Here is a 55765-nt window from a genome sequence, read left to right on the forward strand (position 1 = left end):
AGTCCATCCAAGAAAGCCGCACCCAGTCTGCCGAGGAGAACGCCGCCCGTCTGCGGGAAATCGAGGAGCTGCGTCAGTCCATCCAAGAAAGCCGCACCCAGTCTGCCGAGGAGAACGCCGCCCGTCTGCGGGAAATCGAGGAGCTGCGTCAGTCCATCCAAGAAAGCCGCGCCGAATTTGCCGAACAAGCTGCTGCCCAAGCTCAAAGCCTGCGAGAGCTACAGCAAGTTGTCAGCGAGACCCGCTCTGACTTAGCTCACCTTGCCGAGTGGGCAGAGGAAGTGACTCAAGCTCTGGTTACCCTCACCGCCCTACAACGAGAGCACGAACGCGCCATCCAGGCCATCAACCAACGGCAGGCGGAAACGGATCAGAGGTTCAACGTTCTCCTTGAAGAAGTGCGCTACCTGATTCGCCGGCAAGGCTCTGACGGAAATCCTCCCCCCTCGTTGCCCTGAGCACTGGGATCCCTTTAAGAACTGCAAGGACAGCCCTAATCTTCATCCACTTCCCACTCCAACAGGTGTGCATAGGGAGCCACTAAGTGGGGAGCATAAAAGGCAACGGCTCGAAGGGCATGCCAGTCTTCCAAGCAGCCAAAGACGGTCGGATAGTCATTGCGCTCCAACCGCTCTGCAATTGCCGCCACCTCAGCTTCGGTAAACTGGCGGGGATCCATCCCCTTAGCAGGGGCCTCCACTTTGGACTTGGATCGGGCAGACATAGGCAGCCTGAACACGCTACAAGCCGATCTTAGCCTCTTCCTTTTTGCCCGGCCGACTTTGAAAAAACTTGACACACTCCCCACCTCAATCGCTTGCTTCTTGCGCAGTTGTGAGGACGGGGCTTCAGACCCAACTTTTGGGTAAGCCAACCCCTGTTCTCCCGAAACTCTGAAAAGGGATCCCCATTCCTCCAGTTTCGTGGCAAGGTGAGGACAGATACCGCATCGGAGGCTGCTATGGAGAGCAAGATCCCCGCCCGCGATGTCCAAGTTGCCCTTATCGGCCCGTCCACGCTGGTTCTCCGCTCCCGCACCTGGGATCGCCTGAAGTTTGAGCTGGAATACGCTCGGCAACGGGGCACCACTGCCAATAGCTACCTCATCCAGGCCCGCCAAACCCTTCTCATCGATCCTCCGGGGGAATCGTTCACCAGCATCTTTTTAGAAGAGCTGGCCCAACACCAGTACCTACAGCGGTTGGACTTTATTTTGCTCAGCCACGTCAACTTTAACCGCATTGCCACTCTCAAAGCCCTATTGCCTCTGGCTCCCTATGCGATGGTGCTCTGCTCCAAACCGGGATCCATTACGCTACGGGCCGCCTTTGAAGAGATGGATCCCTTGCCCCGCAGTCGCGACGAAGAAGAAGCCGCCGATCTGGGCATTTTCTACAATGGCCACCAGTCCTTCCGTTTGCGGGTCATCCGAGATGGGGATCGCCTGGATTTGGGAGAAGGGCATGAGTTGCACTTTCGCACCGTGCCCACACCCCGCCACCCCGATGCCCTCTGTGCCTACGATCCGGCTACCGGGATCCTCTACACCGATAAGCTGTTCGGCGCCCACGTGTGCGATGAGCAAGTGTTTGACGAACATTGGCGGCAGCTCAGCGAAGACCGCCGCTACTACTTCGACTGTTTGCACCGCAACCAATTGTCCCAGGTGAAGGCAGCCCTGGCCAAGTTGGAAGAATTTCCCGCCCAAATCTATGCCCCTGCCCACGGCCCCTTGGTGCGCCACAGCCTGCGGCGCTTGCGGCTGGACTACCACACTTGGTGCGAAGAGGATCCCGGCGAGCAGCGGGTAGCTCTCCTATACACTTCTGCTTACGGAAATACAGGTTTGATGGCCATGGCCATAGCCCAAGGGTTGGAGCGGGCCGGCGTTAAGGTGGAGCGGATCAACTGCGAATGGGCCACTCCGGAGGAGATCGCCCAGGCTCTGGAGCGCTGCCAAGGGTTTGTTATCGGATCCCCGACCTTGGCCGGCCATCCTCCTGTGCAGATCCAAACCGCCCTTGGCATCATCCTTTCTTCAGTTCCCACCACCCGATTGGCCGGGGTTTTCGGCTCCTACGGCTGGAGCGGAGAAGCGGTGGATCTCATCGAGAACAAGTTGCTCAATGCCGGCTTTTCCTTGGGGTTTGAGACGATCCGCGCCAAGTTTAAGCCCACCCCTGAAATCCTGGAAGCCTGTCAAGAGGCGGGATCCCAGTTTGCTCAGGCCCTGCGCAAAGCCAAACGAGCCCGCGCCCCTCGCCAAACCAGCAGCGAAACTCAGGCGGATCGGGTTGGGCAAGCCCTGAGCCGGGTGGTGGGATCCCTGTGTGTAGTCACCGCCCTGCAAGGAGAGACCCGCCGTGGCTTTCTCACCTGGTCGGTGGCCCAGGCCAGCTTCAATCCGCCGGGGCTAACTCTATCGGTGAGCAAGGACCAAGAAGCCGAACTGCTGACCTATCCCCAGGCACCCTTTGTGCTCAACATCTTGCGGGAAGGCAAGGGCAGCAACTTGCAGCGGCACTTTCAGCGGCCCCAGCGCCCTGGAGAAGATCGGTTTGCCGGCTTGGCCACGGCCACTGCCGAAAATGGCTGCCCCATTTTGTTGGATGCCTTAGCTTACCTGGAGTGCCGTGTGAAAACTTGGATGGACTGCGGGGATCGCTACCTGGTCTATGCCGAGGTGGAACGGGGCAAGGTGCTGGATCCCACGGGGGTTACGGCCATGCGGCGGGGGTAGTGTATTGGAGAACAAAGATTTGTTGTGGAGTCAATGCTAACTGGATCCCATCGATCACCTTGAGCTGACGATCTGCTCGGCAAATTTCTGGCTCTTGTTGAGGGGCAAATATCAAAACAGAGTAATCGTCTAAATCCACCATCCACCCTAATTTGCTGCCGTGCTTTAGACAATGCAGGATATTATCGATTACACGGCTTACCCTTTGACCCGGCGAAAGAATTTCGATAATCCAGTCGGGTGCTGCGGTGAAGTCATCCTCTGGCTCGCCTGTTTCACTTAGGCGAGTTCGATCCCACGCAATTACGGCAATATCGGGAACAATGGAACGACCGGAAAAAGTGCATCGCAATTCGGGTAGGGCAGTATAGCCGGTGGTGCTGCCATCAACCTCGGCCACAAGGTGTTTTTGCAAAGTGTTTTTGCAAAATGGAGTGGCGGGCTTTGGGTATCGGTTTTTGAATGGCAACTCCATCCACATACTCCCACGCCGGAGAATCTTCTATGTAAGGCAACTTGAGGAAGTCTTCAAGGGCAAGAGGCGGAGCCAGGCGAGTTGTCATAGGTTTAGGCAAAGCTCCTCAGGATCCCTACCAGTACTGTATCCCAAATCCCCAAGCGAGGGCGAGTGGTGGAGTAGGGGTTAGAATTGCAGCAATTGGAGTAGATGTAGCGTGAAAGTTGTCCAACCAGCAGAGCTGCTGACTTCGAGGGATCCCCTCAGTTGATCCACCATTTGCTTCACCAAGGCCAAGTCTAGATCGGTACTCCCTTCCTTAGCCCACACTGCGGAGCCCTAGCAAAGCAAAAAGCCCCCAGGCAGGGTAATCACCTCTCCTGAGGGCCAAACCCCCTCAAATCCCAGGTAGGTTAAGCCTGAACTCTGCTCGGCTCGTAGAAGACTTTGGGCAGAGATCGAGCAAACTTCGAGAAATCAGCCCTTGACTTGCGCGAACCATAATCTGCCTTTAAGTCAGAACGATTGAAAGCTATCTTCTCTCTTGCGGGCTCGTAGAAGATCCACCTCCTAAGGGTGTAGTTCACTTCATAGAGAGTTTGCCGAACGCCGTTTATCAACGATAGAGATCTGGAGCTGGGAGCCTTTGGCGGCTGATACCAGTAGATATCCTCGGGAGATACAGATAGAGGCTCTGGACCTGCAAAGGGCGGCTCGTAAAAAGTTGCAAAGTCAGGCTGAGGTCGGCACTGAAATTGAACCTGATACACCGACTGAGAGGTCATTTCCTGCCGACTCTGCTGCCAAAGCTGCAGCATCTTGCCGACATCAAATCCCATCGCTCGCTGAAAATGCCACAGGGATCCTTGTAGAAAAAAGAAGGCTAAGTAGAAGTGAGCATTCGCCAGCCAAACCCTTGAGGAGTAGTTCCACGCTCCCGTTTGATTTGGATCGAAGTAGTAAGGAGTAAAGGCGGATTTCAGCTCCAGGGTGGGGCCGTAAAACTCCACCGGGTAGGCCAGCGAGTTAAACCCACAGTAGTAAGAAGCCGCAAAACCGGCTAGGGCGATGCCGAATAGAGAGTAGGAGAGGATCCCATCTGCTGAGAAGAGAAAGCGAGCTTTAACCCACTCAAACGGCGGAACCAGGATATGCCACACCCCTCCCAACAAGAGAAGAGCTCCCACATAGATATGGCCCCCCACCAAGTCTTCCAAATTATTGACATCAAACAGGTGGGTGCGGTAGTTCCAAAGGGTGGCAAAGTCCAAAGTTGGAGCCGTAACCAGGCGTACCTGACCGGTGTTGGCGTCATACAGCCCCCCGAACACCATCGCCTTGGCCACCAACAATAGGGATCCCAGGCCCAAAATCAGTAGGTGGTGCCCCAAAATCACTCCCAACGTTTTGGCATCATCCCAAGTGAAGTGAAACTTGGCAGCCCTGCCGAATTCCATATCTAAGCTGGGGGGAAGTTGGGTTTGGTGGAAGTAGGCTCCTCCAGCCAACACGCCGGCAGCCACCAGGTGAATTGAGGCAATGGCCACATAGGGAAAGGTATTGACGATCTGGCCACCGGGGCCAACCCCCCACCCCAATGTGGCCAAGTGGGGCAGCAAAATCAGCCCTTGCTCGTACATGGGCCGCTCTGGCGAGAACTTGGCCAGCTCAAACAAGGTAAAGCCCCCCGCCCAAGCCATGATCAAGGCCGCATGGGCCACATGCGCCACGATAAAAGTATTAGAGAGGTTCATCAATCGAGCGTTACCTGACCACCAGGGGTAGCCCGATGGGTGCATCTTTTTGGCATTCATAGATAGCTCCTCAGTGAGCCCTCAAAAATACAGGCACGTTTAGCTCAGACCGGCAATGATATGGTCAAGATAAACGGCCATTTCTTGACTTGCCTCTGTGTCGAGACTTTCGGTCAGGACCTCTTTCATGGCATTGAGGGCCTGAATGACGCGATCGATGGGAACGCCGAGGGTGATGTAAGTTTCTTTTAAACCCTGCAACACGCGCTCATCCAAAATTGAGGGATCGGCAGCCAACATGGCGTAGGTGGCATAGCGTAGAAAATAGGTCAGGTCCCGCAAGCAAGCCGCGTAGCGCCGAGTAGGGTACATATTGCCCCCCGGTAGGGTAATATCCCCGTAGAGCAAGCTCTTGGCAACCGTTTTGCTGATAATGCTGCTGGCGCTGGAGCTGATGGTTTTGGCCGCCTTGACGCGCATGTTGCCACTCTGGAAATAGCGATTTAATTGTTCCAGAGCTGCGGCATCTAAGTAAGAGCCTTTCTCATCGGCGGGGTTAATCAGGGAAGTGATGGTATCTTTCATGGATTTTTCTCCTCTAAGCACTAGTAGGGACTGATTTCTTGAGGCAATTGGGCAAATGCTGTTCGCGTTAGCGGGACGGAGTCCTTGCACCGCTTGCTCAGGCATTGCCTGTGAGAACTCTTATGGATTGCAACTTAAGACAACTTCACAGCTTGCAGGTCAAGCTCGCAAAGCCAGCCGAAACCTCAAGCTCACAGAGGCAGGAGTAGCGCGCCTCAACTCTAAAACTGAGCGAGAGGGCAGCGATTTGTCTATCCATTCATCGATTCAAAAAGCGCGAATCAGTCGATCAAAGTAGGGGGCAGCTAGAGCCATCTCCTCTGAAGAAAGAATGCCGGCAGCTACCTCTTTTAGGCAGCTCATCGCCACCCGCAGGTTGGGTAGCGGCACGCCCAAAGAGATGTACATTTCTCGCATGCCGTTCAAGCCGATATCTTCCAGCGGCTTATCGTTGCCTGCCAAGATGCAATAGCTAACCAAGCGGATATACCAGCCTTGATCTCGTTGACAGAGGGCAGTTTTTTGAGGGTTGCCCTTATTGCTGGGGGTGTTGGGGCATTTGGCCCAAAACCGTTTGCTGCCTTCCTGGACAATTTTTTGCTCGTTCTCTGCTAACTTTTGGGCGGCTCGGATGCGAACTTGACCCTTGCTGAAGAAATCCTCTAGCTTGGCGATCTCGGCACTGCTGAGGAAGCGATCAGCCGCGTCCGACTGCGCGATGACTTGGGCAACAATGCTCATAGGTTTTTGGCAAGGAACACTCTACAGGTAACAAAGTAAGCCAGATCCTCAAGAACCGAAATCACTTATTAAGAAAAAGTTGTGAATTGAAACTTACTTGCAACAAATCCTCTCTGCCTCGCGTCTTCGGCAGCGTGACCAGATTGAGAAGGTTGGGTTGGCGGCCAATCCAGATCCCGGATACGACAGCAACCCTCAGAATACTCAGCCTCTATCTCTTCTGGCCGAGATGAGCATCTGTGTTGGGAACTATTTCCGTATCTGTTGCTACAGAACTTACAATAAGACGGGCTGTGCAGAGGTACCGGGGGAGAGAACCCCTAAGGTAGGGATCAAATCGGCGCTGCGCCGCTTTAAGGGCTAAGTTTCTGAGGCAGGAATCTTGCCAGATCTGCGTAACCATCGCTACTTTGAAACCAACCTGGAAAAGCGCAAGCGCAAAGCAGGAGTCCCCAGGGATCCGCTCAACCTTTAAAACTGGGGCAGAGGGGGCAGGTGGAGCGTGAAAGTTGTCCAGCCGGCGGCGCTGCTGACCTCGATGGATCCCCTCAGTTGATCCACCATTTGTTTCACCAAAGCCAAGCCCAGACCGGTGCCCCCTTCTTTCCAAGGATCATTGCTAGGGATCCGGTAAAAACGCTCGAAAATGCGGGTGAGTTCCTCAGCCGGGATCTCTTGGCTATTCCTGACTTGGATGCGAGTTCGGTTGGCCTCAACCCTGACTTCTAGGCGGATGGATCCCTGGCCGGGGGTGTATTTCACCGCGTTGTGCAGGAGCTCCCGCAGGATACGCCCCAAAAGGAGAGGATCTGTGGTGATGCTGCTCTCCAGAGGCACGTTGGCTTGAAAGGTTTGCCCCTTAGTACGGGCGCGTTCGCCAATAGCCAACAGCAAATCCCCCAACAAGGCTTCCCAGGTCAGCGTTTGCAGATTCAAAGCATAGGCTCCTGCCTCTAGCCGCTGCAAATCCAACAGGTCATTGATCAGCTCGATCTCCCGTTGGCATTCCCGCTGGGCGATGGATAGGTACTGGGCCTGCTTCTCCCTCGCAGGGGCAACTTGCAGCATGTGCAACGCCATTTTCATGCTGGCTAGAGGAGTGCGCAACTCGTGGCTGACGGTGCTGATAAAGTCATCTTTGAGGCGGTTAAGGCGCTCCAGGGCTTGCACCTGCTCTTGGGCAGCTCGGAATAGGCGCGCCTGCCTTAGGCCGATAGCACATTGATTGGCCACTTGAGCTACGAGATTCATTTCCTGCTCATCAAAACTTTCCTCGCTGCTGCGAAAAACCCACAGATCCCCCAAGACTTGCTCCCCATCCCGCAGAGGGCAGACCAAGACTGATCCTTGGCGGGGGGCGTCAGGAAGTAAACAAAATATGTAGGGCTCTCCTCGCAACAACTGGGCGTAGAGATCTGGATATTGGGCAAAGGGAATACAAGTATGCAAGGCCGACCCCAAGCGAGGACAATACTCGTAGCTGATGGCGGAAAGGGTGAGATCGGCGTTGTAAAGGCCAATATAGCAGCCATCTGCATTTAGGTTTTCTCCCAGCTCGCGCAGAGCGGTGTTGAGAATTTCAGCTTCATCCAGAGAGTCGCGCACCCGGTCAGTGATGCGTTTCAGCAGGGCCTCAAATTGCAGGGATCGCTGCAACTCAGAGGTGCGTTGCCGAACCTTTTCTTCCAAGGTTTGATTGAGGGCTTGCAGTTGTTCATATAACTGGGCCTGTTGCAACGCGATGGCTAATTGATCGCTCAGCTCTTGTAAAAGCCGGATTTCCCACTCTTGCCAAGGGCGGCTGGATTGGCAGTGCTGAACTACCAATAGACCCCACAAAGCCTCACCCTGCCGAATCGGGATCACCAAGTTGGCTTGGGCCTGGAAAGATTCCAAGAGCTCCCGATAGCAAGGATCCAAATTGGCCGTCGCCACGTTGGCTATGGCTTGCACAAAGCCCTCTTGGTACTTGCGATAGCGCGGATCCCTTTGGAAATACTCATCCCACACGTAGCGGCCCAGGTGGCTGGGCCAGGGATCCGCCACCGACTCAGCAGCTACAAACCCCCCTACACCTTCCTGCAACTGATAGATCATCACCCGATCCACCTGGAAAACCTCTCGCACTTCTGCAACAGTGGTTTGCAAGATAGATTGCAAATCCAAATCCTGACGGATGCGTCGCAGCAAAGCTCCAAGCAGCCGCTCCCGCTCTGCTTCTTTCAGCAACAGATCTTGGGCTTGTTTGAGGGGCGTTATGTCCACAGCGATGCCGCAAACGGCGTAAGGAGACCCCTGCTGATCCCGCAGGGCAAACTTGGTGACCCACTGGGCCAATCTCTTGCCATCGCGGAAAAAGGTTCGCTCGTAGCTGACAGGATGCGGAGATTGCAGGACTTTTTGATCCTGATCTCGAAATTCTAGAGCCTCTTCTGATGCGAACAGCTCACTATCCAACTTTCCAAAGAGCTCTTCTGCCTTGCAGCCTCTCTGTTTTAGATAAGTCTTGTTTACATGAAGATAGCGCCCTTCCAGATCTTTGAGAAAGATAGAAAAAGGGATCCCGTCCAGAATAGCCCTAAGCCGAGCTTCGCTTTCTTGTAGAGCCAGCTCTGCTTCTTTCTGCTCCGTAATATCTTCGGTAATGCCAACAATACGGATAACCTCTTGCTGTTCGTTCAAGATGGGTCGGCAAGAAGTACGCAGCCAGCGCAGCCTGCCATCCCGATGGAAAATGCGGTAGGTGATCTGCTGGGCTTCTTGAGTGGCTCGGGCGGCCGCCTGCAGTACCCTTGGCAGATCTTCGAAATGGATCCTGTCTTTCCAGAGATCTGGCTTGCGGCGAAACTCTTCTGCTGTGTAACCCCAGATCTTCTCGCTTTGGGGGCTTTTGTAGAGAGACTGGCTCAAGTCTGCAGAATACACAAAGAAAACCACCGGTACAGCCTCTGCAATTTCTCGGAAGCGGGCTTCGCTCTCTCGCAAAGCCAGTTCCACCTGCTTTTGTTGGGTGATATCGCGGGTACTGGAAACGATCCCCTGAACCAAAGGATCATCCAAGAGATTGGTGCAGAGGCTCTCCAGCCACACCCACTGGCCATCGGCGTGTTGGGCCCGGTAAATAAAGCTGAGTGTCTCGCCAGGTCGAGCCTTGAGTTGCTCAAGAGCATTAGCAACGTTCTGCCGATCCTCGGGGTGAACCCAATCCAAGGGTACGGCCTCTCCCTGATTGGGAGCACGCCCCAAAATTTTCTCAGCAGCCGGAGGATTTAAGGTATGCAGCAGACCTTGGGCATCGATCCGACACAAAATGTCGTGGCTGTTGTTGAGGAAGGCGCGAAAACGCTCTTCTTGTTCCCACACCTCCTGTTCCAGCCGCTTTTGTTCGGTGATATCTAGGACAATGCCGAGAAGTCCCAAACCTTTAGACTGATCCTGAAGCTTTACGGCCAGGCGATAAGTATAGCGCTCCTGACCTTGAATTACTTCCTTGCCCTCGAATTGGCAAAACCCTTGCCGCTCTACGTCGGATAGAACTTGAGAGGTGTACTCCGGCCAGTGGGGATGTTGCTGAGCCACCTCCTCCAGAGAAGTACCCAGCAGATCGCCAAACCAGGCGCGGTCAGTGGCATTTTGCAAAATTAGCACTCCCTGGGGATCCCTGGCCCACACCGCCAATGGCAGGGCGTCCAACAAGGTGCGCAGTTGGGCTTCCCGCAGCCGCAGGTTTTCTTCCAACTGTTTCTTCTCGGTAATGTCTCGGCCCACCCCGCGAATGAACTGCAAGCGGCCCCGCCGGTCAAAAATGCCTTGGTTGATCCACTCAAACCACCGCACCTGCCCCGCTGCATCCGCCACTCTGCTAATCCGGGTAAAGGTGGGCTGCTGAGGGGTAAGGTGGGCTATCTTTTGCTGCGCCTGCTCCTGCTCTTCTGCCGGCAGCACGTCGATCCAGCGCCTGCCCCGCCAATCCCCCAAGATTTTCTGGCAAGCTTCGTTACATTCCACCACCGTCGTATCTGCACGCGCCAGCATGATGACATCGGGAAAACCCACCTGATCCCGCTGCAGCCAGCGCTTTTGCCAGTACATCACCACGGCCAGTGAGGATCCCCAAAGGAGCAGCCAAAGCCATCCGGGCAGAGTGTTTCGGTCGAGTAAGGTGTTTAGGTTGACCAGATCCCAGGAGGCGCTCATAATTACGTAATTAAGTAAAGTAAGTGTATGGAGTGTCAAAGCTTACAAGAATCTCAAGAATCTCAGCAGCATTTCTAACCCAGGATCAAGCACTGTGCCAACAATTCCCCATCTCCCCGAAAAGGAGAGCAAAGTTTGAGTCTACTGGAACGGTGGGGCAGTATCCTCGAAAAGGGGGCTTTCAGGGTGAAGAGTTGTTTCTTAGGTTTCCTGAGTGTTCAGATAGATAGTTCTCAATCCAGCGCACCAGCCGCTGAGAGAGCACGAAAGCTTCTGGTTCGTCCCCTTTGATGCCGACTTGGCTGCTAAAGCAGGCGATGACCTCCTCGTTCAGCTCCGGTTTAGAAGGATCGCTGTGAAACTGCAGCCGCACTTGGCTTTGGACCTGAAAACTCTCTTGAGCTTGGTTGTCCAAAACCTCCTGGCCTACCCGATGTACCCGCACCCCTTGCAACTGGGCCAAGGGATAAGAAAACACCTGCTGCCGCCAAATCCCCCAAGGGCCACGCAGCCGGGTCAAGGTCACCCGTTGGCTTTGGCAATCTAGATTCAGGATCTGCCCCAACCCCCAAGGGATCCCAATCCACAAGCCCATCCCCACAGCCACCAACCCCCACAGCGGCGAACGGGCCCACAGTTGGGATCCCAAAATTAGCAGCACCAAGCCCCCTGCCGCCCGCCAAGCCAGTTGCTGAGAGGTAAACCGTTGTAGGGCAATGCGCAGCCGTTTGGGATTGCGCTCCAGAACCTGCGGATAGACCGGTGCCATGAAATGGGATCCCACTGCTTAGGCTAGCTTAACAGGGGTTGCTTTTCCCTAGGCGCTGAAGGCATCTTATCCGGGCATTGCGTTGGTGAAAAACTACAACTCCGGCTCGGCAAAAAACTCTGATAAATCCAGCGCAAATCCAGGGATCACCTCTCCACCTTCCAGGATGTCGCCGGGTTTCTTCAATGCTTCAGGCTCAGGCCGGCGATAGACCAGAACGTATTTCTCTTCAGGATGAATGATCCAGACCAGCCGGGATCCATTCTCAAAATACTCAACAACCTTGTCATGGATCTCTCCAACGGTGTTGGCATCGGAGAGAACTTCTACAGCCAAGTCTGGGGATCCCTCAATATAACCCCTTGGGATCCCGCCCAGAGATTGCAGTCGTTCTTTGGAAAAAAAAGAACAATCCGGAGAGCGGCGATTACCGGATTTCATTTTGAAGGAAGTATCGGAATCGAAGGTAAATCCAATCCTTTGACTGCGAACGTACGAGCCTAGAATGATATGAATCAAACTTACGTAGTACCCATGCTTTGCGCCTGCCGAGCCCACAGTAACCAGTTCTCCGTTCACAACCTCATAGCGATTGCCATCCTCCGGTAAAGCCATAAACTCTTCGTCAGTCCAAATTTTTCGAGAAGCTGCCGGAGAACTATCAGCAGGTGCCTCGGCCAATTTTTCTCTTTCCAAAACCTCGACCATCATGACCTCCGCAATGAAAAACGGCTAAACCAACCAAGGGAGCCGGTCTGGGGTCAACACATCGTAAACTACCCGACCCTGACTGCTTCGCAGTACAGGGCGGGCTTTCGGTAGCCCTGCAGTTGGCAAGCCAACCACGAACCTCTAGGCTGGTTTACAGCAGCCCCCAAGAGCGCAATCACATTCGCACCATTCAAATCCGCATCCCCTTCCCATCCACAGTGTCCACACTTAAACTTCTTTCCACTGCGGTAGGATTGCGCAGGGTCGGGATGAATGTGCAAACACCGGTGGCAGGTCTGCGACGTGTAGGCAGGCGGTACCAGAATCAAGGCAACCCCTGCAACCCTCGCCTTGTATTCCAGAAACTGACGTAGTTGGTAGAACGCCCAACTGTTGGTCCTACGCCGCTCGGCTTTGCTGCGTGGCTGTTGATTGACCCTTTCCCGGATCCCTGTCAGGTCTTCCAGAGCAATAGCGCTGTTGGTAGCTTTTGCCCTAGAGACAATAGCTTTGGAGATGCGATGATTGACCCACGTTTGGAAGCGTCTCTCCTTGCCAGACAGCCGTTGCAACAGTTGACGGCATCTGCGCCGCGAACTGCGTGTGCCCTTACTGGCTTTGCGTTGGAGTGCCGCCCTCAGCTTGGAGTAGTGGTCGCGGACTCTGTTCAACTGCTGCCCATTCCAATTGTCCCCCTCTGACGTATGGGCGATATCCGTCCTGCCCAAGTCCACCCCGATCACCCTGTCGGTATCTTGTTGCTTGGGCGGGTTTTTCTCTACGCAAATCTGGATGTAGTAGGAGCCGTCCTTCCGCTGGACTAGGGTGGCCGATTTGGGGTTAGAACCAGCCAGCATCCCACGCTGGTAGTTACCAATGGCTAGCTCAAAGCGTTCTCTCCCTTCAACCGTGGTCAGCGACACCGTCCAGTCTTTCTCGCGAAATGAGAAGATACGTGCATCGTAGGTAACGAACCTACGCTTGAACTCTTTAACCGGACGGTTGCGCTGTCTCGCCACTTTGCGAGCGCCTGCCACCCGTCTGCACACCTGTTGAGCCAAGTTACTGGACAAGCCGAACCGAGCTCGAATCTCGTAGTAGCAAAGGGATTGCAGTTTAACCGCGTTGACGATCTTCTCCGGCGTGTTCTGGTTGACCCAGTTCAATGCCTGCACAAAGACATCCATCGTCGCGTCCAATTTGGCGGCTTGCGACTGGGACACCTTGAGCTTACAGGATATGGTCAGGACTTGGCTCATAAGTCCATTGTACTTCATCAAAGCGCATTCCTCCCGACACTGACCCTACGGGTACAGTGCGGGGCTCCTGCGATTTCTAGCTGAAGAGCGATCTGCACGCCCGGTAAGAAGTCAGCAAGCTGCCCTGAGGGATCCCCTTATTCAGGATCCACCAGGGATCCCATGAACAACACGGTTTGGGCCGCTGGGTTGCCGCCGGATCCGGAGGCCACAATGGCAAACCAGAAGGGCCGATCTGCCACAAATTGAAATGGCTCTTGCCGGTCGACAGCAGTCCGGGAGACGATCACCCCAGTAGCGGCTGCCGCCTCGGATCCCTCTTCGTTCACTTCAATTGCTGCTTTGTGCAGGACTTTGCTGATCCGCGCTGGCTCTGGGGTCATCTGGCTGAAATCGGCTCGGTTGGAAAAGGCAGTCCCCAGGCCCAACTGTTGTAGAACTGAAGTGAGATCCGTTTCATAAGCCAATTCAAATCTCGGGATCCGCACCGAACCTGCACGGGGGTGCAGGGATCCCGTCCATTCTTGCCAAGTTTCCGGGCTCAGCTCTGCCCGCAGCGATTCCAGCTTCACTCCCTTCTTGGGCAGCAGGATCAGCATTTCCAGTTCTCCTTCCCCGTAGGGCAGGCTCACCACCTGCAACTGCTCGGTTTCCAGGTAGTCGTAACGACCTGATTGAACCATCATGGGTACTCGGACGCGGCGGCCATCCAACCGAGTAAAGGGCTGAGTTTGGGTGCGCTCCGGATCGAAGGGCTGAGTCCACTCGCCTTTGAAGTAGATGGCATTGAGCAAAACCATCAAATCCTCGCGGCTGAGGCGATCCACAATGCGGTTGATCTTGCCCTGGGTGCGCTCGGCCACCCAGCCGTTGATCTGGTTCACCGTTTGCCGGGATCCCAAATTCACCCGATTCACCACCGCTTGGTAGTGGGTGGCCAAAGCCTGCAAAAACTGGGGCTGTAAGGTGAGGGTTTGATCCACCCAGAGGCCGTTGGCCATTTGCACCTGGACTGGCCCTCCTGCCGGGGATCCCTCCGCCAGCCAGCCCACCATTTGGGCATTGCTCCAGTTCAACTCATTGAGGGAAAGGTCCTGTGCCTCCAGCACCTCGGCCATTGCCGTTTGAGTCTCCCCAGAGGCGCCGTTGTAGAGCATGCTCAGGGCCAGGCGGATGCTCAAGGGGGAGAAAAAGAGGTTCTCTTGGGGCTGCTGACGGAGCAGGTGATCAAACAGTTTCAGCGCAAAGCGGCTTTGGGCTTGTTGGGCCACGGTCTTTTTCCCATACCCTTCCCCATAGGTCACCGTTGGCTCAAAGGGAATCCGCACCGGGGTTTCCTGTGAACGGGATCCCATCCCGTGAGTGGGCCAGAGGCCCAGGCTCAGTAAACCCAGCAGAGCCAGAAGCGGGATCCAGCTCACCGAGGATCTATTGAATCTATTGAAATTGAAATTGAAAGGGTCTTTCATACGGCTCTCCTGGCAGGGTGGGGAACGACAAAGTCTATGGCTATGCTATCGGGTCGGTTGCGGGCTGCTCTTGCCCAGGGACGCCATTTCCGCTGCGCTCAAGGTGGAAAGACGCAGGCAGCTTCCGGCAAGCAAGAATTGGCAAGGCCCTCCCAGAGGGGAACTTTCTGCATCCGGTTGGCCAAGTCGCAGCAGCAGCGTCTGGCGCGATAGGATGAAGCCTGCACAGGAGAGTGCCACATGGTTCTGTTCACGATACACGTTCCAAAAGGGTGCAGAGTCGCCTTGGGCCTGGCTCTACTGCTCCTGGGATCCGGCTTGGGATGTACTGCTGCCACGGAGAGATCTCCCGCCTCCCAAACTCAGGTAACCGAAGCCATCTCTCCATCCCCCCCAGCCATAGGGCAGCCCCAGCAACTGCCGGTTGAAGCCGAAGTCACCCTTGCCGGCCAACGCTTTGAGCTAGAGGTGGCCCGCACCCCTGAGCAACAGCGCTTGGGCCTGATGTTTCGCACCGATTTGCCGCCGGATCGGGGCATGTGGTTTCCCTTTGATCCGCCCCAGCCAGCTTCTTTTTGGATGTTCAACACCCTGATCAACCTGGACATCATTTTCCTTCACCAAGGCAAGGTGGTGTACATTGCCGCCGATGTGCCCGGCTGCCCCGCCCAACCCTGCCCCACCTATGGGCCGCCTCCTTCCCAGTCGGTGGACGGTGTGCTGGAGTTTCGCGGCGGGACGGCTGCTGCTTTGGGTTTGGCCGTTGGAGATCCGGTCGAGATCCGAGAGCATGACTCTAGTCAATAATAAGCTCAACTATACTGAAAATAATGTATAATATGTTCAGTACGGATTACTACCAGTTGATCTTTCTGTTTACTTTCGAGTCTGCCAACATGGTAGCCAAAGCAAAGCAGAAAATTGGTAGTAAGACGACACGGAAACTGCGCTTTGGGTATTCTACTCAAAGCTTTGCGGGATACCGCCATTCTGTTTGGACTCCGTCCCGCTAACGCGAATGGAAACAAACAGAATGCTATCGCTGCATAGTTGAACAGTGATGTTCAGCAGTGTTCAGCGTAAATGTATCAGCTTCAGCCCGTAGCCCCTTGATTTCTACCTCCCCTCTCCCTGAGGGAGAGGGGCCGGGGGTGAGGGAAGACAGGCTCGCAGATGATCTTTTGAAGAATCTTTGCGATGATTTTTGAGGGTTGCTAACTAAGCCTACAGAAGAGGCGACGACAAGCCCAAGAGCAGTTTGGCCACCGCAAGCGAGTCTATGGATGTCAGCAGCGTAAGTCATTGGATAGGGGTGGGGGCTGTCGCCCTAGCCTCCATCCTTTGGGCTGAGATCGTGCGGGATGGGCGCCATTGGCTGGCCCACCGGTGGCCCTGGCTGATGCCCAAACACATCCTGCACCACCGCCTGTTCCGCCCCGACCTTAGCGTGGTGGATGCACAGCTGTACCGAGAATCCCAGTGGCACCACGACGTTCCCGAAGCGGCGACGATGATCCTGGCCGGGATCCCTTGGGTGGTGGTATTGGGCCAGGGATCCCTGCTGTACGGCCTGGCGGCAGCGGTGGGGGTGGTCTACTCGGCCAGTTTCTGGGTGGCTGGTATGCTGCGGGGTTGGGGGCTGGCCCTGCAGACGGATATCACCCACCAGCCGGGGCCTTTCCCCGTTCCTCCCAGCCAATGGCATGTCAACCGCGCCTACCACTGGCGGCACCACTTCGACGATACCAACGCCTATTTTTGCGGCACCCTGACTCTCGTAGATCGGCTCATGGGCACCAGTCTCTCCTTGAAAGGCAAGCGAGTAGCCGTCACCGGCGCCTCCGGCACCCTGGGCCGGGCCTTGCTCAAGCATTTTCACCAGCAGGGGGCCAAAGTCATCGCCCTCAGCTCCCATTCGGATTCGGTTCACATCGAAGTGGACGGCCAGATCCAGCCGGTGGAGACCGTTCGCTGGCAGGTGGGGCAAGAGGGATCCCTGGCTGAGCTGCTGGAGCGGGTGGATATCTTGGTGCTCAACCACGGCCTGAACGTCCACAGGCAACGGGATCCCGAGTCTGTCCGCCAGTCCTATGCCGTCAACACTTTCTCCAGTTGGCGCCTAATGGAGCTGTTCTTCCAGACGGTGCGCGGCAACCCTGAGATGGCCACCAAAGAGGTGTGGGTGAACACCTCAGAGGCTGAGGCTAGCCCTGCTTTCAGTCCCCTCTACGAGCTCTCCAAGAGGGCCCTAGGCGATCTGGTTACTCTGCGCCGCCTCGATGCTCCCTGCACAGTGCGCAAGCTCATCCTCGGCCCCTTCAAGAGCCAGCTCAATCCCATTGGGGTTATGTCGGGAGATTGGGTGGCCGCTCAGATCTTGGCCCAGGCCAAACGAGACTGCCGCAACATCATCGTCACCATCAACCCCCTGACCTACTTGCTTTTCCCGCTCAAAGAGCTGGCTGTGAGCACTTATTTCCGCTTGTTTAGCCGTCGGTCTCCAAGGACTCCGTCCCGCGAGCGCGAACAGCCAGGGATCCCTGCCCCCAACCCAGATGCTGCAGGTGAGGCGAAGTCCCGCGAGTTCCCTTTGGTTTAGAAGGGATCGGATCCCAACTCGTCCCATAGCTCTATGGCATTGGGCGCAAAAGTGGAGTAAGACAAGAGCAGGTTCCTTGGCGTCAGCAGGGTGGGATCCCTTGCGCCAATACGAACTCTTGGGGAGCGAGAGCGCCCCTTGGCTTGGCGGAACACAGCAGCTCGATCCCCGGTGAGCGTTGGGTGTGAGGAGTAGGAGTGAGCGTGAACATGGTGCGACGGTGGGTGGGCGCAGTGCTCTGCGTGGTGGGTGGATCGTTGATGTCGGGGCTTTTGTCCGGCTGTGCCATCCCGATGCCTTCGGCATCTGCAGGGGTTTCTGAAGTGCAGGTGCGGTTGGTGCATGTGGCCCCCAATGCCCCTCGGATCGACTTGGAAGTGGGAGGGGTGAAGGCTGCTCGGGGCATAGCCTATGGCTCGGTGAGCGAGTACGTGCGCATACCGGCGGGCGAGTACGACATTGTTTTGTTTTCAACGCCTGAGAACCCTGGCCAGCCTGCGAGTTCTGCGGTTGCGGCCAGAACCGTAGCCAATCTCAGGGGCGGGGGAGTATTCTCGGTGGTTGCTGCCAACGAGCCGAATCGCATGACGGCCCTGGTCCTAGAGGACAACATCCATCCGCCCTTTGATCAAGCCCTGGTGCGGTTTGTCCACGCTGCTCCCGATGCGCCGGCCCTGCAATGGCAAGGGGAGCAAGGGCGGGTACTGCTGCCCCAGTTGGCGTTTGGACAAGTATCCACCTTTCAAGCTATGCGCCCCGGCTTTACCCAAATTCAAGTGGCCATAGCCCCTTCAGCCTCCGCGCCAAGTGTGCAGTCGGCTCCCAGCCGGAGCATTCCCTTGCAACGGTTTGACCTGCAGCTGGAGGCGGGGAAAGTCTATACCCTCTATGTAGCGGGATTGTTGCGCAGCAATCCGGCCCTAAGCCTGGTGCTGGCAGAGGAAACTCGAGCTCGTAGGCTCCTATAGCCAAGGTGTTTCGGTCTCTCTTCTCCTTACACTGAGTTAAGGAATACCTCAGGGTGGGGGCAGATAGGGAATATGCTCTGTGGTGGAGCAAGCCAATGCCGTTGGCGTTCTCCGCTGCCAATATGATCTTACAAGGATCTCAGAATCCTAACATGCGGTGCGAAGCACTAGGGGATGCAGCCTGTGGATGCTTTGTTTCAAGTTGTGGTGCTGAATCAAACCCCAGATCCAGAACGGGTCATCTACCAGGCCATGCATCAGGATTACAGCCCTGATTTTGTCACTCCAGAGAGCCGGATCCCGGAAAAGTATGGAGAGGCCGTGGTGAGGCATTTGCTGGAGGGCAACCGTGGCCACTATGGGCCTCTAGAGCATCCTCAGATCACGTTTGGGGTGGGCTATTTTCCCCACGCCGTCATGCAACAGGCCCGTACTCATCGGGTGGGAATTTCTTTTGATGTTCAATCCTTCCGATATACAGGCCAGCAAATTGCCGATTTGGGCAAAAAGCTCTTGTTCGCGTCAGCGGTGCGGAGCACAACCGAGACTGCTGCTCCTGTTGGCGAGACCGGCTGCGGTTGCGTCAGCAATGCGGAGCACAGTGGCGGGACGGAGTCCTCCTTGTCTTTGCAAGAGCTGGAAACTTTGTTTTACGTTCCTGCCAGCGTCAAGGAGGGCAAGGCCAAAACCCGCCAAGGCTTTAGGCCCATCTCCCCCGAAGCTTTGGATATCATTCTTGCGCAATATCGCAGCCAGGCCATTGCTTATTATCGCCTGGTAGAAGAGTGCGGATTGCCCTATGAAGATGCCCGTAACATCATTGGCTACGGGATCCGACAACACTTCGTGGTCTCTTTCAATTGCCGTAGTCTAATGCATTTTTTGGATTTACGAGCCAAAGAAGATGCTCAACGAGAAATTCAACATCTGTGTGAACTGATTTGGCCCCACTTTGAAGCGTGGTGTCCCCACGTGGCGGCCTGGTATCGTAAGCATCGCTGGGGAAAGGCTCGATTATCCCCCTAAACTTAGTTTAGATAGATATGCTCTGCTAACCCCTTCTGCGGCTAATCCTGTTTTTGATCTTTTGTTGGGTTACGGGTATGGATCCCAAGGCTTACCAACAAATGGCAGACTTGGAAGACCAGCATTGGTGGTTTCTGGGTCGCCGTCACATTTTGAGTCGGGTTATTGGATCCCTATCACTTCTACCCTCTGCTCGTATTTTGGAAGCTGGCTGTGGTAGTGGCGGCAACCTGGAGATGTTATCCAGATTTGGCGAAGTTTGGGCTATGGAAAAGAGTGAGATTGCGCTGCCGCTGGCCCAAGCTCGCGGTATTGGCATCGTTGCCGAGGGTGAGTTGCCGCATCGGATCCCTTTTGGCTCTCAGCCATTTGATTTGATTGCTTTGCTGGATGTGCTGGAGCATCTGGAGAATGACAAAGAAGCTCTCCTAGCCCTCAGTCAAAGGTTAACCCCATCTGGCTACTTAGTTGTAACTGTTCCGGCTTATCCGTGGCTGTGGAGTTTACATGATGAGCTTAATCATCACAAGAGACGATATACCCGCGGGCAACTTTTGTCGTTGCTTAAAAGCTCAGGTCTAGAAGTTTATACCCTTGTTTTCTTCAACAGTTTTCTTTTCCCAATCATTTCAGGGATCCGCATAATGCAGAAAGTGCTTCGCCTGAGGGAAAGCCAAGATCTGAAAATGCCGCCGCTTTGGCTCAATCGACTGCTGACGGGTATTTTTGCTGCAGAAGCCTATCTGATACCTAAGTTTTCTCTGCCCTTTGGTGTATCTCTGCTGGCAGTAGCCGGCCCGGCAACGAAATCGTAGTATCCTGTCATCATTGCTGTTCTCAGACTGCACTTTGATCATTGCTTAAACTCTCATGTTTCGACATCTAATGTCTGCAATTCTGGTAGTTTCTACAACAGCCTTTTCCGACGGTACTTAACCCACTCAACAGGGATTTTTATCTCTTGCATGATGAGGATCCCAATTACTTAAAGAACTTATTTTGTGTCAGCAGCATGAAGTCCTTTGAAGCTGGGAAGGGCCGTCAATAGAATTATCTGGTGAGGGCTACCCATTCAAGTTTTGGTCAACACTGATCTTGTCCAATAGCCTCAGATGCACAATCTTTTCTGTAAGATTGTCAACGGTCTTGATGCCGAAGGAGATAACCCTTGGCCGAACGCGGCTATAAAACTCGTCTGGATCTGCATCGTTTGTGGGTGCCCTTGGCCTGTTTTGGCGATGGCCTTTGTATTTGGTTGGCCTTTGGGGCGGGCTACTGGCTGCGCAGCTTGCGTCCTCATCAGCTCTTGCCTTGGGATGTCTACGCGGCCTTGGGATTGTTGACCGCCCTCAGTTATTGGGGCATTCAGGCGGGCTTAGGCGGATACGGTGAGTCGAAGCGCTTGTCTCGCTTTGAAGAATGGGCCAGTTTGCTGGTGGGGTTGGGATTGACGTTTGGTTTGGTGCTGGCAGGGGCCTTTTTCGTTCGCTCGGTCTCTTTGTCGCGGCTGGTGGTGGGCTACGCCGGCTTGTTGGCTCTGCTGAGTTTGACTTTGGTACGGGTGGGGTTGCGGCTGGGCATGGGCTGGTTGTGCTCTAGGGGCTACGGTCGGCGGCAGGTCATCTGGGTGGGATCCTGGTCGGTGTTGGCGGAAGTGTTGGAGCGATTGCAGCGATCCCCGCAGTTGGGCTTCCAGGTAGTCGCCTGGGCAGGCGTAGAGCAAGGCTCTTTTGAGGAAGATCCCCCATCTCAAAATGGGGATCCCTGTCAAGATTCATATCCAGTACTAAACACCGCCCGCCCTACCTCTGGCGGGGTTGAGTCTGCCGACAGGACTCTGTCCGGCTCATCCCGAGGAACCCTCTCCTGCTTGTGCAGTCAGCTTGAGCCTTCCTGGTCGGCTCTTGAGCGTCTGGATCTGGTCCATTTGATTGCCTATCTGCAAGCCCACCCAGAAGTGCAGGAGGTGTGGTTTGGGCAACCGGAGCTGGCAACTGCTCCTCTGTTGCTCAGTTTGCAAACATTGTCGGTGCAGGTGCGCTTGGTGCCGGATATCTTAAGTTTTTTAACGGTGAACTTCAGCCTGCAGTCTCTCGACGGGATCCCGCTGCTAACTCTGCGTCAGCCCCCTTTGCGCTACGCCCACAACCGGTTCCTCAAGCGAGCTCTAGACATCCTAGGAGCTTCCCTGGGCCTGATCTTGCTTAGCCCTCTGTTTTTGATTATTGCCCTGTTGGTAGCCTGCACTAGCCCTGGCCCCATCTTGTACTGGCAGGAGCGGGTGAGCTTGGACGGGCGTCGCTTTTGGATTGCCAAGTTCCGCACCATGCGAGTGGATGCTGAGGCAGCCGGCCAGCCGGGCTGGACGCGCCCCGGGGATCCGCGCCGAACCAAGATAGGAGCCTTTTTGCGCCGCACCAACCTGGACGAGCTGCCCCAACTGTGGAACGTCCTGAAAGGGGAAATGAGCCTAGTGGGCCCCCGCCCAGAGCGGCCCTACTTTGTCGAGCAGTTTAGCCAGGAGATCCCCAAGTATCCGGATCGGCATTTGGTAAAAAGTGGCCTCACCGGCTGGGCCCAGATCCACGGCCTGCGGGGAGATACCAGCATTGCCCGCCGCACCCAGTATGATCTCTACTATGTGCAAAACTGGTCGCTGTGGCTGGATCTGCGCATCTTGGCCATTACCCTCTGGCAAGGGATCCGCGGACGGCTGGCCGGATACTAGGGGTTAGCGTATGCCATTCTCCCCCCAAGAGCTGCTCTACGAGGGCAAGGCCAAGCGCATCTACCGCACTGCCGATCCCAGGGTTTATCTTTGCCAATACAAAGACGACGCCACCGCCTTCAACGCCCAAAAGCGGGGATCCATCGCCGGCAAGGGAGAGGTGAATTGCACCGTCTCCAGCCATGTGTTTGCCTACCTGGCGCAGCAAGGGATCCCCAACCATTTCTTGGCCCAAACCGGCCCCACCGAGATGCAGGTGCGAGCCTTGCACATCCTGCCTTTGGAAGTGGTGGTGCGCAACCGCACAGCGGGTAGCCTCTGCCGACGGCTGGGCCTGGAGCAGGGCCTTCCCATCGAGCCGCCGCTGGTAGAGTTCTATTACAAAAACGATGCCCTAGGGGATCCCCTGGTAACCCCCGACCACATCCGCCTATTGCAGTTGGCCACGCCGGAGCAGGTGGAGCGCTTGGGATCCCTGGCTTTGGCCATTAACTCTCATCTGCAGGCCTTTTGGCGGCGCTGTCAGCTGGAGCTGGTGGACTTTAAGCTGGAGTTTGGCCTGGACGAGAAGGGAGAGATCCTGCTAGCCGACGAGATTAGCCCCGATACCTGCCGTCTTTGGGATCGGGAGGGATCCGAGCCGCGAGTGCTGGACAAGGATCTCTTTCGCTTTGATCTGGGGGATCCGGTGGCTGGCTATCAAGAGGTGTTGCAGCGGGTGCTTCAGGCAGTGGGATCCCAATTCCTTCTCTGATACATTTACGCTGAACACTGCTGAACATCACTGTTCAACTATGCAGCGATAGCATTCTGTTTGTTTCCATTCGCGTTAGCGGGACGGAGTCCAAACAGAATGGCGGTATCCCGCAAAGCTTTGAGTAGAATACCCAAAGCGCAGTTTCCGTGTCGTCTTACTACCAATTTTCTGCTTTGCTTTGGCTACCATGTTGGCAGACTCGAAAGTAAACAGAAAGATCAACTGGTAGTAATCTGTACTGAACATATTATACATTATTTTCAGTATAGTTGAGCTTATTATTGACTAGAGTCATGCTCCTAGAGGGAGAGGAGCCAGGGGTGAGGGACTATAATCGCCTCAGCGATCCCACTCCTTTAACGCCCGAGCCTCCTTTCGCTTGTCGGGATCCCGCCATGACCTCTCCCCGCCCCCCCTACCCCGGCGAGCGTTTCCGCCGCCAACTGGCCAACCTGCTGAACACCTGGGTGGAGCAGGGGTTGATCGAACCTGAGCAGCGGGATCGGCTGTGGGAGTACTACCAACTGGATAGCTTGCCCCGAGCGGCCGGCAGCCGTTTTGTCTTGGTGCTGCTGCTGTTTGGCGCAGTTCTGGTGGGCCTAGGGGTGATCTCCTTTGTGGCGGCCAACTGGGCTGCCATTCCCCGCTGGGCAAGAGCCTGGGGGTGCTTGGCCCTCATGGTAGGGCTGCAGGTGGCTGGCTTCCAGGTTTGGCAGCAGGGATCCCGACGGCTGGGCAGCGCCCTGCTGATAGCCGGTGAACTGACCCTGGGAGCCTGTATTGGCCTGATGGCGCAGTGGGTTCAGCTTGGCGGATCCGCGGCAGGCTTGTTTTGGGCCTGGGGGATGGGCAGTTTGGCCATGGCCTACAGCTTGCGTCACAGCCCCAGTGGTGTACTGGCCTGCCTTCTGCTGGGCTTGGGGATGGTAGCCGACTTCGTGGATTGGGGGACTGTCAACTTCCTCTATCCTTGGTTGACCCTGGGCCTGCTGGTTCCTCTGGCCTATTGGTGTTGCTCTCGCTGGGTTTTTGCCCTGGCCGTGGTGAACTTTGGCCTGGCGTTGCAAGGGTTAGCCGAGCGTTTGGGCAGCTCTTTCCAAGGTTTAACCCTTTTGCATCTGCTTGGTGTTGCAGTTGTGTGGGGGTTGGGTCTGTGGCACCAACGCCATAAGCCTTGGCTAAGCCGGGTTTTAACTGAAGGAAGGGATCCAGAGCTTCCCGGCGAGCTGGAGCAAGGCTTGGATTTGGCCCCGACAGCCCAGAACTTGGCTCTGCTGGGGCTGGGTGTCCTGCTCTATGTCTGGAGCTTTGTCGGGAGGTGGGTCGATCTTTCCGAGGATCCCCTCTGGAACGTTGGGGATCCCTGGGCGGGCCTGTCGGCAGCAGGATTGCTATTGCTAGCCGGTTGGAGCTGGTGGCAGGGTTGGCAGGAGAAGGGATCCCAGCCCGTTTCGTCTTGGCTGAAGGATGCTGCTGTTCTGATTTCTCTGGTTGCCTTGGCGCTTTTGCTGGGGATCGGCAGCGCTGTGCCTTTGAACGTGACGGCAGGAGCAGCCTTGGTCCTCTTTGCCCCCTGGATAGTGACCTTGCTGTTGCTGGGGCTGTCAGCAGTGCTCTGCTGGGAAGGGCTACAGCAAGGGCGGCGGGGGCGCTTCTGGCAGGGACTGTTGGGGCTAACCCTGGTGGTGCTGACCCGCTTTTTCGAGTACCCAACCGGCCTGTTGGCCAAGTCGGCGGTGTTGGTGGCCTGTGGGATCGGGGTAATCTGGCTGGGGCTGAAATTTGAGCGGCGGATTTTCTCCCGTCTCTAATTCTTGCCCTTCTAGGAAGCCAAGCCCCGCTACATGATCAAGCAAAGGAAAAAGCTGGAATTGAGCTGGAATTCACAAGAATTTACAAAGTTTGCGGTTTTGCAAGCTGAGCTAGAGCTTAGATACTGCTGCTGCGAATGCGAATTTCCCATTTGAGTGCAATTCACGTAGGGGTGACTTCATTGTTCCCCCTTTTCTTCAGCTGACCCTAGCTGAAGTTCTCAAAGCCTACTCAGAAAAAATAGGAAAGCCTAACGGCGGGCCTGGGCAAAAATGGCTTGCAAAATCTCGTCGGCCCCCTGCTGTTTTAGCTTTTCTGCAAGAGCCATCCCCACTGCCTCGGGATCGGCGGTGGATCCCGTCTGAGTATCGCGGATGAGCCGCCGGCCATCCAGCTCGGCCACCATACCGGTTAGGTGCAGCTCCTCCCCTCGGACTTGGCTGTGAACGCCAATGGGCACCTGACACCCTCCCTCCAAAGCCCGCAAGAAGGCCCGCTCGGCCAAACAGCGCGCCGTCGCTTCCACATCCGCCAAGGGTCGCACCAAATCGAGGATGCGCTCGTCCCCCTGCCGGCACTCGAGCCCCAGGGATCCCTGGCCAACCGCGTACAGAGACACGCTGGGATCCAACACCTCGTGGATCCGGTCGGCTTTGCCCAGACGCTTCAAGCCGGCCACCGCCAAAATCAGGCCATCGTACTCTCCCCGCTCCAGCTTAGCCAGGCGGGTGTTGAGGTTGCCCCGCACATCCTTAAAGTGCAAGTGGGGAAAGGCATGGCGCAGTTGGGCCAGCCGCCGCAGCGATGAAGTGCCGATCACCGTCCCCTCTGGCAGGGTGGCCAGTCGGTAATCCCGGAACTTTTCCCCCACCACCAAAGCATCCAGGGGATCCTCCCGCCGCGTGATCGCCCCCAACACCAAGCCCTCCGGCAGGCGGGTGGGTAAGTCTTTAAGGCTGTGTACCGCCAAGTCGCTGCTGCCGTTGAGCAGGCTAACTTCCAATTCCTTGGTAAAAAGACCTTTGTCCCCAATTTTGGCCAGTGCCACATCCAGGATGATGTCTCCCTGGGTGGAAAGGGTGTTGAGCTCCAGAGGTAATCCCGGATGGTGTTCTTGCAACTGACCCATCACCCACTGGGTCTGCACCAAAGCCAACTCGCTTTTTCGAGAGGCAATCCGCACCGGCTCGGTGATCCCAGCAGAGGGCTTGGAAGGGGTCGAGGCCCGTTCGCTCATGGCTGCCGCAAAAAAGAACACTGTCTCTCACGCTAGCCGAATCTGTGCCAGGGCAAGGCGGCGGCCTTTAAGATCCTTAACCAAAATTGCAGTTTCCCGAAATCAAGACTTTACCGCAGGGATCCCAGCCGGTAGGATAAGTAGATGGATTCTCCGGCTCGGCGGGGGAGGATCCGGTCTGTCAAGCTCCTCTTCCCCAACCCCAGAGCTTTTGAGGGGAGCTTTCTACAATGGGCACAAGCCCCTGGTTTGGTTGGTCGTCTGCCTGGATGAGTCTTATGGAAGAAAACAACGTCAGCAACGGCACTCAATTACTGCTCAAGCGCAACATTCCCATCAAGGTGGTGGTCACACCCCTTTGGAAAAAGGAAATGCAGGAGCAATTGGAGCGGCAGATCGAAGCCACCGATGCTCAGATGCAACAACTGGAGTTTCAGGGCAAGCGGGCTATTGCCGAACTGGAGAAACAAAGCCCCAACCCCAACAGCCCTCAAGTGCTCCAACAGGTGGAAGCGGTGAAAAGCCGCGTGAACGAGCAGAAAATCCGCCTCTTGGATCAGAAAAACCAATTGTTGCAGCAGATCAACCAACTGAGCACCCTGGAGCTTAACCAAGAAGTGCTGCAGGGCAATGTGGAGAGCTTCTTCCGAGTCCAAAAAGGAGACAACCTGATCCAGAAAATGCAGGTCGAGATCCTTCTGGAAGATGGGGTGATCAAAGAGATTCGCGGTAACCCATAGGCTACTCACCCCCTTGCCGGAGAAGCGGCAGTCGGGATCCCCAATTTTTCTCGCCTGTAGGTTCTCGAGAACTCCGTTTCGCCAACACAATGGGTGACAATAGGTAACAACCTCTTAACAGCCTTTGGGTTAACGCTCGCACAGGCTGGCGAGGTTGGGTAACATTGCCGCCCGGGGGAGGATTCCCATGTCTGAGTTCGTCTGGTCAGAGCCAGAGCCTCTCGAGGATCTTCATCTTCCCGATTGGTTGCTCACCTCGGCCCAGCGCCGCCGTCTCAAGGCTCTGCTGGTTCTGGCCATGGTGTGGGGGTTGGTCAGCCTGATGCATGTGGTGCCGACGGCCCGTTGGATCACCGTTGGTTTGGCCACGTTCATGGTGATCCACATTAGCCGCTTATTTCGCCTGCAACCGGCGACCTCCCTGCCCCCTCTGAGACTTCCTCCTGCCGCTGCGACCCGCCGGGATCCCAGGTCAACAGATAACAGCGATGACCCTAACAACAATGACTCTGTCCTGCCAATGCAACGGGATGGGCAGAGCGGGCTTTCTGAGTTGGGCGGGCTGGCCTTGCCCCGTGTGGCTGTGTTGATCCCAGCCAAGAATGAGAGCGCAGTGCTCCCACGGCTGTTGCACAGCTTGACCCAGCTCCGTTACCCCACCAGCCATCTGGAGCTGTGGGCCATCGACGACAACAGCAGCGATGCCACCCCTGAAGTTCTGCGGGAAGCCCAAAAGTGGATCCCCCATCTGCGGGTTTACCGGCGGCAGCCGGGGCGGGGCGGGGGTAAGTCCGGCGCCCTCAACGAGGTACTGCCCCTCACCCAAGGGGAGATCATCCTGGTCTGCGATGCCGATGCTGTGGTGCCTTCGGATTTTCTTGCCCGCACTCTGCCCTTGTTTGTTCAAGTGGGAAGCCTGCGCAGCCGTTTCAGCAGACGGACGGTAGGCGCTGTCCAGGTGCGCAAGGCCCTGAGCAACCCCAACGTCAACTTCTGGACTCTGGGGCAGGTGGCGGAAATGGCCTCCGACGCTTATTTTCAGCAGCAGCGCGTGGCCGTGAGGGGCATTGGCGAGCTACGCGGCAATGGCCAACTGGTGCGGCGAGATGTCTTGGAAAAGTGCGGCGGCTGGAATGAGAGCACCCTCACTGACGACCTGGATCTCACCTTCAAGCTGCACCTGGCGGGCGTAGATATCGCCTTTCTGACGGAGCCGGCCATCGTCGAAGAAGGGGTCACCTCTTGGAAAAGTCTCTGGCACCAGCGCTGCCGCTGGGCGGAAGGGGGCTACCAGCGCTATCTCGACTACTGGCCAGGGATCCTCGGTCGCCGGATGGGGATGGCCAAAACAGTAGATCTCTGGGCCTTCTTTATTTCTCAGTACTTGCTGCCGATGGCCTTGGTTCCCGACACCCTCTGGGTGCTGTTGGCGGGCCACTCCTCGGTGCTGCTCCCCTTGAACGCTCTGGTGATGGGCTGCCTGACAGTGGCTTTTTACCGGGGGCTACGCCAGGTGGAGGGCTTGCGCGGACGGCGACTTTGGTGGCACACCGCCCTGGGCTTGGTCTACATGCTCCACTGGCTGCCGGTTATGATCGCCACAACCGCTCGCATGTGTGTACAGCCCAAGCGCCTAAGGTGGGTGAAAACTGTTCATCACGGCGCTTGAGGTCAGCAAGTTGGATCCAATCCTGCTATCCTAGTCAAGCACCTGCTCACGCCCTGCTCGACCATGGCCCGCCTCTACTACGACACCGACGCCAACCTGGAGCCTTTGGCCGATAAAACCGTTGCCATCATCGGCTATGGCAGCCAAGGCCACGCCCACGCCCTCAATTTGCGCGATAGCGGTGTCCAGGTCATCGTTGGCCTTTACCCTGGCAGCCCTTCCTGGCCCAAAGCCGAGCAAGACGGCTTAATGGTCAAAACGGTGGCGGATGCTGCCGCTGCCGCCGATTGGGTAATGGTTTTGCTGCCCGATGAAGTGCAAAAGGCCGTTTTCCAGGGCGAAATCCGTCCCCACCTGCAGCCGGGGAACGTGCTCCTCTTTGCCCATGGCTTCAACATTCACTTCGGGCAGATCCAGCCGCCGGCAGACGTGGATGTCATCATGGTTGCCCCCAAAGGCCCTGGGCACTTGGTGCGGCGCACCTACCAAGCGGGGGAAGGGGTGCCCTGCCTGTTTGCCGTCTATCAAGATGCCTCGGGAATGGCACGGGAGCGGGCCATGGCCTATGCCAAAGCCATCGGTGGCACGCGGGCCGGCATTTTGGAAACCACCTTCCGGGAAGAGACCGAAACCGACCTCTTTGGCGAGCAGGTGGTGCTCTGCGGTGGGCTGACGGCTCTGATCAAAGCGGGGTTTGAAACCTTGGTGGAAGCGGGCTACCAGCCGGAACTGGCCTACTTCGAGTGCCTGCATGAGGTGAAGCTGATCGTGGATCTCATTGTCGAGGGGGGCTTGGAGAAAATGCGCCAGAGCATCTCCAACACGGCAGAATACGGCGACTACACCCGTGGCCCCCGCATCATCACGGAGCAAACCCGCGCCGAGATGAAACGCATCCTCGCCGAGATTCAAAGCGGCCAATTTGCCCGTGAATTTGTCTTGGAAAATCAGGCCGGCAAGCCAGGGCTTACTGCGATGCGGCGCCGCGAGGCCGAACACCCCATTGAACAGGTGGGCAGGGAGCTGCGGGCCATGTTTAGCTGGCTAAAGAAATAGGTCGGATATCTGGAGCTGAGGGTAGACCATCTCTGTGCTGGATCTGAAGCTGCTGCGGGATCGCCCTGAACAGGTACGCCAAGCCCTGCAAAACCGCCGGGCCACAGTCGATCTGGATGGGATCCTGCAGTTGGATCGGGAGCGGCGGCAGTTGGAGGCCCGCAAGGGATCCCTGCAGGCCGAAAGCAACAGTCTCGGCAAAAAAGTCGGCGAGATCCTCCGCCAGGGGGCGGATCCCCAAGGCCCCGAAGTGGCGGCCCTGCGGCAGCGGGGGGTGGATCTCAAGGCCGAGATTGCCCAACTGGAGCAGCAGGAACGGGAGCTGGAAGAGGAGATTCGTGCTCGGCTGCTCACCCTGCCCAATTTGCCCCTGCCCAGCGTGCCGGTTGGCCGAGATGAGGCCGACAATGTAGAGGTGCGCCGCTGGGGTGAGGAGCTAAAGCCGGCCCATCCTGTCCTTCCCCATGACGAGATTGCCGAAAAACTAGGGTTGCTGGAGATTGGCCGTGCGGTCAAAGTGGCCCAAAGCCGCTTTGTGGCTATGGTAGGGGCGGGCGCGGCCCTGGAACGGGCTTTGATTGCCATGATGCTGGAGCGCCACGTTGCAGCCGGCTACACCGAGGTGATCCCACCCTTTTTGGTCAACAGCGCCGCTTTGCAGGGGACGGGGCAGTTGCCCAAGTTTGCCGAAGACAGCTTTCGCTGTGCTGACGACGACCTGTGGCTGATCCCGACGGCGGAAGTTCCCCTTACCAATCTGTACCGGGATGAGGTAATCCCTGCGGAGTCCCTCCCTCTTTACTTCTGTGCTTACACCCCTTGTTTTCGCCGTGAGGCGGGCAGCTATGGCCGCGACACCAAGGGGCTGATCCGGTTGCACCAGTTTCAAAAAGTGGAGCTGGTCAAGGTCACTCGCCCAGATCAATCGGAAGCCGAACACGAGAAGCTGGTGCAGGATGCCGAGGCCATCTTACAGATGCTGGAGCTGCCCTACCGGGTGGTGGAGCTGTGTAGCGGCGATTTGGGCTTTGCGGCAGCCCGCTGCTTTGACTTGGAGGTGTGGTTCCCCTCCCAAAATCAATACCGCGAGATCTCCAGTTGCTCCAACTGCTGGGACTTTCAGGCCCGCCGTGCTAACCTGCGCTACAAAGAAGCCGGCCAGAAAGGCACCCAGTTTGTCCACACCCTGAACGGATCTGGCTTGGCGGTGGGGCGCTCTCTGGCTGCCCTGCTGGAAAATCACCAACAGCCGGATGGCTCGATTCGCATTCCCAAGGCGCTGCGTCCCTTTCTCAGCTCCCGGTTTCTCTCGGAAGACGGGATCCTCATTCCTGCTGCCTGAGCTCAAACTCAACAAGATTGGATTGAGATGCTCCTGCCCAGATAGGCGGGTGTTCCCATCTTTTCTCCGACGACGGAGAATTGCAAGCTGTCTCACGGCAGTTTTTTGAAACCTCTGAAATGAACAACCTTGACCTGCCCCCGGCTCTAAAGGGCGAGGATCCCTAACACTTCACAGAGACGATCCACCTGACGGTAGCCTCAATCTTTAGGGTCATTTCAAGTTAGGTTGAGACACTTCCCAAGTGCTCTGCGGTACCGCTTCCGCTATGCAAAAGGGGAGAGGAGCTAGGAAGCAATGCATTCCTACCTTCCTGCCGGGCTGTCCTTCCGCTCAAGATTTGCCCTTGAGGCGATCCAACTCAGCTTGCAATTCGGCGATCTTCTGGCGCAAACGGGCCGCTTCTGAAAGTTCGATGGCCGTGCCTGCCTCGCCCTCGGCATTGCTAATGTCGTCGATGGTGATCTTGCGGGGACCGGCAGTTTGTCTGTCTTCTCCCTTGCGGTTGGCGTTGGCGGCGATGGCATCCATGTAAGCCCGAGCCTCTTCAGCGGTCATCGCCCCCCGCTCCACCAGCTCGTCCACCAAAGCTTGCGCCTGCTTGCGCAACTCCATCAGACGGATACCCGCTTTGCTGGCCACCTTGGCAGCATTATCCGCCGCCACAGCCGCCAAACCCATGCCGAGGTAGAAAGCCTTTTGAGCCCAGTTGGCGAGGGGATTGTCTGTCTCGGACATTGCTAGGACAAGGGGGAGAAAGGCGAGAAGGGGAATGACCCAGCAGAGAGGAAAGTGGGGTAGCAAAGGGCGACCCGGGTTGACGCGCCTGCTCAGAGCATCCCGTGGTGCTGCTATCTTCCGATCCTGACACGGTTTGGGCGTCGGAGCTGCACGGACCCAGGTCTTCCAGTAGCCTAGCATTTTTCCCCTCTGCCCTGCTCGGCTTTCTTGGGCAACAGATGGGTTTCTCAGGGGGCTAGGGAGTTTCAGGCGGCTCCAGATAAACAGGGATCCGCTCTACGGCTGTATCGCTGCGCTGCACCTCCTGTTCCTGAACTTGAGGAAGGGTTACCGGCAGGGTAACCGGTTGAGCAACAAAACAACTGGCCACGGGCAGCGCTTGCTCCAGTTCGTCCAGAGGGCGGGGGATCACTGCCACCGCGTGCAATTCCCCAATGCGCTCTGCTTCGTACATGCCGGCATCGATGGCAATGGCCACGTTGGCCACTGTACCGCGGATAATGGCCGTACATAGGCCATCCCCAATGGTCTCGTAGGCCGCCAGTTGGACATCCGCGGTTTTGAGCATGACATCGGCAGCTCCCACCATTGCCGGGAAGCCGCGAGTTTCCAGCAGGCCCACGGCCAAGTTACTGAGGCGGCTGTAGCCGCGGTTTTGTGCCAGTTGAGACAGCTTGCTGCTGATCGGCAGTACCACTTCCAAGTTGGGCAGGGGGCGCGGGATCACCAAACTGGAGATCTCCTCTTGGTCAAACTGGCGGGCCAGCTCAATGCCCTCCTCAATGGCAATGCGCACATCGGCAATTCCCCCCCGCACAATGGCTGTGCAATAGCCCCCCGAGGTTTTCTCAAAGCCGATCAGCGTCACGCCTGCCGACTTGGTCATGGCGTCAGCAATGCGCACGATGACCGGAAAGCTGCGCGTCTGAATCAGGCCCAGGGAGGTTGACATCGGCATCCTAACTACTCACGCCAGTTTAGCCATTAGAGCCGGCTATCCCCAGAGGAGAGCACCTGTCGATAGGGATAAATCTTGCTCAAGAGGCGATCCAATTCCCAATGGCCAGGGATCCCGTTGAGGTTGCGCGTTTTGGTCCTTGGGGAACCGGACTTTTCTTGGGTTTGCTCGGCAGCTTCCTGCCAACGGCGGGTTTGCTTTTCAACATTGGCCACCGGAGAACTGGGTGGGGGAGACGGCTCAGGCGACATCTCTGGAGCCATTTCCACTGCCGCCGGCGAGGGCTCTGCCGGGATGGGCTTGCTGCCGCCCGCCTCCTGGAGATCGAAACCATAGGTGGGATCCCCGAGCAGCGAGCCGGGGGGAATGACTGCTTGGCTGAGCACCGAACAATTCAGCACTGTGGTTTCTGAGCCGATGCAGGCGTTTTTGCCGATGGTGCCCTGCCCGATCACCAGCACCCCCATTCCCAAGGTTGCTCCCGCCTCCACGATGAGGGATCCCCCACAGGCGTGCAGAACGGATCCCATGCCGATACACGCGCCGCGCCCGATGTGAATTCGACAGCCGGGGTTGGCCCGCAGCAGCACCCCTGCCCCAATCCCCGCCCCGGCTTCCACCTGTACCTCACCACTGACAAAATAGCGAGTTTCGCCGTTTTGGCCGAGCAAGGCGCGGAGCGTCATGGAGTTGGGCAAAGTAGAGGCCAACAAAGTGCTCCTCATCGCTGGGGGGTTGGGCTTGAACCAACAGAGGTCAAAAAAAGCTGGGATCCCTCAAGGGGTTTGGATGATCTGCTCCAGCACTCGCCGTTTGGCTTTTGGGTCAATACCCAGCAGGCGGACGTATTCGCCGCGATGTTCCTCCAGACAGGCTTCCAGAGCTGCCACCACTTGGGGCACTTGGGTGGCCTCAATGGGGCTACAGCTTTGCCAAGAAGAGGTGCGAAAACGGCGCTTGTCCGCATGTTCGGTGCCGATGCGGTAGCCTTGGCTGAGCAACTGCTGCACCTGAGCCACCACCTCGGCGCTGAGGCGGGTGCCAGAAAGGGATCCCTTGGGGGCAGAAGCAGGAGCCGCGGCAGCAGCAGCAGATTTTCCGCTAGGGGTTTGGATGATGCGCTCATAGACCCGCCGTTTGCCTTTGGGATCGATCCCCAGCAGGCGCACATATTCTCCCTGGTGCTCCGCCAGGGCAGCCGTCAGCTTAGCCAACACCTCTGGCCCGCGGGTGGCGCGAATGGCCGGCCCACTCTGCCAGGAAGAGGTTTTGAAGCGGCGCTCGTCGGCATATTCGTAGCCGATGCGATAGCCCTGAGCCAGCAGCCGATGCACCTCCTCCTGCACCTCCAGATCCAGGCCGGCACTGCCCCCTGCCGCAGGAGCCGTATCTGCCACCACGCCGGTTCCTGCAGGACTGCTGCTCACCTGGCCTTGCGGGGTTTGAATGACCTTCTCCAGCACCCGCCGTTTGCCTTTGGGATCGATCCCCAACAGGCGCACATATTCTCCCTGGTGCTCTGCTAGGGCAGCCTGAACAGCGGCCAGGATCTCCTGCGGCTGACCGCTCAAATTGCTCAAGGTCTGCCAAGAAGAGGTGCGGTAGCGGCGGGCATCAGCCACCTCCAGGCCAACGCGATACCCCTGCGCCAACAAAGTCCGGATCTCCTCCTCCAGCCCTGAGCCAGAGCGAGAGCCGACCGCCCCAGAACCCGGAGCAGCGGCTGCCGAGACGCGGCTGGGCATCCCAGAGACCAGCGCCGGCCCATCGGGGGTTTGGATGATTTGCTCCAGCACCCGCCGTTTAGCCTTGGGATCGATCCCCAGTAGGCGCACATATTCTCCCTGGTGCTCCACCAGGATGGCCCCCAGCGATCGCACCACCTCCGCCTCGTGGGTGCTGGCGATTGGGCTTTCGCTTTGCCAGGAAGAGGTTTTGAAGCGGCGAGCATCGGCATACTCTAGCCCCACGCGATAGCCTTGGGCCAACAGGGCACGAATTTGCTCCACCACCTCCGGCTTGAGAGGGGATCCGCCGCCGTTCCGGCCATTGCCGCGATGGGAAGAATGAGTCATGGGTGCCGTCTCCGTAGCCGTTGAGTTAGAGGTGCGCTGCAGTTCGTTGCGGATGGGAGCGATACAGACGAGGTTTTCGCTGCACTGGTAGCCCTCTCGCAGGGCTTGGTTGATGCCGATCACGTGTTGGGCAAACTTGGCATCGCTATCCTGGACGTCGGGCAGCCGGTCGGCCTCGGCCTGGGTGGTGATGATGGATCCAGAAGGCACGTACTTGCCTGGGGGGATCTCCACATCCTGGATCAGGCAATGCAACATGATGATGCAGCCATCCCCAACCCGAGCGTTGAACACCGTCGAGCGGAAGCCAATAAAGCAGTCGTTGCCCACGTAGGCCGGCCCGTGGATCAGAGCCATGTGGGCAATGGAAGTGTTTCTGCCAATCCAAACGGAGTAGGGTTGGCCGTCTTCTCCTATCACCCGCCCCTGTTCCAGGCCGTGGATGACCACCCCATCCTGAATGTTGGATCTGGCGCCAATGTGGAAGGGGGATCCCTCGTCAGCGCGAATGGAAGTTCCCGGGGCGATCAGCACCTCCGCTTCCACCCGCACATCCCCAATGAGGTTGGAGAAAGAATGCACGTAGGCTGTGGGATCGATCTTGGGCTCCGCCAGTCGGCGAGACCAGGGCGTTGGCGGTGCAGCATAGGTGTGAGCAGGCATAACCGTGAGCCTCTAGAACGCAGTAGGGCGGACAAGGGCAGCAAGAGAGATGAGAAGGGAAGGGATCCCAGCTAGCGTTGATCGCGCTTGTTGTAGAGAGAGCGACCGCCAACGCTGACCGTATCGATAATCGCCATCACCACTGCATCCAGCGGGCGAGTCTGGTTTCCTTGCGGCTGGCGAGCGGCACTGCCTTGGCTAACCAGCACCCACTCGTCAATGCCGGCCCCCACCGGATCGGCAGCCACAGCGTAATCGGGTTGCGGCTGGCCCTCGAGATCGACGTACTGCACCAACAAAAACTTCACGCCCGTCAAGCTGGGATCCTTTTGAGTGCTGGTGACGGTGCCCCGCACAATGGCAATACGCATCAGGGACGGGTGAAGGGACGGATGGCATTGACCCCTTCGCGGAACTGAGCCACATCCTCGGTGTAGCGGATGGGCAACACGTACTCCAGGTTCTCGTGGGGACGGGCGATAATGTGCCAAGACAACAACTGGCCGCCGTTCACCCGCTTCACCGAGTCAATGCCGGCAGCCACCGAGGCTTGCACCTCCGAGACATCCCCCCGCACGATCACGGTGACCCGACCGCTGCTGATTTTCTCGTAACCCACCAGGGTAACGCGGGCTGCCTTGACCATGGCGTCGGCAGCTTCTACCACTGCCGGGAAGCCCAGGGTTTCGATCATTCCAACTGCAATAGCCATAGGTACTCCTTACGCTGAAAGTGAAAGTGGGGTGCGAACTTTCTGGGGTGCGAACTTTACTGAAGTGGGGACTAGGTGCGGAACTGCTCCACCGCCTCGGTGTAGCGGATGGGCAACACAAACTCCAGGTTCTCGTGGGGACGGGCAATGATGTGGTGGGAGAGAATCTCACCCCCGCTCACCCGCTTGGCAGACTCCAAACCGGCAGCCACTGAGGCTTGCACCTCCGAGACATCCCCCCGCACGATCACGGTGACCCGACCGCTGCCGATTTTTTCGTAACCCACCAGGGTAACGCGGGCTGCCTTGACCATGGCGTCGGCAGCTTCTACCACTGCCGGGAACCCGCGGGTCTCGATCATTCCAACTGCAATAGGCATATCAACTCTCCACTTCTGAACACTCAGTTCCTGAACGTTGTCGAACCCAGCAACAAGGCAAATTGATCTCGCTTATTGGGTTCGCTCATGCAATCTCCTTTCGATTTCATCAGAGAGATCCTCTGCCCAAATCTCGATTGACAGCTTTTCCCGGCGACACCTACCCCAGCCACCAGAGACCCCCCTCTGAGGGGAGAAGGCTCTGAGCCACAGACCTCCGACTGAAGTCAGAACAGGTTGTAGGAGCCATCAGGGTTAACCGCAACTGTCACTCAGGCGGGCAAAGCTGCCAACTCTGAGCTAAGTCCACATCTTTCTTGTACACAATCGATCATACAAAATCGATTAGGACGACTCAGAGAAGGGATCCCCGACTTAACAAAATGATATCCCCACTCAATCCTGGACGAAAATCAATATTTTTAATTAGCACGATAGCTTTTTATTAAGAGAAGCAAAAATGTTGTCAGCTTAAAAATAATTCTTGATATCTTTTCAACTTTTGTCGTTATCGGCGCAGTGAGGGGGGCACTTCCAGGCCGTGGGCTTCCATGAGGTCGGCTTGGCCCATCAGGTGGGCTGGGGATCCCTGGGCCCAGATCCGCCCTTGATCCAACAGGATGACCTGATCGCACACCTCCAGGATCAGCTCCAGATCGTGGGAAGCCAGCAGAAAAGTGTGGGCGGCCTGTTGCAAAAAAACTATCAACCGGCGCCGGGCTCGCAAATCGAGGTTGGCCGTCGGCTCATCGTAGAGCACCAACTGGGGTTTCATCGCCAGGATCCCGGCAATGGCGACCATGCGCTTTTCCCCACCGGAGAGGTGATGGGGGGGACGATCGGCCAAATGGAGGGTGCCGGTCAGGTGCAAGGCCTCTCGAACCGCAGCCGCAATCTCCGCCTCAGGACGGGCCAAATTGCGCAGTCCGAAGGCCACATCTTCGGCCACCGATGGGGCAAACAGTTGGTCGTTGGGATCCTGAAACACCAACCCCACCTCAGGGCGAAACTGGCCGGGCCGCAGCGGCTGGCCAAACAAACTCACCTGGCCAGAGCAGGGGGGCAACAGGCCGCAGAGAGTGAGGAACAGGGTAGTTTTACCCGCGCCATTGGGGCCGATCACCCCCAGATGTTGCCCAACCTCGACCCGTAGATCCAGCCCTTGCAGCACCGGCGGATGACCGGGATAAGCTGTCCACAATTGGTTCACCTCCACCGCCGGCACCGGGTTCATAGCAAAGTTAGGGCATCCGCACGTCTTTCCAGCGCTCCTGGGTGGCCGTGGGGGTAAGTTGCAAGGTGGGCACACTGGGGCTGGTCAGGTCAATGTGGACGATGTCGTCGGGCGTACACTCGCAGTAGCGGCGCAGATCCCGCATTTGGTTGAGGGTCTGAATTTGCAAGGGCAAGCGGTCGGAAATCGGCCCCAGGTAGACGTTGCCCAGCTCAGTATGCAGGGTAATTCCCGCTCCAGATTGCCAATCCACTGCCCTGATCTGAATTTCAGACTGCTGTAAAGCCCTGAGCAACAGCGCCCATTGCTCTGGGGTGTGGTTCTCCCAGCCCAGCAGCTCCAGCTCAGGCCAAGACGCGGGGGAACGGTAGGGATCCGGAGACAGCCAGTTGCCTTGGACATCCACCCAGCCCAGTTGGTTGCCCCATCGCGCGCGCGCCACAGGTTGCCGTTCCCGCACCTGGACGATGACACCCACCGGCAGCAGCCGCCGCTGCACCTGGACGCTTTCGATGGGAGAGGGGCGGGTCGGGGATCCCAGCAAAGCCCTTTCCAAAACAGCCGGTTGCACCTGCCAAATGTTGAGGGGATACTGCAGGGGCAATTGTGCCCGTATCCAGGCGGGATCGACCCAGTGGGCACCCTTTACCTGAATCTGTTCTGGCTGACGAATTTGCCAGTGGGGCTGCCGTAGGCCCAGCACCAGCAGCGCCAAGAGGGTCATCGAACCGGTCAGGCGCCAGGATCCCTGCCAGAATCGGCTGCGCCGTTGCCGACGCAAAAGCTGCCTACGCTGCAGGATTTGTTCACGGTTGGGAGCAGCCAGGAGTGCCATGGATCCCCCTTCACCCCATCACGGGGTATGCAGATGGGGAACATTCCGTGCTTCTACTCAACCCGCCATCTCCTGAACCTGATCCGCCCGCAGCCAAACCGTAGGGGTGGGAACAGCCCCAAACTTAATCTGCAGGTAGTCACCTTTGATATCCACGACTTCTCCGGGGGTCTCGAAAACGTAGTTGGGAATAAAAGGATCGCTCGCCTGCGCTTCTAAACTACCCTCCAGTTTCTCGCGGATGGCCCGCACCAGGGTGCCTCGCTTGATTGCCATTGCTCCTCCTCAGTTCAGTCGCAGATTAGCCGGCTCGATAGCAGTTGTATCACGCCTGTCGCTGCTGCGAAGAGGAAAGCTGGGATCCAGCCTCTGGTTGGCTCTGACAGGGATCAACCTGAGTTTGGCTTATTTGCGTTTTAGGCTGCGGGCCATATTGCGGAAGGTATCCATGTCCGATCCCCCTTGACGGCGTGGGCTTACTCCGCTGCTGCTTGAAGCGGAGGATCCCTGCTCAGCAGCAGTTTCAGGAGTTTTGGCTTGCTCTGTGGACAACTTAACTTTGCTGAGGGAAGAGACCTGCTCCACCACCTCCACCTTCTCCTTACTGCCGAAATCCTGGAAGGTGTGCTTCACGATCCTGGGGGTGCGCATATACTCGATGTTGCCAAGGGTTTTGGCTTCATCTGGGTCGAGAAAAAAAGTATTGTCGTTTTTCGCTTTCTTTGGGGTTGGCTTAGCAACAGTTTCCGGTGAGGACGTGGCCGCAGCTTGACCACGCGAGCCGAACAAGCGCTTGAAGATGCCTACCATGGTCGTTTTGCCTGCAATGGGAAGGAAGTTGAGCCGAACCCTGGGCGGGCCAGCTGCCCTCGACAAGGTGAAGGCCAAGCCCAGTCATGAAATAATGTTAAGCCAACTGAGAGCGCCGTGCCCCCTTGGCAGAAGGTTTTCTGGGCCAAGTGCTTGTGGCTGCTCTGACCAGTTTGAGTTCCCCTGCTCTCCGGCCTGCTGGGCGACTGTCCTCACCCCTTTTCCCAAAACGAGAGAGCTGACCTGGGAGGATTAGACCGCCTTACGGAAGCCATCATCCAGGGGATTGTTCAGAACTAGCTCTGTAGACTCCGCACGCAGTTTAATATGACCTGCAGGTTTTTCAGCCCTAAGGCTTTGGACGAACGGGATCCCTGCCCCACAGAAGCTGCATTGCGCATTGCTAAATACAATCACTTTAAGCACACTTTAAGCAGGAAGGAGACTTTTCCGTTGTGTTGCTTCCTAGCTCCTCTCTCCCTATGGGAGAGGGGTTGGGGGTGGTTGCGGAAGCGGCGCAGAGCGTTTGGACGGCACTGCGTAGCAATTAGTAAAGTGTCTTAATCTAACTTGAAATGACTATGTGATGATGTAGTGAATAGAGTTGTCTCAATCCAGCCAGACTAAAATCGTCGGCTTATGCCCAGCTCCTCTCTTCTAGAGAGACCTCAGGTGTGCTGTTCCAGCCAGCAGTGACTATACGGACATACAACGAAATAAGAAGCCCAAAAATCACTCTAGCCCCAGGCAAGCACAAACCATAGTAGCAGCTGTGCCCCTAGAGCGGCCTGCCAAGAAAACCTTGCTACCGAGCTTGTGAGGTGTAGTGCACTTCAACCCTGAGAGGAGCGCCCAGGTTCAAGGCAGTGCCAATACACCGAGCCAAGATTTGAATGTTAAGCCGCTGATCCGTCGATTCTAAACTTGTTGCAAGCCGACTCTTGCTTGGACCAACTACGGGTGAACGCTGTACGCTCATCTTAACAGACTCCCTATTTTGGTGAGGGCTGAACAACCAACTGACTTTCAGGTGATGTTATTGAGGAATCTCAAAGGAATACCGACCAGCAGCATCCAAGAACCTGCTCTTTGAGATTAGGATGATTTGCCCTTCTTGTGCATCGACAACCCTACGGATTTGTTAGGCAAGACACTCTTGGACTTTAAGGGATCCCACGGAAAAAGAATCTCTACTTTGCGAAACTTTGCGAAGCACTTTTGGGTAGAGATGAGGACGACCCGGAAAACTGGCTCTCGGTTCCCTGCGCACGCTCGCCAACTGCCAAGATGCTCTACCCCAAGTGGTTGGGGATCCAGCCGCATCGGGTTGCCTGGCAACAGGGTTGCCGTAGGTTTCTGGAAGAGCTGTGCTGTTTGGCGGGTTCGGTCTGCCGCGGCTCCCTGTAAAGGATGGATGTTGCCGCCCCGCAGTTGGGCATTGCTCTATTCTGGGATGAGCCCTCTTATAATGAGCATTGGGAATTCAACTGTCCCTGCTGCCCATCCGCCTGGCTGGGTGCTCTTCGTAACCTGGAAAGGGGCAACCGAGCCGCAAAGTCTGGGATAACTGCTGTTACGTTTTGAGAGGAATCCATGTCTCTAGTTTTCAACCTGGTGAAGCGTTTGCAGCTCATCCTGCTCAGCCTTGTGGTTGGGGGGGTAGCTGTGTCGCTCTTGTCCAACCCTGCTGCTGCCGAAACCTACATCGTCAAAATGGGATCCGACAAAGCCCAGTTGGTCTACGATCCGCCTTCTCTCACCATCAATCAAGGGGATACCGTTCAGTGGGTGAACAACAAGGTCTACCCCCACAATGTTGTCTTCGACAAGGTGCCCGGTGGAGATGCGGCTCTGGCCGCCAAGCTCTCCCACAAGGCACTGCTCACTGCTCCTAAGCAGGTGGTGGAGTCGGCTTTTGTTGATGTTCCTCCAGGTGAGTACACCTACTACTGCACGCCCCACCGTGGGGCCGGAATGGTCGGCAAGATCATCGTGAACGGCTAAATCCACACCCCAAGTGCTGAACTTCTAGGGATCCCACTTTTGGTTTTGCCTTGCTGGACAGGGATCCCTGCCTTTAGCATAAAAGTTAGCCCTCTCAGGAGTGGGAGGGCTTTTTAGCGAATGAATACGCATTCGACCGGCTTGCCCTGTACTGCGCAAGTGTAGTTCTCAAACGGGTTCTCTATGACCACCAGCGTTAAAGGTTACCTGCTCTTGGCCGTTTCCTGCCTCAGCGCCATTGCTGCTGTTGGCTCAATTTTCGAGTTGGCTTCTGGCGAGCCGGATTTTGGCGTCGGCCCCACCAGCATCATCTTGGTTGTCGCTGCTCCATTGGCTGTTTGGCTGTTTCAGGCTGCGGTTGGAGCGGCACGGGCCGGCAATACGGCCGGGAAGGGAAGCAAAAAGAAAAAATGAGGAGACGGTGAGAACCCTGAGCAAATGGATATGGGGTCAGCAGGTTTGCTTCAAGGAGACCTCAGACTCCCTCTCAATTTCAGTCAGTTGGTGAAACTCCGGCAAGAGCTCCCGGTTCTGCACAGTTCCAAGAGCTGATTCCAAGCCGGCGGTAGCTAGGGTACAACTGGAGCCAGAACCATTCAGTACGGTCTCGGCGACCCGTCCATCTTTGCCGATCCGATATTCCACCTTGATGTACTCAGGCATCCGCACTCCACTGGTTACCGATCAACAACAGGTTCTTCCCCATTCTAGTTCTTGCTTCCTTTTCCTGGGCTAGATCTGGCTGGGCTCTATGGCTTCTGCTCGTCCCCCCTTCCAGGCTGCCAAAAGGGATCCCGGGATCCGGCGAGACCTCGGCTTGGGTGTGGGGGCATTGGTGTGTGTGGTGCTGATCGGCACCCTCTGGTACCACGGGGTGGAGCAGTGGCCTTGGGTGGAAGCTTTTTACATGACCGTTATCACCCTAACCACCGTGGGCTTCATGGAGGTGGGGCCGCTGGGGGAGCGGGGGCGTTTATTTACGGTGGCCTTGATCCTGATGGGGGTCTTGAGCATCGGCTTCATGGTGAATCGCTTTACAGAGGCCCTCATCCAGGGACATTTTCAGGAAGGGATCCGGCAGCGGAAATGGAAGAAACAGATGGAAGCGCTGAACAACCACTACATCATTTGCGGTTTTGGGCGCATTGGGCGGCAGGTGGCTCAAGAGTTTCGAGCAGAAGGGGTGCCATTTTTGGTGATCGATCAGTCTGCCGAGGCCATTCAGGTGGCTCAAGAGCTGGGATACGTGGCCCTCCAGGGGGATAGTACTCTGGATGCCACTTTGCTGGAAGCGCGGGTGCAACAGGCGGAGGGACTGATTGCCGCCCTATCTTCCGATGCCGAGAACCTGTACGTGGTCTTGTCGGCCCGCACCCTGAACCCCCGCATTCGCACCATTGCCCGCGCCAATACGGAGGAGGCTTTGCAAAAACTGCAGCGGGCGGGCGTTGCCCATGCCATTTCTCCCTACATCACGGGCGGAAAACGCATGGCGGCGGCTGCCTTACGCCCCCGGGTTGTGGACTTTGTGGATGGCATCCTTGTCGGTCGGGATCGCACTTTCTACCTGGAGGAGTACGAGCTGGTAGCCCAAGAATGTCCTTATGTCGGGCAAACCCTACGGAAAGCCGATTTGCGCAACCGATCCGGAGCTTTGGTGGTGGCGATTCGACGGGCGGATGGCCAGTTGATCGGTGGCCCCAGCGGAGAAACCCTGTTGCAGCCGGGGGATCTGCTGCTGTGTATGGGCACTGCAGAGCAGTTGCGTCGGCTTGGACAGTTGCTCTATCCACGCCCGTAGCAGCCCGTTCTCCACCTGGGTAGCCTGGCTCAAATCCGCCTCAGGATACTGGGGCCGTGAGAGTCGGTGCCGCAGGTTTTCAAAAGTCCGTAGGCCTCGGCCAACTCTTCCGCTTTCTCCGTCACTTCTGGGCTAGGGATCCAAATCTCCGGGTTTTTGTAGGCGTAGTAGACCTCAAGGCCATCTATTCCCAACTCCGCTGCTGCTGGGACGATTTCCTCTGCAGGCAGGCAATAGCGAAAGGGATGGGCCAACACCGCCAAGCCTCCTGCCGCTTGAATGGCCTGGATCGCGTCGGCGGCGGGCAAGCCGGGAACCTGCTCCCCTTGGGTAAAGGGATCCAGGACACCATCGGTGGGATCGAAGCCGTAGCCGAGAATATGCACTTCACAGCCCAACAGGTTTGCGGTGATCTCGATCCCCGGCCACAGGATGGGGTCGTCGGGACGATCCAGGTGGGCGCGGGCTCGCTCGTAGCCCTTCAGGGTGTGGTGATCGGTGATGGCTAGGCCCTTGAGGCCGTGCCGGCGCGCCTGCTCCGCCAGATCCACGGGATCCATCTGCCCATCCGAACAACGAGTGTGTAGGTGAAAGTTGTACTGCAAGGGACAAGAACGAGGGCCAACCCCCTGTAGCACCTGCCGCAACTCCCCAGCAGAAGGCACCACGCAGGGATCCCGTTCCAAGCTGACAACCATAGCCACCCTTGGGTTCTGAAGTTTTATTAAGCATGTCCCCCCATTGTAGCCAGGGGCAAGGGTCAGTGCTATGGGTCAAAGACTAGTAAACTACCCGACCCTGACTGCTTCGCAGTACAGGGCGGGCTTTCGGTAGCCCTGCAGTTGGCAAGCCAACCACGAACCTCTAGGCTGGTTTACAGCAGCCCCCAAAAGCGCAATCACATTCGCACCATTCAAATCCGCATCCCCTTCCCATCCACAGTGTCCACACTTAAACTTCTTTCCACTGCGGTAGGATTGCGCAGGGTCGGGATGAATGTGCAAACACCGGTGGCAGGTCTGCGACGTGTAGGCAGGCGGTACCAGAATCAAGGCAACCCCTGCACGCAGAGCCTTGTACTCCAGAAAATGACGGAGTTGATAAAACGCCCAACCGTTGGCCCTGCGCCGTTCGGCTTTGCTCCGCGGCTGTTGATTGACCCTTTCTCGGATCCCTGTCAGGTCTTCCAGGGCGATAGCGCTGTTGGTAGCTTTTGCCCTGGAGACAATAACTTTGGAGATGCGATGATTGACCCACGTTTTTGCTACGCAACGCTGACGCGACTGAAAGCGTCTCTCCTTGCCAGACAGCCGTTGCAACAGTTGACGGCATCTGCGCCGCGAACTGCGTGTGCCCTTACTGGCTTTGCGTTGGAGTGCCGCCCTCAGCTTGGAGTAGTGGTCGCGGACTCGGTTCAACTGCTGCCCATTCCAATTGTCCCCCTCTGACGTATGGGCGATATCCGTCCTGCCCAAGTCCACCCCGATCACCCTGTCGGTATCTTGTTGCTTGGGCGGGTTTTTCTCTACGCAAATCTGGATGTAGTAGGAGCCGTCCTTCCGCTGGACTAGGGTGGCCGATTTGGGGTTAGAACCAGCCAGCATCCCACGCTGGTAGTTACCAATGGCTAGTTCAAAGCGCTCTCGCCCCTCCACCGTGGTCAGCGACACCGTCCAGTCTTTCTCGCGAAATGAGAAGATACGTGCATCGTAGGTAACGAACCTACGCTTGAACTCTTTAACCGGACGGTTGCGCTGTCTCGCCACTTTGCGAGCGCCTGCCACCCGTCTGCACACCTGTTGAGCCAAGTTACTGGACAAGCCGAACCGAGCTCGAATCTCGTAGTAGCAAAGGGATTGCAGTTTAACCGCGTTGACGATCTTCTCCGGCGTGTTCTGGTTGACCCAGTTCAATGCCTGCACAAAGACATCCATCGTCGCGTCCAATTTGGCGGCTTGTGACGGGAACGCCTTGAGCTTACAGGATATGGTCAGGACTTGGCTCATAAGTCCATTGTACTTCATCAAAGCGCATTCCTCCCGGCACTGACCCTACGGGTACAGTGCGGGGCTCCTGCGATTTCTAGCTGAGCTGGGGGCTCAGAAGCCGTGGGCCAATACTTCCTCGGCGGCGCGAGTTCCCGCCCCTGGGGTGAAGTCGCTGTAGCCCACGGTGTGTAAAGCTGACTCCAGAGCAGCCAAGGTCATCAGCACATCGCGGTCACTCACAAAGCCCAAATGGCCAATGCGGAAGATTTTGCCCTTGAGGTGGTCTTGTCCAGCGGCAAGGGCGATGTCGAAGTGTTTCTTCAAGGTGCTGCGGATGGTGTCAGCGTTGATCCCTTCGGGAGCGAGTACAGCTGTTACCGAAGGACTGGCCGCTGACTCTGGATCAACCAAGAGCTTTAGCCCCAGAGCCTTGACGCCAGCACGGGTGGCCTGGGCCAGCTTGGCATGACGCCGGTAGATGGCTTCCAACCCTTCTGCGCGCATCATGCGCAGGGTAACCTGCAGGGCGTAAAACAGGTTCACCGCCGGTGTAAAGGGAGTGGTGCCTTGGCGCAGGGCCTTTTGCGCCAGCTTAAAGCTCCAGTAGTACTTGGGAAACCTAGAGCGCTCCGTAGCGGCCATGGCCCGCGGGCTGACGGCCACAAATCCCAGCCCTGGTGGGATCATATAGCCCTTCTGGGATCCCGAGGCCACCACATCCAAGCCCCATTCGTCCATTAACACCGGCATTGCCCCCACGCTGGTGACCCCATCCACCAGGACGAGGGCTTCCCCGTGCTCGCGGGCAGCAGCAGCAATGGCTTGGACATCGTTGGCTACGCCGCTGGAAGTCTCCGAGTGGGTGAGGATGACGGCTTTGATGGTTTTTTCCCGGTCGGCAGCCAGCTTTTCTTGGAAGATCTCGACGGGGTAAGGGATCCCCCAGGGGGTTTCCACCCGCTCACACTGAAGGCCAAACTGCTCGGACATTTCCGCCCAGCGCTCCCCAAACTTGCCGTTCACCCCCACCAAAACCCGATCCCCAGGGCTGAGGGTGTTGAGGATCCCGGCTTCCATGGCACCAGTGCCACTGGCGGAAAAGACAAACACATCGGAGGTGGTTTGGTGCAGCCAGCGCAACCCATCGGTGACCTCTTCCAAAATGGCGGTGAACTCTTTGCTGCGGTGCTCGATGGGCCCCCGTGCCATCGCCAGCAGAGCACTCTCGGGAACGGGAGTGGGGCCGGGGATCATCAATATCAGCTTGTCTTTCATGCTTGCCCTGCTTGGGATGCAAGTAAGGTTTAAAAGGTGGCGGCCAGATTCGAACTGGCGCATAGAGGTTTTGCAGACCTCTGCCTTACCACTTGGCTACGCCACCCCATTGCTCAACTGGGCGCAGATATTGTATCCGAAAAGGGGATCCCCCTTCCAGTAACTAAAAGTAGCAGTTCCCAGCTCAGCTAGGCCTCAACCCTTTCTTCCTGCACCTTTAACAGACGGGATCCCAGCAGGCGCTGCAGCCAAGGAGCCAGAAACTTGCGGTTGGCCATTTGCTGCTGGGGATCCTGAGTTTCCAGAGGGAAGGGGGCAAGAGCCCGCAGGGCGGCAGTGATAACACAGAACATGGCCTTTTGGAAGCTAAGGCAGATTTTCACCCGCAGGTCATCATCCCCGCGAGGCTGGCGGCGGTAGTGCTCTCGCAAGTAGGGGGGCAGGTGGCGCATCATATCCTGCATCAACAGGGTAGGCGGGATCCCAGCGCTGCCTACCGGCAGCGGATCGGCGTAGAGGGCGCCGTAGGCAAAGTCAGCCTGCTCAGCCGGGATCTGGTGGGCCTGGGCGTTGTAGGAAACCGTGCCCATAAAGGGAAAAGAGCGGAAAAACACCGCTTCCACATAGGGGATAGCCGTATCTGATAGGAAAGTCAGACCCGCCGAGAGAGGGATGATCTCGTAGCGGCGGCCCCAGATGCAGGGAGCGTAGGTGATAGGCTTGTCGGCAGCGGCCACCAACCCCTGCTGGATGTGAGCCACCACGTCGGGAATGGTGAGGTGGGGTTCTGTCTCAGAGCGCTTGGCCAGCGCCAGGAAAATATCGCTCATCACCCGCCAAAACTGGCCCAAGCCGCTGTACATAGCCAGCATGCGCACCTGTTCTAGAGCAAAGTCGGGAAACAAGATCCCCAAGCCCTGCAAGAAGGGATTGAAGCGGATTTTGGCCCGGATGGCTCTCTTGGCCCGCTCGACAAATTCAGGGGTATCCAGGTAGCGGTCTAGCCCCCCTCCCCCATGCCAGAGCATAGCCTTCATGCAGTATTCGGCAAACTCGTAGTTGATGCGGTCATGCCACAGGTAGCGCAGCCATTTGCCCAGGGTAATCTCGCCGTTGAAATACTTGAACGCCGGAAAAAGCTCCAAAAATTGGTGGTCGGCAATAAAGATCAAATTGCGCGAATAGGCATCCAGCACCTCGCCGTAGCTATGCAGGATGCCAATGACCTCTAGGCGATTGGCAGGGGCATCCGGCACAAGGGCTCCCCCTGCCTCTAGGCGCTGGACAATAGGAGCCAGTTGCAGTTGCTCCAGAGGAGATAAGCCGGCCAGAAAGAAGCAGGAAGGAGCAGGAGCAAGAGTGGCAGTCATGGGAGCAAAAGAAACTCCGTCGATCTCATCAAATCATCAAAAGGAAGACAACCCAAACTGAAAGGCAGTGACCAGTCCTGCAACACCAGCTAGGTTAGCCTTGGCCAAGGCCAAGGTGGTGGACTCCACCCAGCGGGTTGCCCAGCTAGGCTGCAGGCCCAGTAACACCACCAGCGTTGCCAAAACAACAGCAGGCAGGCGCTCTTCAGTGGCGTGGCGTTGCATGGCTATGGCCACTTGCGAGAGGCGCCCAAAAAAGACACGGTTCACCATCAGCAGAAAATAGGCCGCCGTCAATCCCGTCCCCACCATGCACAGGAGCGTTTGCAGGGGAAAGACGGCAAAGCTGCCCCGAAAGAGGGTGAACTCAGCTATAAAGCCCACCATGCCCGGTGTGCCGCCACTGGCCATCACCCCTAGCACCATCAAGCTGCCAATAAGCGGTAAGCCCCGCTCCGGGTTGAGCAATCCCCGCAGCAGCTTGAGATCCCGTGTGCCGGTGTTGGCATAGACGGCTCCCACCAGAAGAAACAGCAGCGAGGAGATGAGGCCATGGCTGACCATCTGAAAGATGGATCCCACCAGGGAGAGGGGAGTGGCTGCTGCTACAGCCAAGAGGATGTAGCCCATGTGGGCAATGGAGCTGTAGGCCACCAGCTTTTTCATATCCTGCTGCACCAAGGCGTTCAGGGATCCATAGAGCACGTTAACCACCGCCCAACCGGCCAGCCAAGGCCCGGCTTGATCCCAGGCATCCGGCAAGAGCTGCAGGCCAAAGCGCACCAGGCCGTAGGTGCCCAACTTCAAAAGCAAACCCGCCAGCAACACGGAAATGGGGGTGGAAGCCTCCACATGGGCATCCGGCAACCAGGTGTGGAAGGGCACCAAGGGGATCTTGATGGCCAGGCCCAGCAGAATGGGAATGAGCAAAAGGATCTGCGACAGCCGAGGTAAAGGGTGGGCCTGCAGGACGGTGTAGGTAAAGCTGTGGGCATCGCTCAGCCAACTGAGGCCGAAAAAGCCAATCAAGAGGAGGATCCCTGACAGAGCTGTGTAAACCAAAAACTTGGTGGCGGCATAGGTGCGGCGCGGCCCTCCCCAGATGGCGATGAGCAAATACAGGGGGATCAGCTCCACTTCATAGAACAGGAAAAACAGCAGCAAATTCTGAGCCAAAAAAGCTCCGGCCACCGCTGCCGCCAGCATAAGCACCAAGCTGTAGTAGAGGCGGGGCCGCTCCACCTGGCCGCTGGCCCAAATGGCCATCAGCACCAGTAGCCCGGTCATCACCACCAAAGGCAGAGAGATCCCATCGACTCCCAACTCGTAAACCAAGCCCAACTGGGGGATCCAGGCCATCTTTTCCGCCAATTGCAGGGATCCAAGGTGGGGGTCAAAGATCAGCAACAGCCCCGCGCTCAGGCCAAACAAAACCCACCCAAACCCCAAGGCCAAAGCCCGGTGCAAGCCCTTCCCCGCCTGCTCGGGAATCAACCCAATCAAGATGCTCCCCAACAACGGGATCCCAATCAAAAGGCTCAACATGGCTCTCTCCCATCAATAGGCCAACCCCAAATGGGGCGAACGCAGTAGCCAAGCTGTAACCAACACCATCCCGATGACAATCACCAGCACATAGAGTTGCATCCGCCCCGACAGGGTGTACTTGAGGGCTTCGCCGCTGAAGAAAAAGGCCAGGCTCACCCCGTTCACCAAGCCGTCCACTCCGTTGCGATCCAGCCACTCCAATCCGCGGGAGAGGGCGCTGACCGGTTGCACCACCAGGGCTTGGTAGAGGTGCCCCGTGTAAAAGTCGTGGGCCAGCAGATCCTGCAACTCCGGCCAGGGCAGATATACCCTCCGTTGGTCCCCCCAGTACAGCCAGCCGCCAATGGCTGCCCCCACCAGCCCAGCAGCCGTCAGCAGAGCCGCCATCCACCTCAGCTGCGGGTTCCAGTCGGGATAGAGCCCCCAGCGCCCCAACAGCCAGGGCATGAGCAAGGTTTGCACCGTCAGGATGCCCATGGGCAGAGCCATCAGCCAGCCCACCTCAGGGGCCCGGCGGGTTTTGGGTTGAGGGGATCCCAAAAAGACCAGGCCAAACACCCGCGCCAGGTTGAGAGCCGTCAGCCCATTCACCAGCAGCAGCACCCCCACCAGGGCCGGCTGCACCCCGCTGTAGACCAGCGCCAGGCGGGTCAGCGTCCAAAAGCACCCCAGCGGCAGCAGAGCCACCATCCCCAGGGATCCCACGGCAAAAGCGGCCACCGTGGCCGGCATGCGGCTGCGCAGGCCCCCCAGCTCTGTCAAATCTTGGGTAGAGGTGGTGTAGATGAGGGATCCCACCCCCATAAACAGCAGCGCCTTAGCCAAGCCGTGCATGAGCAGCAACTCCAGGGCCAGCTCCGGCTGCTGCATTCCCACTGCCACAAACACCAACCCCAAGTAGGCACTCGTGGAGTAGGAGAAGGTGCGTTTGATATCGATTTGCGCCAAGGCCACCAGGGATCCGCCCAGGGCTGTGATCGTGCCGATGGCCACCAAGACCCCATTCGTAATCGGCGACAGGGCCAGTAGCGGTTGCAGCTTAATCAGCACAAAAGCCCCGCAGGCCACCACTGCCGAATTGCGCAAAATCGAAGCCGGGTTGGGCGCTTCCATCGCCTCGTCCAGCCACAGGTGCAGCGGAAATTGAGCGCATTTGCCCAAGGGCCCTGCAATCAAAGCCAACCCCATCAAAGCCGCCCAGGTGGGATCCAAGCTAGTCGTAGCCGCCCAGTCCCGCAGGCCGGAAAAGGTCAAGGCCCCAGAAAAGTTGGAAATTGCCACCACCCCCATCAGCAGCAACAGATCCCCTACCCGCTTGGTTAAAAAAGCATCCCGCGCCGCCGTCACCACCAGAGGCTGGGCGTACCAAAAGCCCACCAGCAAATAGGTGGAAAGGGTGAGCATCTCCAGCAGGGCATAGCTGAAAAACAGCGAGTCGCTGAGGGCGATCCCTGTCATTCCCCCCTCGAAAAAGCCCATCAGGGCGGCAAAGCGACCCAGGCCCCAGTCCCTATCCAAATACCCCAGCGCATAGATCTGGGCCAGCAAGCTCAAACCGCTGATCCAGACGACGGCCCCCATTGTCAGGGGCGAGATCTCCAAAGACAGAGTCAAATCCAAATCGGCCACCCGAAACCAGAGGTAGTTCAAGATCTGGGGATCCCGACCCCAAACCTGCCGCAACAGCCAAAGGCCATGGGCAAAGGCGGCAAAAGTCAGAAGGATGTTGAGGTAAGCTGCCGGACGCGGGCCACTGCGCTTGACCCACCCCGTTGCCCAGGGAATGGCCAAAGCTGTTCCCGCCCACCCATAGCAAGGGATCCACCAACTGCTCTCCAACCCCAAAAGGTTTGACATCATTAAATGCTAAATAAAACGGAAAACTGGATCCAACGGAAATCAGTCAGGCTTTTGAATCGCTCGTTCTCTATTTCACGATATACCCGGCTCGAACGGTTCCAAAGTCGGGCCGGCTGGCCGGAGCCAATCTCGAAGTTGAGCGGCAATGCGCCGGGCGGCCCCTGGGGATCCCATGCGGCGGCGTCCATGGGCCTGCAACTCAGCCGCGTAGTTGGGATCGGCGGCCAGGCGTTCCAGAATCCGGCCAACCACGGCGGGAGCCTGCTCCACTGAGGTCAGGTGGACGGCGGATCCCAAAAGACGGGTCTGCGCTTCAGCAAAGCGCGGGGTAAACTGGGGCCCTTCTCCCGGCAGGGTCACCACCGGTTTTCCCAAGCCCACACATTGCTCGGTAGCCGTTCCCGCCATGGCCAGCACCACTGTTGCTCGTTGGGCACAGGCCCCGAAGTCCCCCCAAACCAGAAGCACATCGCTGCGCTGAGATGGGATCCAAGCCTGAAGCGGGTCTCGCTCCAGGTTGGGGCTGAGGGCAGCATAGACTTGCAGCTCCTTTGGGAGCCGCTCCACCACCTGCATCATCAGAGCCCAGTTGCGATAGGCTTCCGGCGGACGGGATCCGGGCAAGAGCAGCAAGGCCGGTCGGTGGGGATCCAAAGGCAATGCCCCGCGTGGCTCCAGGCCATCCATCATCGGGTTGCCCAGGTAAAAGGCCCTCAGGCCCCGTTTTTGCAAAGCTGTAGTCGTCAGCTCATCCCGCAAAAAAGAACCCAGGCAGCGCTTGTGGGCCATCAGCCAGCGCTCCCAGGGCAGGTAATCGGAAATCGGCTGCCCAAAAGGGATCCAGGGGCGTCGGTAGGGCCCCCGTTCATCTCGCCAGTAATAGTCCGACTTGGCCGTGCCTACAAAGGCGTAGGGGATCCCGCTCCACCATGCCATCAGCAAGGGCACAATATCCCCCACGGCCAGCACCAGGTTCCTCTGGGCTGCTGCCCGCCGAACCAACGCCAATTGCCGCCCCGTCAGCCCCAGCAAACCGGCCCGCAAATCCCGCCACAACTGCCGCCAATCCTGATAAATAAACCCCCCCGACGGCATCACCTGGGCAATGGGCAGCAGGGGGATCCCTTGGCGTTGGTAGGCTGTCCCTTCTCCCACAATCGGCAAGGCTTGCACCGGGATCCCCAGTTGGACTAGGGCAACAGCAAGGCGACTGCCCACCTCATCTTCCCCGTGTCCATTGCTCAGACACAGCACCTGCGGTGGATTCGTTGGATTCCATTGGGTTTCCACAGCTTGCCGTAGGCGCAATCTGGGCTGAATCAAGAGGGATCCCCCAGCTCACCAGAAATCTCCTCATAGAATAGAGCCAATCCAAGAGGGGAACCCGGGAGATGATCCGAAATGAGCGACAACGAGCCGAGCTTATTGCAGCGGTAGAAGCCCTTCAGCTGGAAGGCCCCTACTTTATAGAAGAGCGCCTCGCCCGCCATCGCGGCCCTTTCTTGCGGGCAGTGAAAGATGTGCCTGTAGGGGGAACTTGGTGGGAGATCCGCTACTTTCCCGCCTGCGAGCGCTATGCTTGGGCCTACTTGCCGGAAGGGGCCGGCCCACGGGCCTTCGCCTGGGGACACACGCCGCAGCAAGCCTTTCTTAACGCCTTATGGCATCACCCTCTTTCTCCTCAGGGCCAAGGACAGCCTCAGGGAAACCATTCCGATTTACAGTGAATTGACTACTCTCCACCCTACTGACTTGCTTCCGGCTAAGGGTAGGACGGGGCTTTAGGCGCATTTTTTTGGTAAAAATTAAGCAACTCTCTTCCCACGTATAGGGAACATGAAACCCCAGGCCGTCGCCCGTATTCTGGATGCCAACCTCGATCGAGCTCGTGAAGGACTACGGGTATTGGAAGAATGGTTTCGTTTCGGCCTGGAAGAGGGAGAGCTCTCTGCCGAATGCAAGGCCATGCGCCAAGCCCTAGCCCGCTGGCACAGCGATCCCCTGCGTTTGGCCCGCGATACCCCCGCCGATCCAGGCACCCAGATCTCCCACCCCCAAGAGGAGCAACGGCGGGATCTCCGCCACCTCTTGCAAGCCAATTGCAGCCGTGTGCAAGAAGCCCTGCGGGTGTTAGAAGAATACGGCAAGTTGGCCGAATCCCACCACTGGGTGGCCCCTGGCCTGGCCAAGCTGGCCAAAGACATGCGCTATCGGCTCTACGTCTTGGAAAGTGAACTGCTGGGCGGATCCCTGCGGCAGCGTCTCCTGGCAGCCCATCTTTACTTGGTGACCAGCCCTGTGCCCCACTGGCTAGAGGTGGTGGAAAAATCCCTGCGGGGCGGGGTGACCCTGGTGCAATATCGCCGCAAAAACCTTCCCGACGGCGAGATGCTGCGGGATCTCAAACAGCTGCGGCAACTGTGCAACCGCTACCAGGCGCTGATGATCGTCAACGACCGGGTGGACTTGGCTCTGGTCAGCCAGGCTGATGGGGTTCACCTGGGCCAGACGGATCTGCCGGTCGCCCAAGCTCGGCACCTCCTGGGATCCCAGCGGCTCATTGGCCTGTCCACCACCAACGCCGAAGAGCTGGCCCAAGCCCTGAACAACGACGTGGACTACATTGGCGTCGGCCCCGTTTACCCCACCCCCACCAAAGCGGAGAAACCCCCTGCCGGCCTGGAGTACGTGCGCCTGGCTGCCGAGAAAGCCCACCTGCCCTGGTTTGCCATCGGCGGCATCGATCCCCACAACCTGCCCGAGGTGCGTCGAGCTGGGGCCACCCGTGTAGCTGTGGTGCGGGCTTTGATGGAAGCTGCCGATCCCACCCAGACAGCCCGCACCATGCTGGCCGAACTGCAAGGGATCCCTGCCCTATCCTAAAGATCAACCGTGAAGCTCAACCGTGAGCATTTTGCTGCTTATTGGCTGTTCCAATCCAAATGGTTTCTGAACAAGTGAGAGGAAGATGAAGTAAGGATGTTCTAAACTCCAGAGGCGATGACAGAAGCCGCAAGAAAAACAAATCCAGACAGCAGGGATCCTGCCCTGGTCGAGATCCCGGCGGAGCTGCAAGCAGGGCTGGTGACAGAGCTGGATTTGATGATCCGGGCCCGCTACCCCCTGGTTTACTTGGTCTCTCCAGAAGAAGAGCCTGCCGATGCCGTGCTAACCCAAGTAGCCAGACGGACAGACCCACCGCGGCAATTGTTGTTCTGGGACTTGGTGCGGGGCTGGCAAGATACAGGCGAGGATCGGGGCTCCATCATGGCAGCTCTGGGGCGGGTGTGGCGCTCTGCCCCCAACGAGGACACCCTGTTTGTGCTGCGGGATCTGCACTTTGTGTTGCGCAACGCCAGCAGCGACAAAAACGCTCCCATCATCCGGGAGCTGAAAAACCTCAGCCGCGAGCTAAAACGCACCCGCAAGATGCTGATCCTGCTCAGCCACACCCTGGAAGTGCCCAGCGACCTGGCAGAGGAGGTCACCGTCGTCGATATTCCCTTGCCCAATAGCGAAGAGATCAGCCGCCTCATCCAGCTCTACGTGGCTCCAGATAAGCTCAAGCTTACCCCTCTGGCCCGCGAGCAACTGGTCAAAGCCTGTCAAGGGCTGAGCCGAGAACGTATTCGCCGCGTTTTGGCCCGCGCTTTGGCTGCCAAGCAGGAGGTCAATGAAGCCGATATCGACCTGGTGCTAGAGGAAAAAAAGCAGGCCATCCGCCAAACCGGCATCCTGGAGTTTTTCACCGCCCGCGAGACCCTCAAAAGCGTGGGGGGCCTAGATAATCTCAAGGCCTGGGTGCGGGTGCGCCAGGAAGCCTTTACCGAAGAGGCGCGGCGCTATGGCCTGCCCAACCCCAAAGGCGTGCTGCTGGTCGGGATCCAGGGCACCGGCAAATCCCTCTCCGCCAAGACCATCGCCAATGAGTGGCGGCTGCCCCTGCTGAGATTGGATGCCGGGCGGCTGTTTGCCGGCATCGTCGGCGAGTCGGAAAGCCGGGTGCGGCAGATGATCCAACTGGCGGAGGCGATGGCCCCCTGCGTGCTTTGGATCGACGAGATCGACAAAGCCTTTGGCAACATCACCAGCAGTGCCGATGGAGATTCTGGTACCAGCCGCCGGGTGTTTGGCAGCCTGATTACCTGGATGCAGGAGAAGACTAGCCCCGTTTTCATTGTGGCCACTGCCAACAACGTGCCGCTGCTGCCGCCAGAGCTGTTGCGCAAGGGCCGCTTTGACGAGATTTTCTTCTTGAACCTGCCCACCCAGGCTGAGCGCAAAGAGATCTTCCGGGTGCATTTGCAGCGGTTGCGCCCCAGCCGCCTGCGGGAGTTCGACCTGGAAGCCTTGGCAGCCACAGCTCAGGACTTCAGCGGGGCCGAGATCGAGCAAGCCATCGTAGATGCCATGTACAACGCCTTTGGGGGCAGTGGCAGCAGCACTCGGCGGGACTTTACCCAAGAGGATATCCTGCAGGCCATCCGCGAAACCGTGCCTTTGGCCTCGATTGCCCGCGACCAAATCGAGAGTCTTAAGTGCTGGGCTGCTCAAGCGGGCGCGAGAACGGCCTCTCAAGATGCCCAGGTGCTGCAGGAGATGAAGCAGTGTTTTGCCTCTTCTTGAGATTCAGAATGGGTGAAATCCACCTCCCAGCCCAAATAAGGCGGCTAGTATGCCAATACCCACAGCAACTCCAGCCGCTATCTTCAAGTTTTCTTTTAGGCTTTCAGCATCTGCCCTTTCCTTTATTGCGGTTAGCAGAAATATGCTGATCCTCTTCACTAAGCCCACTTATAAAATCCGGGGATATAGATTCGATAGGGACGGTTTTAAAATGATCGATCCTGCTTCTACAGTAGAGCTGAAGCTGGGAAAGCTCCGAGTCTCTGTCT

General features: G+C 57.4%; 51 protein-coding genes, 1 tRNA gene, 1 other RNA gene and 3 pseudogenes (1 of these 56 cut by a window edge). 22 read left to right on the forward strand and 34 right to left on the reverse strand.

Annotated features, from left to right (window positions below; all coding sequences use genetic code 11):
- A pseudogene (locus ACVWZU_RS07335) lies at positions 1–458 on the forward strand (hypothetical protein); the annotation flags it as partial.
- A 35-nt stretch (positions 459–493) separates the two neighbouring features.
- Here ACVWZU_RS07335 and ACVWZU_RS07340 read toward each other — a convergent pair.
- A complete protein-coding gene (locus tag ACVWZU_RS07340) occupies positions 494–724 on the reverse strand; it encodes a DUF2555 domain-containing protein (RefSeq protein WP_414384377.1) in 231 nt (76 codons plus the stop codon).
- A gap of 237 nt (positions 725–961) precedes the next feature.
- On the opposite strand from ACVWZU_RS07340, the gene ACVWZU_RS07345 reads away from it, so the two are divergent.
- The gene (locus ACVWZU_RS07345; protein WP_457444146.1) at positions 962–2740 is read left to right on the forward strand and encodes a flavin reductase; all 1779 of its coding nucleotides are present in this window, start codon (positions 962–964) and stop codon (positions 2738–2740) included.
- On the opposite strand, the pseudogene ACVWZU_RS07350 reads toward ACVWZU_RS07345, so the two are convergent.
- The 4 genes and pseudogenes from ACVWZU_RS07350 to apcD all read right to left on the reverse strand — a co-directional run bounded on the left by ACVWZU_RS07350 (position 2718) and on the right by apcD (position 6277).
- Positions 2718–3303, reverse strand: a pseudogene (locus ACVWZU_RS07350) (Uma2 family endonuclease). The gene ACVWZU_RS07345 and the pseudogene ACVWZU_RS07350 overlap by 23 nt on opposite strands.
- A gap of 307 nt (positions 3304–3610) precedes the next feature.
- Positions 3611–5011: a chlorophyll a/b binding light-harvesting protein gene (locus ACVWZU_RS07355; RefSeq protein ID WP_457387765.1), complete on the reverse strand. Its 1401-nt coding sequence runs from the start codon at positions 5009–5011 to the stop codon at positions 3611–3613.
- Positions 5012–5050: 39 nt separating this feature from the next.
- Positions 5051–5536: an allophycocyanin subunit beta gene (locus ACVWZU_RS07360; protein ID WP_099812041.1), complete on the reverse strand. Its 486-nt coding sequence runs from the start codon at positions 5534–5536 to the stop codon at positions 5051–5053.
- A gap of 267 nt (positions 5537–5803) precedes the next feature.
- The gene (apcD, locus tag ACVWZU_RS07365; RefSeq protein ID WP_099812040.1) at positions 5804–6277 is read right to left on the reverse strand and encodes an allophycocyanin subunit alpha-B; all 474 of its coding nucleotides are present in this window, start codon (positions 6275–6277) and stop codon (positions 5804–5806) included.
- A 331-nt stretch (positions 6278–6608) separates the two neighbouring features.
- On the opposite strand from apcD, the pseudogene rpsU reads away from it, so the two are divergent.
- Positions 6609–6752, forward strand: a pseudogene (gene rpsU / locus ACVWZU_RS07370) (30S ribosomal protein S21).
- Here rpsU and ACVWZU_RS07375 read toward each other — a convergent pair.
- The 5 genes from ACVWZU_RS07375 to ACVWZU_RS07395 all read right to left on the reverse strand — a co-directional run bounded on the left by ACVWZU_RS07375 (position 6749) and on the right by ACVWZU_RS07395 (position 14682).
- Positions 6749–10474, reverse strand: a complete 3726-nt coding sequence (locus ACVWZU_RS07375; RefSeq protein WP_457444148.1) for a PAS domain S-box protein — start codon at positions 10472–10474, stop codon at positions 6749–6751. The pseudogene rpsU and the gene ACVWZU_RS07375 overlap by 4 nt on opposite strands.
- Before the next feature lie 181 nt (positions 10475–10655).
- Entirely contained in the window at positions 10656–11243 is a 588-nt protein-coding gene (locus tag ACVWZU_RS07380) for a hypothetical protein (RefSeq protein ID WP_457444150.1), read from the reverse strand.
- A gap of 93 nt (positions 11244–11336) precedes the next feature.
- Positions 11337–11951 carry a Uma2 family endonuclease gene (locus tag ACVWZU_RS07385; protein ID WP_414330774.1) on the reverse strand — a complete coding sequence of 205 codons (615 nt, stop codon included), beginning with the start codon at positions 11949–11951 and terminating at the stop codon, positions 11337–11339.
- Between the two features lie 68 nt (positions 11952–12019).
- A complete protein-coding gene (locus tag ACVWZU_RS07390; protein ID WP_457444193.1) occupies positions 12020–13213 on the reverse strand; it encodes an RNA-guided endonuclease InsQ/TnpB family protein in 1194 nt (397 codons plus the stop codon).
- Between the two features lie 137 nt (positions 13214–13350).
- Positions 13351–14682 (reverse strand): serpin family protein, encoded by a 1332-nt coding sequence (locus ACVWZU_RS07395; RefSeq protein WP_457444152.1) that lies wholly within the window; start codon positions 14680–14682, stop codon positions 13351–13353.
- A 36-nt stretch (positions 14683–14718) separates the two neighbouring features.
- Between ACVWZU_RS07395 and ACVWZU_RS07400 the strand changes: the two genes are divergently transcribed.
- From ACVWZU_RS07400 to ACVWZU_RS07410, 3 genes are all read left to right on the forward strand, one after another.
- Positions 14719–14895, forward strand: coding sequence for a hypothetical protein (locus ACVWZU_RS07400; RefSeq protein ID WP_457444154.1), 177 nt, complete (start codon positions 14719–14721; stop codon positions 14893–14895).
- 72 nt (positions 14896–14967) lie between these two features.
- On the forward strand, positions 14968–15489 hold the full coding sequence (locus tag ACVWZU_RS07405) for a DUF192 domain-containing protein (protein WP_457444156.1): 522 nt from the start codon (positions 14968–14970) through the stop codon (positions 15487–15489).
- A 472-nt stretch (positions 15490–15961) separates the two neighbouring features.
- A complete protein-coding gene (locus ACVWZU_RS07410; RefSeq protein ID WP_457444195.1) occupies positions 15962–17281 on the forward strand; it encodes a bifunctional sterol desaturase/short chain dehydrogenase in 1320 nt (439 codons plus the stop codon).
- Between the two features lie 82 nt (positions 17282–17363).
- On the opposite strand, the gene ACVWZU_RS07415 is transcribed toward ACVWZU_RS07410, so the two are convergent.
- Complete coding sequence (locus tag ACVWZU_RS07415; protein WP_457444158.1) at positions 17364–17570, reverse strand: hypothetical protein; 207 nt, start codon at positions 17568–17570, stop codon at positions 17364–17366.
- A 4-nt stretch (positions 17571–17574) separates the two neighbouring features.
- Between ACVWZU_RS07415 and ACVWZU_RS07420 the strand changes: the two genes are divergently transcribed.
- From ACVWZU_RS07420 to ACVWZU_RS07445, 6 genes are all read left to right on the forward strand, one after another.
- A complete protein-coding gene (locus ACVWZU_RS07420) occupies positions 17575–18249 on the forward strand; it encodes a DUF4397 domain-containing protein (RefSeq protein WP_457444160.1) in 675 nt (224 codons plus the stop codon).
- Between the two features lie 174 nt (positions 18250–18423).
- Positions 18424–19275 carry an FAD-dependent thymidylate synthase gene (locus ACVWZU_RS07425; protein WP_457385231.1) on the forward strand — a complete coding sequence of 284 codons (852 nt, stop codon included), beginning with the start codon at positions 18424–18426 and terminating at the stop codon, positions 19273–19275.
- 77 nt (positions 19276–19352) lie between these two features.
- A complete protein-coding gene (locus ACVWZU_RS07430; protein WP_457444162.1) occupies positions 19353–20090 on the forward strand; it encodes a class I SAM-dependent methyltransferase in 738 nt (245 codons plus the stop codon).
- A gap of 353 nt (positions 20091–20443) precedes the next feature.
- Entirely contained in the window at positions 20444–22003 is a 1560-nt protein-coding gene (locus ACVWZU_RS07435; protein WP_457444164.1) for a sugar transferase, read from the forward strand.
- A 10-nt stretch (positions 22004–22013) separates the two neighbouring features.
- A complete protein-coding gene (gene purC, locus ACVWZU_RS07440; protein WP_457385236.1) occupies positions 22014–22757 on the forward strand; it encodes a phosphoribosylaminoimidazolesuccinocarboxamide synthase in 744 nt (247 codons plus the stop codon).
- Between the two features lie 323 nt (positions 22758–23080).
- Positions 23081–24571, forward strand: coding sequence for a DUF2157 domain-containing protein (locus tag ACVWZU_RS07445; RefSeq protein WP_457444166.1), 1491 nt, complete (start codon positions 23081–23083; stop codon positions 24569–24571).
- 251 nt (positions 24572–24822) lie between these two features.
- On the opposite strand, the gene hemC is transcribed toward ACVWZU_RS07445, so the two are convergent.
- Positions 24823–25809 (reverse strand): hydroxymethylbilane synthase, encoded by a 987-nt coding sequence (gene hemC / locus ACVWZU_RS07450; protein WP_457444168.1) that lies wholly within the window; start codon positions 25807–25809, stop codon positions 24823–24825.
- A 278-nt stretch (positions 25810–26087) separates the two neighbouring features.
- Here hemC and ACVWZU_RS07455 point away from each other — a divergent pair, with 278 nt between their 5' ends.
- From ACVWZU_RS07455 to serS, 4 genes are all read left to right on the forward strand, one after another.
- Positions 26088–26549, forward strand: coding sequence for a YlqD family protein (locus tag ACVWZU_RS07455; protein ID WP_414329203.1), 462 nt, complete (start codon positions 26088–26090; stop codon positions 26547–26549).
- Positions 26550–26736: 187 nt separating this feature from the next.
- Positions 26737–28218: a glycosyltransferase gene (locus ACVWZU_RS07460; RefSeq protein WP_457404000.1), complete on the forward strand. Its 1482-nt coding sequence runs from the start codon at positions 26737–26739 to the stop codon at positions 28216–28218.
- 63 nt (positions 28219–28281) lie between these two features.
- Entirely contained in the window at positions 28282–29274 is a 993-nt protein-coding gene (ilvC, locus tag ACVWZU_RS07465) for a ketol-acid reductoisomerase (protein ID WP_414388787.1), read from the forward strand.
- Between the two features lie 34 nt (positions 29275–29308).
- Positions 29309–30616 (forward strand): serine--tRNA ligase, encoded by a 1308-nt coding sequence (serS, locus tag ACVWZU_RS07470; protein ID WP_457404001.1) that lies wholly within the window; start codon positions 29309–29311, stop codon positions 30614–30616.
- Between the two features lie 333 nt (positions 30617–30949).
- Here serS and ACVWZU_RS07475 read toward each other — a convergent pair whose 3' ends face one another.
- The 12 genes from ACVWZU_RS07475 to ACVWZU_RS07530 all read right to left on the reverse strand — a co-directional run bounded on the left by ACVWZU_RS07475 (position 30950) and on the right by ACVWZU_RS07530 (position 39024).
- Positions 30950–31354 carry a hypothetical protein gene (locus ACVWZU_RS07475; protein WP_457444170.1) on the reverse strand — a complete coding sequence of 135 codons (405 nt, stop codon included), beginning with the start codon at positions 31352–31354 and terminating at the stop codon, positions 30950–30952.
- Positions 31355–31422: 68 nt separating this feature from the next.
- Positions 31423–31520: signal recognition particle sRNA small type (ffs, locus tag ACVWZU_RS07480), an RNA gene on the reverse strand.
- Positions 31521–31592: 72 nt separating this feature from the next.
- Positions 31593–32309 carry a carbon dioxide-concentrating mechanism protein CcmK gene (locus tag ACVWZU_RS07485; RefSeq protein WP_457385246.1) on the reverse strand — a complete coding sequence of 239 codons (717 nt, stop codon included), beginning with the start codon at positions 32307–32309 and terminating at the stop codon, positions 31593–31595.
- A gap of 32 nt (positions 32310–32341) precedes the next feature.
- The gene (locus ACVWZU_RS07490) at positions 32342–33025 is read right to left on the reverse strand and encodes a hypothetical protein (protein WP_457444173.1); all 684 of its coding nucleotides are present in this window, start codon (positions 33023–33025) and stop codon (positions 32342–32344) included.
- A 66-nt stretch (positions 33026–33091) separates the two neighbouring features.
- On the reverse strand, positions 33092–35053 hold the full coding sequence (locus ACVWZU_RS07495; RefSeq protein WP_457444175.1) for a ribulose bisphosphate carboxylase small subunit: 1962 nt from the start codon (positions 35051–35053) through the stop codon (positions 33092–33094).
- Positions 35054–35124: 71 nt separating this feature from the next.
- Positions 35125–35424: a EutN/CcmL family microcompartment protein gene (locus tag ACVWZU_RS07500; RefSeq protein WP_011433394.1), complete on the reverse strand. Its 300-nt coding sequence runs from the start codon at positions 35422–35424 to the stop codon at positions 35125–35127.
- Positions 35424–35765, reverse strand: a complete 342-nt coding sequence (locus ACVWZU_RS07505; protein ID WP_011433395.1) for a carbon dioxide-concentrating mechanism protein CcmK — start codon at positions 35763–35765, stop codon at positions 35424–35426. The genes ACVWZU_RS07500 and ACVWZU_RS07505 overlap by 1 nt, the downstream gene beginning before the upstream one ends.
- A 71-nt stretch (positions 35766–35836) precedes the next feature.
- On the reverse strand, positions 35837–36145 hold the full coding sequence (locus ACVWZU_RS07510; protein WP_011430450.1) for a carbon dioxide-concentrating mechanism protein CcmK: 309 nt from the start codon (positions 36143–36145) through the stop codon (positions 35837–35839).
- Between the two features lie 508 nt (positions 36146–36653).
- Positions 36654–37379: an energy-coupling factor ABC transporter ATP-binding protein gene (locus ACVWZU_RS07515; protein WP_457387778.1), complete on the reverse strand. Its 726-nt coding sequence runs from the start codon at positions 37377–37379 to the stop codon at positions 36654–36656.
- Between the two features lie 7 nt (positions 37380–37386).
- Positions 37387–38214: a cell division protein FtsQ/DivIB gene (locus tag ACVWZU_RS07520; RefSeq protein WP_414419083.1), complete on the reverse strand. Its 828-nt coding sequence runs from the start codon at positions 38212–38214 to the stop codon at positions 37387–37389.
- Positions 38215–38271: 57 nt separating this feature from the next.
- Entirely contained in the window at positions 38272–38490 is a 219-nt protein-coding gene (gene ndhO / locus ACVWZU_RS07525) for an NAD(P)H-quinone oxidoreductase subunit O (RefSeq protein WP_011433398.1), read from the reverse strand.
- 129 nt (positions 38491–38619) lie between these two features.
- Positions 38620–39024, reverse strand: a complete 405-nt coding sequence (locus ACVWZU_RS07530; RefSeq protein WP_457444177.1) for a hypothetical protein — start codon at positions 39022–39024, stop codon at positions 38620–38622.
- 1593 nt (positions 39025–40617) lie between these two features.
- On the opposite strand from ACVWZU_RS07530, the gene petE reads away from it, so the two are divergent.
- Both petE and ACVWZU_RS07540 read left to right on the forward strand, forming a co-directional pair.
- A complete protein-coding gene (gene petE, locus ACVWZU_RS07535) occupies positions 40618–41028 on the forward strand; it encodes a plastocyanin (protein ID WP_457444179.1) in 411 nt (136 codons plus the stop codon).
- A 183-nt stretch (positions 41029–41211) separates the two neighbouring features.
- Positions 41212–41442 (forward strand): hypothetical protein, encoded by a 231-nt coding sequence (locus ACVWZU_RS07540; RefSeq protein WP_011433402.1) that lies wholly within the window; start codon positions 41212–41214, stop codon positions 41440–41442.
- 36 nt (positions 41443–41478) lie between these two features.
- Here the strand turns inward: ACVWZU_RS07540 and ACVWZU_RS07545 are convergent, their stop codons facing one another.
- Complete coding sequence (locus ACVWZU_RS07545; protein ID WP_414352013.1) at positions 41479–41691, reverse strand: DUF2997 domain-containing protein; 213 nt, start codon at positions 41689–41691, stop codon at positions 41479–41481.
- 88 nt (positions 41692–41779) lie between these two features.
- Between ACVWZU_RS07545 and ACVWZU_RS07550 the strand changes: the two genes are divergently transcribed.
- Entirely contained in the window at positions 41780–42829 is a 1050-nt protein-coding gene (locus tag ACVWZU_RS07550; RefSeq protein ID WP_457444181.1) for a potassium channel family protein, read from the forward strand.
- A 29-nt stretch (positions 42830–42858) separates the two neighbouring features.
- Here ACVWZU_RS07550 and ACVWZU_RS07555 read toward each other — a convergent pair whose 3' ends face one another.
- The 8 genes from ACVWZU_RS07555 to ACVWZU_RS07590 all read right to left on the reverse strand — a co-directional run bounded on the left by ACVWZU_RS07555 (position 42859) and on the right by ACVWZU_RS07590 (position 52190).
- Positions 42859–43527 carry a PHP domain-containing protein gene (locus ACVWZU_RS07555; protein WP_414522131.1) on the reverse strand — a complete coding sequence of 223 codons (669 nt, stop codon included), beginning with the start codon at positions 43525–43527 and terminating at the stop codon, positions 42859–42861.
- Positions 43528–43617: 90 nt separating this feature from the next.
- Positions 43618–44835: an RNA-guided endonuclease InsQ/TnpB family protein gene (locus ACVWZU_RS07560; RefSeq protein WP_457444197.1), complete on the reverse strand. Its 1218-nt coding sequence runs from the start codon at positions 44833–44835 to the stop codon at positions 43618–43620.
- Positions 44836–44928: 93 nt separating this feature from the next.
- On the reverse strand, positions 44929–46092 hold the full coding sequence (locus ACVWZU_RS07565) for a pyridoxal-phosphate-dependent aminotransferase family protein (protein ID WP_414380850.1): 1164 nt from the start codon (positions 46090–46092) through the stop codon (positions 44929–44931).
- A gap of 34 nt (positions 46093–46126) precedes the next feature.
- Positions 46127–46198: transfer RNA gene (locus ACVWZU_RS07570), tRNA-Cys, on the reverse strand.
- 82 nt (positions 46199–46280) lie between these two features.
- Positions 46281–47462, reverse strand: a complete 1182-nt coding sequence (locus ACVWZU_RS07575; protein ID WP_457444184.1) for a CO2 hydration protein — start codon at positions 47460–47462, stop codon at positions 46281–46283.
- Between the two features lie 36 nt (positions 47463–47498).
- A complete protein-coding gene (locus tag ACVWZU_RS07580; RefSeq protein WP_457444186.1) occupies positions 47499–49007 on the reverse strand; it encodes an NADH-quinone oxidoreductase subunit M in 1509 nt (502 codons plus the stop codon).
- Between the two features lie 12 nt (positions 49008–49019).
- The gene (locus tag ACVWZU_RS07585; protein WP_457385738.1) at positions 49020–50867 is read right to left on the reverse strand and encodes an NAD(P)H-quinone oxidoreductase subunit F; all 1848 of its coding nucleotides are present in this window, start codon (positions 50865–50867) and stop codon (positions 49020–49022) included.
- Between the two features lie 75 nt (positions 50868–50942).
- A complete protein-coding gene (locus ACVWZU_RS07590) occupies positions 50943–52190 on the reverse strand; it encodes a lipid-A-disaccharide synthase-related protein (RefSeq protein ID WP_457444199.1) in 1248 nt (415 codons plus the stop codon).
- A 71-nt stretch (positions 52191–52261) separates the two neighbouring features.
- Between ACVWZU_RS07590 and ACVWZU_RS07595 the strand changes: the two genes are divergently transcribed.
- The 3 genes from ACVWZU_RS07595 to ACVWZU_RS07605 all read left to right on the forward strand — a co-directional run bounded on the left by ACVWZU_RS07595 (position 52262) and on the right by ACVWZU_RS07605 (position 55496).
- Positions 52262–52597: a hypothetical protein gene (locus ACVWZU_RS07595; protein ID WP_011433411.1), complete on the forward strand. Its 336-nt coding sequence runs from the start codon at positions 52262–52264 to the stop codon at positions 52595–52597.
- Between the two features lie 109 nt (positions 52598–52706).
- The gene (locus ACVWZU_RS07600; protein ID WP_457444188.1) at positions 52707–53753 is read left to right on the forward strand and encodes a thiamine phosphate synthase; all 1047 of its coding nucleotides are present in this window, start codon (positions 52707–52709) and stop codon (positions 53751–53753) included.
- A 219-nt stretch (positions 53754–53972) separates the two neighbouring features.
- Positions 53973–55496 (forward strand): AAA family ATPase, encoded by a 1524-nt coding sequence (locus tag ACVWZU_RS07605; protein ID WP_457444201.1) that lies wholly within the window; start codon positions 53973–53975, stop codon positions 55494–55496.
- 103 nt (positions 55497–55599) lie between these two features.
- Here the strand turns inward: ACVWZU_RS07605 and ACVWZU_RS07610 are convergent, their stop codons facing one another.
- Positions 55600–55765, reverse strand: partial view of a J domain-containing protein gene (locus tag ACVWZU_RS07610; protein WP_457444190.1) — the end only. 698 nt of this gene lie beyond the right edge of the window; the window shows 166 of its 864 coding nt (coding positions 699–864); its start codon lies beyond the right edge, outside the window — the gene reads right to left on this strand; it ends in the stop codon at positions 55600–55602.

It is taken from the genome of Thermostichus sp. MS-CIW-26, from assembly GCF_054059115.1.

Bases quoted from the DNA above. Each gene is read 5' to 3' on its own strand.
- ACVWZU_RS07340 (WP_414384377.1), bottom strand. From the start codon at position 724: ATGTCTGCCCGATCCAAGTCCAAAGTGGAGGCCCCTGCTAAGGGGATG.
- ACVWZU_RS07345 (WP_457444146.1), top strand. From the start codon at position 962: ATGGAGAGCAAGATCCCCGCCCGCGATGTCCAAGTTGCCCTTATCGGC.
- ACVWZU_RS07355 (WP_457387765.1), bottom strand. From the start codon at position 5,011: ATGAATGCCAAAAAGATGCACCCATCGGGCTACCCCTGGTGGTCAGGT.
- ACVWZU_RS07360 (WP_099812041.1), bottom strand. From the start codon at position 5,536: ATGAAAGATACCATCACTTCCCTGATTAACCCCGCCGATGAGAAAGGC.
- apcD (WP_099812040.1), bottom strand. From the start codon at position 6,277: ATGAGCATTGTTGCCCAAGTCATCGCGCAGTCGGACGCGGCTGATCGC.
- ACVWZU_RS07375 (WP_457444148.1), bottom strand. From the start codon at position 10,474: ATGAGCGCCTCCTGGGATCTGGTCAACCTAAACACCTTACTCGACCGA.
- ACVWZU_RS07380 (WP_457444150.1), bottom strand. From the start codon at position 11,243: ATGGCACCGGTCTATCCGCAGGTTCTGGAGCGCAATCCCAAACGGCTG.
- ACVWZU_RS07385 (WP_414330774.1), bottom strand. From the start codon at position 11,951: ATGGTCGAGGTTTTGGAAAGAGAAAAATTGGCCGAGGCACCTGCTGAT.
- ACVWZU_RS07390 (WP_457444193.1), bottom strand. From the start codon at position 13,213: ATGAGCCAAGTCCTGACCATATCCTGTAAGCTCAAGGTGTCCCAGTCG.
- ACVWZU_RS07395 (WP_457444152.1), bottom strand. From the start codon at position 14,682: ATGAAAGACCCTTTCAATTTCAATTTCAATAGATTCAATAGATCCTCG.
- ACVWZU_RS07400 (WP_457444154.1), top strand. From the start codon at position 14,719: ATGGCTATGCTATCGGGTCGGTTGCGGGCTGCTCTTGCCCAGGGACGC.
- ACVWZU_RS07410 (WP_457444195.1), top strand. From the start codon at position 15,962: ATGGATGTCAGCAGCGTAAGTCATTGGATAGGGGTGGGGGCTGTCGCC.
- ACVWZU_RS07415 (WP_457444158.1), bottom strand. From the start codon at position 17,570: ATGGCACAGCCGGACAAAAGCCCCGACATCAACGATCCACCCACCACG.
- ACVWZU_RS07420 (WP_457444160.1), top strand. From the start codon at position 17,575: ATGCCTTCGGCATCTGCAGGGGTTTCTGAAGTGCAGGTGCGGTTGGTG.
- ACVWZU_RS07425 (WP_457385231.1), top strand. From the start codon at position 18,424: ATGCAGCCTGTGGATGCTTTGTTTCAAGTTGTGGTGCTGAATCAAACC.
- ACVWZU_RS07430 (WP_457444162.1), top strand. From the start codon at position 19,353: ATGGATCCCAAGGCTTACCAACAAATGGCAGACTTGGAAGACCAGCAT.
- purC (WP_457385236.1), top strand. From the start codon at position 22,014: ATGCCATTCTCCCCCCAAGAGCTGCTCTACGAGGGCAAGGCCAAGCGC.
- hemC (WP_457444168.1), bottom strand. From the start codon at position 25,809: ATGAGCGAACGGGCCTCGACCCCTTCCAAGCCCTCTGCTGGGATCACC.
- ACVWZU_RS07455 (WP_414329203.1), top strand. From the start codon at position 26,088: ATGGAAGAAAACAACGTCAGCAACGGCACTCAATTACTGCTCAAGCGC.
- ACVWZU_RS07460 (WP_457404000.1), top strand. From the start codon at position 26,737: ATGTCTGAGTTCGTCTGGTCAGAGCCAGAGCCTCTCGAGGATCTTCAT.
- ilvC (WP_414388787.1), top strand. From the start codon at position 28,282: ATGGCCCGCCTCTACTACGACACCGACGCCAACCTGGAGCCTTTGGCC.
- ACVWZU_RS07475 (WP_457444170.1), bottom strand. From the start codon at position 31,354: ATGTCCGAGACAGACAATCCCCTCGCCAACTGGGCTCAAAAGGCTTTC.
- ACVWZU_RS07485 (WP_457385246.1), bottom strand. From the start codon at position 32,309: ATGTCAACCTCCCTGGGCCTGATTCAGACGCGCAGCTTTCCGGTCATC.
- ACVWZU_RS07495 (WP_457444175.1), bottom strand. From the start codon at position 35,053: ATGCCTGCTCACACCTATGCTGCACCGCCAACGCCCTGGTCTCGCCGA.
- ACVWZU_RS07500 (WP_011433394.1), bottom strand. From the start codon at position 35,424: ATGCGTATTGCCATTGTGCGGGGCACCGTCACCAGCACTCAAAAGGAT.
- ACVWZU_RS07505 (WP_011433395.1), bottom strand. From the start codon at position 35,765: ATGGCTATTGCAGTTGGAATGATCGAAACCCTGGGCTTCCCGGCAGTG.
- ACVWZU_RS07510 (WP_011430450.1), bottom strand. From the start codon at position 36,145: ATGCCTATTGCAGTTGGAATGATCGAGACCCGCGGGTTCCCGGCAGTG.
- ACVWZU_RS07515 (WP_457387778.1), bottom strand. From the start codon at position 37,379: ATGAACCCGGTGCCGGCGGTGGAGGTGAACCAATTGTGGACAGCTTAT.
- ACVWZU_RS07520 (WP_414419083.1), bottom strand. From the start codon at position 38,214: ATGGCACTCCTGGCTGCTCCCAACCGTGAACAAATCCTGCAGCGTAGG.
- ndhO (WP_011433398.1), bottom strand. From the start codon at position 38,490: ATGGCAATCAAGCGAGGCACCCTGGTGCGGGCCATCCGCGAGAAACTG.
- ACVWZU_RS07530 (WP_457444177.1), bottom strand. From the start codon at position 39,024: ATGGTAGGCATCTTCAAGCGCTTGTTCGGCTCGCGTGGTCAAGCTGCG.
- petE (WP_457444179.1), top strand. From the start codon at position 40,618: ATGTCTCTAGTTTTCAACCTGGTGAAGCGTTTGCAGCTCATCCTGCTC.
- ACVWZU_RS07540 (WP_011433402.1), top strand. From the start codon at position 41,212: ATGACCACCAGCGTTAAAGGTTACCTGCTCTTGGCCGTTTCCTGCCTC.
- ACVWZU_RS07545 (WP_414352013.1), bottom strand. From the start codon at position 41,691: ATGCCTGAGTACATCAAGGTGGAATATCGGATCGGCAAAGATGGACGG.
- ACVWZU_RS07550 (WP_457444181.1), top strand. From the start codon at position 41,780: ATGGCTTCTGCTCGTCCCCCCTTCCAGGCTGCCAAAAGGGATCCCGGG.
- ACVWZU_RS07555 (WP_414522131.1), bottom strand. From the start codon at position 43,527: ATGGTTGTCAGCTTGGAACGGGATCCCTGCGTGGTGCCTTCTGCTGGG.
- ACVWZU_RS07560 (WP_457444197.1), bottom strand. From the start codon at position 44,835: ATGAGCCAAGTCCTGACCATATCCTGTAAGCTCAAGGCGTTCCCGTCA.
- ACVWZU_RS07565 (WP_414380850.1), bottom strand. From the start codon at position 46,092: ATGAAAGACAAGCTGATATTGATGATCCCCGGCCCCACTCCCGTTCCC.
- ACVWZU_RS07575 (WP_457444184.1), bottom strand. From the start codon at position 47,462: ATGACTGCCACTCTTGCTCCTGCTCCTTCCTGCTTCTTTCTGGCCGGC.
- ACVWZU_RS07580 (WP_457444186.1), bottom strand. From the start codon at position 49,007: ATGTTGAGCCTTTTGATTGGGATCCCGTTGTTGGGGAGCATCTTGATT.
- ACVWZU_RS07585 (WP_457385738.1), bottom strand. From the start codon at position 50,867: ATGTCAAACCTTTTGGGGTTGGAGAGCAGTTGGTGGATCCCTTGCTAT.
- ACVWZU_RS07595 (WP_011433411.1), top strand. From the start codon at position 52,262: ATGATCCGAAATGAGCGACAACGAGCCGAGCTTATTGCAGCGGTAGAA.
- ACVWZU_RS07600 (WP_457444188.1), top strand. From the start codon at position 52,707: ATGAAACCCCAGGCCGTCGCCCGTATTCTGGATGCCAACCTCGATCGA.
- ACVWZU_RS07605 (WP_457444201.1), top strand. From the start codon at position 53,973: ATGATCCGGGCCCGCTACCCCCTGGTTTACTTGGTCTCTCCAGAAGAA.